Origin of the sequence: Pauljensenia sp. UMB9872 (assembly GCF_030212665.1) — a bacterium.
Taxonomy (GTDB): Bacteria; Actinomycetota; Actinomycetes; order Actinomycetales; family Actinomycetaceae; genus Pauljensenia; species Pauljensenia turicensis_B.
In genome coordinates, this window is record NZ_JASOER010000008.1 from 1 (window position 1) to 57,671 (window position 57,671).

54 protein-coding genes, 4 pseudogenes and 1 other annotated feature (1 of these 59 running past the window's edge) are annotated in these 57,671 nt (G+C 54.2%); of the genes and pseudogenes, 28 read left to right on the forward strand and 30 right to left on the reverse strand.

The window, feature by feature from the left end:
• Window positions 1–886 precede the first annotated feature (886 nt).
• From QP109_RS04345 to QP109_RS04365, 5 genes are all read left to right on the forward strand, one after another.
• Window positions 887–1,141 (forward strand): hypothetical protein, encoded by a 255-nt coding sequence (locus tag QP109_RS04345; protein WP_285023525.1) that lies wholly within the window; start codon window positions 887–889, stop codon window positions 1,139–1,141.
• 219 nt (window positions 1,142–1,360) lie between these two features.
• Entirely contained in the window at window positions 1,361–1,693 is a 333-nt protein-coding gene (locus QP109_RS04350; RefSeq protein ID WP_270773398.1) for a PadR family transcriptional regulator, read from the forward strand.
• A 2-nt stretch (window positions 1,694–1,695) separates the two neighbouring features.
• Entirely contained in the window at window positions 1,696–2,289 is a 594-nt protein-coding gene (locus QP109_RS04355; protein WP_285023528.1) for a DUF1700 domain-containing protein, read from the forward strand.
• Window positions 2,290–2,568: 279 nt separating this feature from the next.
• Window positions 2,569–3,201, forward strand: coding sequence for an ABC transporter ATP-binding protein (locus QP109_RS04360; RefSeq protein WP_285023529.1), 633 nt, complete (start codon window positions 2,569–2,571; stop codon window positions 3,199–3,201).
• A gap of 246 nt (window positions 3,202–3,447) precedes the next feature.
• On the forward strand, window positions 3,448–4,245 hold the full coding sequence (locus tag QP109_RS04365) for a hypothetical protein (RefSeq protein WP_285023532.1): 798 nt from the start codon (window positions 3,448–3,450) through the stop codon (window positions 4,243–4,245).
• A gap of 424 nt (window positions 4,246–4,669) precedes the next feature.
• On the opposite strand, the gene QP109_RS04370 is transcribed toward QP109_RS04365, so the two are convergent.
• The 7 genes from QP109_RS04370 to QP109_RS04395 all read right to left on the reverse strand — a co-directional run bounded on the left by QP109_RS04370 (window position 4,670) and on the right by QP109_RS04395 (window position 8,224).
• A complete protein-coding gene (locus tag QP109_RS04370; protein WP_285023533.1) occupies window positions 4,670–4,825 on the reverse strand; it encodes a hypothetical protein in 156 nt (51 codons plus the stop codon).
• Window positions 4,826–4,829: 4 nt separating this feature from the next.
• Complete coding sequence (locus tag QP109_RS09290; protein WP_350224210.1) at window positions 4,830–5,174, reverse strand: ATP-binding cassette domain-containing protein; 345 nt, start codon at window positions 5,172–5,174, stop codon at window positions 4,830–4,832.
• Window positions 5,175–5,320: 146 nt separating this feature from the next.
• Window positions 5,321–6,016: a hypothetical protein gene (locus QP109_RS04375; RefSeq protein WP_285023535.1), complete on the reverse strand. Its 696-nt coding sequence runs from the start codon at window positions 6,014–6,016 to the stop codon at window positions 5,321–5,323.
• 4 nt (window positions 6,017–6,020) lie between these two features.
• Window positions 6,021–6,686: a hypothetical protein gene (locus QP109_RS04380; RefSeq protein WP_285015154.1), complete on the reverse strand. Its 666-nt coding sequence runs from the start codon at window positions 6,684–6,686 to the stop codon at window positions 6,021–6,023.
• A gap of 118 nt (window positions 6,687–6,804) precedes the next feature.
• Complete coding sequence (locus QP109_RS04385; protein WP_285023537.1) at window positions 6,805–7,509, reverse strand: ABC transporter ATP-binding protein; 705 nt, start codon at window positions 7,507–7,509, stop codon at window positions 6,805–6,807.
• Window positions 7,510–7,611: 102 nt separating this feature from the next.
• The gene (locus tag QP109_RS04390) at window positions 7,612–8,076 is read right to left on the reverse strand and encodes a hypothetical protein (RefSeq protein WP_285023539.1); all 465 of its coding nucleotides are present in this window, start codon (window positions 8,074–8,076) and stop codon (window positions 7,612–7,614) included.
• 7 nt (window positions 8,077–8,083) lie between these two features.
• Window positions 8,084–8,224: a class III lanthipeptide gene (locus QP109_RS04395; protein WP_285023540.1), complete on the reverse strand. Its 141-nt coding sequence runs from the start codon at window positions 8,222–8,224 to the stop codon at window positions 8,084–8,086.
• Window positions 8,225–8,890: 666 nt separating this feature from the next.
• Here QP109_RS04395 and QP109_RS04400 point away from each other — a divergent pair.
• Window positions 8,891–9,115 (forward strand): hypothetical protein, encoded by a 225-nt coding sequence (locus tag QP109_RS04400; protein ID WP_285023543.1) that lies wholly within the window; start codon window positions 8,891–8,893, stop codon window positions 9,113–9,115.
• A gap of 2 nt (window positions 9,116–9,117) precedes the next feature.
• On the opposite strand, the gene QP109_RS04405 is transcribed toward QP109_RS04400, so the two are convergent.
• The 4 genes from QP109_RS04405 to QP109_RS04420 all read right to left on the reverse strand — a co-directional run bounded on the left by QP109_RS04405 (window position 9,118) and on the right by QP109_RS04420 (window position 12,275).
• On the reverse strand, window positions 9,118–10,677 hold the full coding sequence (locus tag QP109_RS04405) for a recombinase family protein (RefSeq protein ID WP_285023545.1): 1,560 nt from the start codon (window positions 10,675–10,677) through the stop codon (window positions 9,118–9,120).
• Entirely contained in the window at window positions 10,677–10,988 is a 312-nt protein-coding gene (locus QP109_RS04410) for a recombinase zinc ribbon domain-containing protein (RefSeq protein WP_285023640.1), read from the reverse strand. Before QP109_RS04410 ends, QP109_RS04405 begins: the two co-directional genes overlap by 1 nt.
• 61 nt (window positions 10,989–11,049) lie before the next feature.
• Complete coding sequence (locus QP109_RS04415) at window positions 11,050–11,973, reverse strand: IS3 family transposase (protein ID WP_285023547.1); 924 nt, start codon at window positions 11,971–11,973, stop codon at window positions 11,050–11,052.
• Window positions 11,881–12,009, reverse strand: a sequence feature (AL1L pseudoknot). Its footprint overlaps the gene before it by 93 nt.
• On the reverse strand, window positions 11,970–12,275 hold the full coding sequence (locus tag QP109_RS04420; RefSeq protein WP_285023549.1) for a transposase: 306 nt from the start codon (window positions 12,273–12,275) through the stop codon (window positions 11,970–11,972). (Overlaps the previous feature by 40 nt.) Before QP109_RS04420 ends, QP109_RS04415 begins: the two co-directional genes overlap by 4 nt.
• A 108-nt stretch (window positions 12,276–12,383) precedes the next feature.
• Between QP109_RS04420 and QP109_RS09295 the strand changes: the two are divergent.
• Window positions 12,384–12,839 (forward strand): annotated as a pseudogene (locus tag QP109_RS09295) (DUF3644 domain-containing protein); the annotation flags it as partial.
• Between the two features lie 48 nt (window positions 12,840–12,887).
• The gene (locus QP109_RS09300; RefSeq protein WP_350224211.1) at window positions 12,888–13,340 is read left to right on the forward strand and encodes a hypothetical protein; all 453 of its coding nucleotides are present in this window, start codon (window positions 12,888–12,890) and stop codon (window positions 13,338–13,340) included.
• A 322-nt stretch (window positions 13,341–13,662) separates the two neighbouring features.
• On the opposite strand, the gene QP109_RS04430 is transcribed toward QP109_RS09300, so the two are convergent.
• On the reverse strand, window positions 13,663–14,376 hold the full coding sequence (locus QP109_RS04430) for a TetR/AcrR family transcriptional regulator (protein ID WP_285023553.1): 714 nt from the start codon (window positions 14,374–14,376) through the stop codon (window positions 13,663–13,665).
• 93 nt (window positions 14,377–14,469) lie between these two features.
• Here QP109_RS04430 and QP109_RS04435 point away from each other — a divergent pair, with 93 nt between their 5' ends.
• From QP109_RS04435 to QP109_RS04445, 3 genes are all read left to right on the forward strand, one after another.
• The gene (locus QP109_RS04435; RefSeq protein WP_350224212.1) at window positions 14,470–15,693 is read left to right on the forward strand and encodes an MFS transporter; all 1,224 of its coding nucleotides are present in this window, start codon (window positions 14,470–14,472) and stop codon (window positions 15,691–15,693) included.
• Window positions 15,694–15,854: 161 nt separating this feature from the next.
• Window positions 15,855–15,989 carry a GIY-YIG nuclease family protein gene (locus QP109_RS09305; protein ID WP_350224207.1) on the forward strand — a complete coding sequence of 45 codons (135 nt, stop codon included), beginning with the start codon at window positions 15,855–15,857 and terminating at the stop codon, window positions 15,987–15,989.
• 203 nt (window positions 15,990–16,192) lie between these two features.
• A complete protein-coding gene (locus QP109_RS04445; protein ID WP_285023557.1) occupies window positions 16,193–16,705 on the forward strand; it encodes a VanZ family protein in 513 nt (170 codons plus the stop codon).
• Here QP109_RS04445 and QP109_RS04450 read toward each other — a convergent pair.
• From QP109_RS04450 to QP109_RS09405, 7 genes and pseudogenes are all read right to left on the reverse strand, one after another.
• Window positions 16,702–17,046: a hypothetical protein gene (locus tag QP109_RS04450; protein ID WP_285023559.1), complete on the reverse strand. Its 345-nt coding sequence runs from the start codon at window positions 17,044–17,046 to the stop codon at window positions 16,702–16,704. The genes QP109_RS04445 and QP109_RS04450 overlap by 4 nt on opposite strands.
• Window positions 17,043–17,480, reverse strand: coding sequence for an HK97-gp10 family putative phage morphogenesis protein (locus QP109_RS04455; protein WP_285023560.1), 438 nt, complete (start codon window positions 17,478–17,480; stop codon window positions 17,043–17,045). Before QP109_RS04455 ends, QP109_RS04450 begins: the two co-directional genes overlap by 4 nt.
• Window positions 17,480–17,812, reverse strand: a complete 333-nt coding sequence (locus QP109_RS04460) for a phage head completion protein (protein ID WP_285023561.1) — start codon at window positions 17,810–17,812, stop codon at window positions 17,480–17,482. The genes QP109_RS04455 and QP109_RS04460 overlap by 1 nt, the downstream gene beginning before the upstream one ends.
• Before the next feature lie 15 nt (window positions 17,813–17,827).
• Complete coding sequence (locus tag QP109_RS04465; protein ID WP_048707971.1) at window positions 17,828–18,145, reverse strand: head-tail connector protein; 318 nt, start codon at window positions 18,143–18,145, stop codon at window positions 17,828–17,830.
• Between the two features lie 29 nt (window positions 18,146–18,174).
• Window positions 18,175–19,456 (reverse strand): annotated as a pseudogene (locus tag QP109_RS09310) (phage major capsid protein).
• A gap of 22 nt (window positions 19,457–19,478) precedes the next feature.
• The gene (locus QP109_RS09400; protein ID WP_502929275.1) at window positions 19,479–19,868 is read right to left on the reverse strand and encodes a hypothetical protein; all 390 of its coding nucleotides are present in this window, start codon (window positions 19,866–19,868) and stop codon (window positions 19,479–19,481) included.
• Complete coding sequence (locus QP109_RS09405; RefSeq protein WP_502929276.1) at window positions 19,795–20,355, reverse strand: head maturation protease, ClpP-related; 561 nt, start codon at window positions 20,353–20,355, stop codon at window positions 19,795–19,797. Before QP109_RS09405 ends, QP109_RS09400 begins: the two co-directional genes overlap by 74 nt.
• 33 nt (window positions 20,356–20,388) lie before the next feature.
• Here QP109_RS09405 and QP109_RS09315 point away from each other — a divergent pair, with 33 nt between their 5' ends.
• Entirely contained in the window at window positions 20,389–20,802 is a 414-nt protein-coding gene (locus QP109_RS09315; RefSeq protein WP_350224208.1) for a DUF6508 domain-containing protein, read from the forward strand.
• Between the two features lie 153 nt (window positions 20,803–20,955).
• Here QP109_RS09315 and QP109_RS04485 read toward each other — a convergent pair.
• Window positions 20,956–21,924: pseudogene (locus tag QP109_RS04485) on the reverse strand (phage portal protein); the annotation flags it as partial.
• A gap of 164 nt (window positions 21,925–22,088) precedes the next feature.
• On the opposite strand from QP109_RS04485, the gene QP109_RS04490 reads away from it, so the two are divergent.
• Complete coding sequence (locus QP109_RS04490) at window positions 22,089–22,610, forward strand: methyltransferase family protein (RefSeq protein WP_285023564.1); 522 nt, start codon at window positions 22,089–22,091, stop codon at window positions 22,608–22,610.
• Here the strand turns inward: QP109_RS04490 and QP109_RS04500 are convergent.
• The 8 genes and pseudogenes from QP109_RS04500 to QP109_RS04535 all read right to left on the reverse strand — a co-directional run.
• Window positions 22,580–23,808, reverse strand: a pseudogene (locus QP109_RS04500) (terminase large subunit); the annotation flags it as partial. The gene QP109_RS04490 and the pseudogene QP109_RS04500 overlap by 31 nt on opposite strands.
• Before the next feature lie 231 nt (window positions 23,809–24,039).
• Complete coding sequence (locus QP109_RS09320; protein WP_285043563.1) at window positions 24,040–24,252, reverse strand: Nmad4 family putative nucleotide modification protein; 213 nt, start codon at window positions 24,250–24,252, stop codon at window positions 24,040–24,042.
• Between the two features lie 312 nt (window positions 24,253–24,564).
• On the reverse strand, window positions 24,565–26,172 hold the full coding sequence (locus QP109_RS04510) for an InlB B-repeat-containing protein (RefSeq protein WP_285023568.1): 1,608 nt from the start codon (window positions 26,170–26,172) through the stop codon (window positions 24,565–24,567).
• Between the two features lie 93 nt (window positions 26,173–26,265).
• Window positions 26,266–26,448, reverse strand: coding sequence for a DUF4314 domain-containing protein (locus QP109_RS04515; RefSeq protein WP_350224209.1), 183 nt, complete (start codon window positions 26,446–26,448; stop codon window positions 26,266–26,268).
• A 547-nt stretch (window positions 26,449–26,995) separates the two neighbouring features.
• Window positions 26,996–27,565 (reverse strand): sugar-binding domain-containing protein, encoded by a 570-nt coding sequence (locus QP109_RS04520; protein WP_350224213.1) that lies wholly within the window; start codon window positions 27,563–27,565, stop codon window positions 26,996–26,998.
• Window positions 27,566–27,598: 33 nt separating this feature from the next.
• The gene (locus QP109_RS04525) at window positions 27,599–27,808 is read right to left on the reverse strand and encodes a hypothetical protein (RefSeq protein WP_285023572.1); all 210 of its coding nucleotides are present in this window, start codon (window positions 27,806–27,808) and stop codon (window positions 27,599–27,601) included.
• A gap of 38 nt (window positions 27,809–27,846) precedes the next feature.
• Complete coding sequence (locus QP109_RS04530; RefSeq protein WP_285023574.1) at window positions 27,847–29,772, reverse strand: Eco57I restriction-modification methylase domain-containing protein; 1,926 nt, start codon at window positions 29,770–29,772, stop codon at window positions 27,847–27,849.
• 451 nt (window positions 29,773–30,223) lie between these two features.
• A complete protein-coding gene (locus QP109_RS04535; RefSeq protein WP_285023576.1) occupies window positions 30,224–31,519 on the reverse strand; it encodes an alpha-amylase family protein in 1,296 nt (431 codons plus the stop codon).
• 180 nt (window positions 31,520–31,699) lie between these two features.
• Between QP109_RS04535 and QP109_RS04540 the strand changes: the two genes are divergently transcribed.
• The 4 genes from QP109_RS04540 to QP109_RS04555 all read left to right on the forward strand — a co-directional run bounded on the left by QP109_RS04540 (window position 31,700) and on the right by QP109_RS04555 (window position 37,145).
• Entirely contained in the window at window positions 31,700–33,025 is a 1,326-nt protein-coding gene (locus QP109_RS04540) for an MFS transporter (RefSeq protein WP_285023578.1), read from the forward strand.
• 142 nt (window positions 33,026–33,167) lie between these two features.
• Window positions 33,168–33,992 carry a Sir2 family NAD-dependent protein deacetylase gene (locus QP109_RS04545; protein ID WP_285023580.1) on the forward strand — a complete coding sequence of 275 codons (825 nt, stop codon included), beginning with the start codon at window positions 33,168–33,170 and terminating at the stop codon, window positions 33,990–33,992.
• Between the two features lie 275 nt (window positions 33,993–34,267).
• On the forward strand, window positions 34,268–36,271 hold the full coding sequence (locus QP109_RS04550) for a glucose PTS transporter subunit IIA (protein WP_285023582.1): 2,004 nt from the start codon (window positions 34,268–34,270) through the stop codon (window positions 36,269–36,271).
• Window positions 36,272–36,305: 34 nt separating this feature from the next.
• Window positions 36,306–37,145, forward strand: a complete 840-nt coding sequence (locus tag QP109_RS04555) for a PRD domain-containing protein (protein WP_270773014.1) — start codon at window positions 36,306–36,308, stop codon at window positions 37,143–37,145.
• 114 nt (window positions 37,146–37,259) lie between these two features.
• On the opposite strand, the gene pepN is transcribed toward QP109_RS04555, so the two are convergent.
• Window positions 37,260–39,815: an aminopeptidase N gene (gene pepN / locus QP109_RS04560; RefSeq protein WP_285023585.1), complete on the reverse strand. Its 2,556-nt coding sequence runs from the start codon at window positions 39,813–39,815 to the stop codon at window positions 37,260–37,262.
• A 183-nt stretch (window positions 39,816–39,998) separates the two neighbouring features.
• Entirely contained in the window at window positions 39,999–42,050 is a 2,052-nt protein-coding gene (locus QP109_RS04565; protein ID WP_285023588.1) for a M13 family metallopeptidase, read from the reverse strand.
• Window positions 42,051–42,375: 325 nt separating this feature from the next.
• Between QP109_RS04565 and glpA the strand changes: the two genes are divergently transcribed.
• From glpA to smc, 11 genes are all read left to right on the forward strand, one after another.
• The gene (gene glpA, locus QP109_RS04570; protein ID WP_285023648.1) at window positions 42,376–44,007 is read left to right on the forward strand and encodes an anaerobic glycerol-3-phosphate dehydrogenase subunit GlpA; all 1,632 of its coding nucleotides are present in this window, start codon (window positions 42,376–42,378) and stop codon (window positions 44,005–44,007) included.
• A complete protein-coding gene (gene glpB / locus QP109_RS04575; protein WP_285023590.1) occupies window positions 44,004–45,254 on the forward strand; it encodes a glycerol-3-phosphate dehydrogenase subunit GlpB in 1,251 nt (416 codons plus the stop codon). The genes glpA and glpB overlap by 4 nt, the downstream gene beginning before the upstream one ends.
• A gap of 11 nt (window positions 45,255–45,265) precedes the next feature.
• Complete coding sequence (locus QP109_RS04580) at window positions 45,266–46,504, forward strand: anaerobic glycerol-3-phosphate dehydrogenase subunit C (protein ID WP_285023650.1); 1,239 nt, start codon at window positions 45,266–45,268, stop codon at window positions 46,502–46,504.
• A 280-nt stretch (window positions 46,505–46,784) separates the two neighbouring features.
• Window positions 46,785–47,636, forward strand: coding sequence for a DUF4349 domain-containing protein (locus tag QP109_RS04585; RefSeq protein WP_285023591.1), 852 nt, complete (start codon window positions 46,785–46,787; stop codon window positions 47,634–47,636).
• 346 nt (window positions 47,637–47,982) lie between these two features.
• A complete protein-coding gene (ileS, locus tag QP109_RS04590) occupies window positions 47,983–51,261 on the forward strand; it encodes an isoleucine--tRNA ligase (protein WP_285023593.1) in 3,279 nt (1,092 codons plus the stop codon).
• Between the two features lie 137 nt (window positions 51,262–51,398).
• The gene (locus QP109_RS04595; RefSeq protein WP_285023595.1) at window positions 51,399–53,066 is read left to right on the forward strand and encodes a bifunctional folylpolyglutamate synthase/dihydrofolate synthase; all 1,668 of its coding nucleotides are present in this window, start codon (window positions 51,399–51,401) and stop codon (window positions 53,064–53,066) included.
• A gap of 95 nt (window positions 53,067–53,161) precedes the next feature.
• The gene (gene dhaK / locus QP109_RS04600) at window positions 53,162–54,154 is read left to right on the forward strand and encodes a dihydroxyacetone kinase subunit DhaK (RefSeq protein ID WP_285023597.1); all 993 of its coding nucleotides are present in this window, start codon (window positions 53,162–53,164) and stop codon (window positions 54,152–54,154) included.
• Window positions 54,155–54,162: 8 nt separating this feature from the next.
• A complete protein-coding gene (dhaL, locus tag QP109_RS04605; RefSeq protein WP_101627235.1) occupies window positions 54,163–54,795 on the forward strand; it encodes a dihydroxyacetone kinase subunit DhaL in 633 nt (210 codons plus the stop codon).
• Window positions 54,792–55,493 carry a dihydroxyacetone kinase phosphoryl donor subunit DhaM gene (gene dhaM, locus QP109_RS04610; protein WP_285023599.1) on the forward strand — a complete coding sequence of 234 codons (702 nt, stop codon included), beginning with the start codon at window positions 54,792–54,794 and terminating at the stop codon, window positions 55,491–55,493. Before dhaL ends, dhaM begins: the two co-directional genes overlap by 4 nt.
• 121 nt (window positions 55,494–55,614) lie before the next feature.
• A complete protein-coding gene (gene ndk / locus QP109_RS04615) occupies window positions 55,615–56,067 on the forward strand; it encodes a nucleoside-diphosphate kinase (protein WP_101627233.1) in 453 nt (150 codons plus the stop codon).
• 122 nt (window positions 56,068–56,189) lie between these two features.
• Window positions 56,190–57,671, forward strand: partial view of a chromosome segregation protein SMC gene (gene smc / locus QP109_RS04620; RefSeq protein WP_285023601.1) — the beginning only. Its footprint extends 2,034 nt past the window's final position; the window shows 1,482 of its 3,516 coding nt (coding positions 1–1,482); it begins with the start codon at window positions 56,190–56,192; its stop codon lies beyond the right edge, outside the window.

Sequence of the window (57,671 nt, forward strand, 5' to 3'; positions counted from 1 at the left end):
CGGCGGGCAATCCATAGCGAACCACAGGCTACAAGCAGTACCCTAAGAAAACACTCCGAAAAACAGTCCGCAGCCCCTTTTTCTACTTAACCCCCTTGTGAGATACTAAGTTATGACTATCGCTGAATGGATTGTGCTCGCGGTTCTCGTGCTAGTTGGATTTGCCATTTGGTGGCATTTCTCTCTGCGAAGGAGAATTGACAAGAGAATGCATGAAGCTCCTCCCGAAGAGCGTGAAGCTTTGATGAAAGTTCAACGAGATATTGATCGTGGCAAGGCGGCGCGCCAGGGATTCTTCTTCTAGGTACGTACCGTAGACTGCGACTCGTCTACAAGGAATGTCTGATGACTGGGCTTGGCCAGGATCGCGCTAACCAGAGACCTGTGGCAGCCAAATTAGTTGATCCGTCTGTGTGAGTATTCGGTAGTCACGATAGGGCGCCCAACGCATGAACTTTGGCTTCGGACACGAAGTTCTTCTCGGAGGTCTCTTGATACCCTAGTCTGCGCTCTGTGGGGCTACTCGTTCGAGAACGAGTACTGGCACATCACCGACGTATCAGAGAAAATAAAAACTAGGGCAAACGCCTAGGAAGCAAACCCAGGACACTTCACGGGTTTGGCCTGATAGTGAGCATCAAAGGTGTACTTTCCACGTATTTACTCAAATCCGTCAGGCTACTACGCGCCCGAAACTAGAGGCTTTTAAAGAACTGTACTCATTGGGAAAACAGCTGTTAAGGGTTAAAACACAGGCCAAGCCCTGGCCTGGATGGTCGACTACCAGGCCTGGGACCAGTACTGGAGCGGGTTTTTAGCCGAGAAAACTCTTACTGCTACAGGGTGGGCATACACTCATGAGCGTCTAGTTAGAGTACGTAACAGTATGAACAAGCTCATCAGTCGTGGCGTATTGTTTACGTTTTGTGATCCCGCCTGGCAAATGCCCGTGCCAGCGATGAATAACCAAATCGAAGGCGCGATCAACTCCCCTCGTCGCCACATGCTGCGCGGTCATCGCGGCATGGGTCTAACCTGGCGTATCAAAGCAATCTTTTGGTGGTGCTACATGCACACCGAGAACCCGCTACCAGCCACGCAAATCCTTAAAACCATGCCCACAGCACAGGCACCGACATAGAAAACGCCTGGCAACAAGCTAGCCTCAAACACCACACCAGTGGAATCATCCCAAAATGGGCAGACGCCATCGCATGGAACGAACTACACCACACCACCCCATACAACAACACCTGGGACTAACCCCCAGATGATACTATTTAACAACGTCTATACTGTGTAGTACACTATACTTGTCAAGGCACAGTAGCACTGTATTTGACGAAAGGTGATGGAGTTGATGAATGAAGAATGGATTTCGCAAATTAAAAGAGGAACACTTGAATATGCCATTCTTCTTCTGATCAAAGATGGGGATAGATACGGATATGACTTGATACAAACATTAGATGATTACCCTATGCTTAAAACAAAAGAAAACACGGTTTATCCATTGCTACGACGATTATTAAAGAATGGATATCTTGAATCGTATTGGCGGAACACGGATGACGGTGTGCCACCGAGAAAGTATTATCGAATAACTGAATCAGGATGTTCCTATCTTGATGAGTTGAACAGTGACTGGAAGACACTGATGAAAGATATTTCTAAGCTAAGGAAGGAATTATAAAAATGGGAAACAAGTCAAACAATATTGCATTAGAGAAATATTTGTCGCAGGTAGACAAACATTTAAAGCATATGCCCGTTTTCGAAAAGACTGACATTTTAAGTGAACTCAAGAGTTCATTTTATGAGCGCATGGAACAGGGGCAGACAGAAAACGATATTATTGCGGAAATGGGACCGGCAAAGGACTTCGCATTAAGCTACCTTGGCAAGGCTATTGTCGAGAATAAAAATTTTTCATTCAGACATTTTATGATGGCTTTAGGATTCTACTCTTTTGCTTCATTAGCGTGGGTTTCGCTGATTCCTACATTAGCTATATTTTCGGTTTCGTTCTTCTTTTCGTGTGGCGTCAGCGTTCTTGCCGGAGCAATGGGATTGCTTAAAGGCTTCCTGCATTTTCCGCTTATTGATAAGATGCAATTTGTTTTTTTCATGTACGAATTAAAAGGGATTCCTGCTCTTTTGGTAGGATTGTTATTGGCGGTTGTTTTCTTTTTCTTAGGAATTCTATGCTGGAAAGGAACTGTAGGAATGATTCGCCTTTTGCAGTCAACGAAATGGAAATTGGATAGTGATGTAAGGAGCGAAGCCTAACAGTACTGTTTTTACACGGCCTTGGATAAAATAAAGAATCATGGTGGAAAACATTAGATTATCTTGAGTGCAACAATGTGGTGTGCCCGGATTTGATACCAGCAGATGGAAACTTACTGCTCGAAACCGCCTCGAGACAATTCGAGACTTCGATGAAATCGTAGTATTGGATGAAGGAATAGTTGTGGAGAATGGATCTTTTGAATCGCTGTTAGAAGGCGGGGGACTATTCAGCAAAATGTATTTCGCATATCAAGAGTCAACGAAGGATGGGCTGTGATGATAAAGGTATCTTCCCTTCAAAAGAAGTACGGTGACATCCGTGCACTTGAAGATGTGTCTCTCCCTGTTGAAACCGGACAGATTGTTGGGTTCGTTGGTCCCAATGGTTCTGGAAAGTCTACGACTTTGCGCATCATTGCAGGGCTCGAAAAGGCAGATAGTGGAGACTGCACGGTTGATGGTGTCGAGGCGGGCAAGCTAGCTGACCCATGGTCAAAGCTTGCAACACTTCTTGACCGTCAGGGGGTCAATGGCGAACTAACGGCGATGCATGCCATGAGCGCATTGGGAGCCGCATATGGTGTGCCATCCGAAAGGATTATGTCGCTGATAGAGACTGTTGGACTAGACCACGCAAAGCATCGGCGAGTTAAATCGTTTTCACTGGGTATGAAACAAAGGCTTAATATTGCTCTGGCGCTACTGGCGGAGCCTAGCTATCTAATCTTAGATGAGCCGATGAACGGGCTTGATCCAGATGGCATTCTTTGGCTTCGTGACTTTTTGTCCAATTATCGCAACCAGGGTGGGGGAGTGCTGTTATCATCGCATACTCTTTCGGAAGTTGAAATCATTTCAGACGTGTTTGTGATAATAAAGAATGGGCGAACAAGTCTGGACAGGTACTAAGGAAAAGCTTGTCTCTGGTACAACTACGCACGTAACCGCGCAACAGCAATCGGTCTTGGTAGATGCTCTAAAGCGTCTTGACTATGCGTTCGAAATCGTTGCAAATGGCATTTTTGTTAAAGAGGTGTCACCTGTTGTCTTGGGACCGAAATTGGTAAACCTTGGTGTTCCAATAACTTGCCTTAAGGAAGTGGATAGATCACTCGAGGATGTCTATTTGTCCTTTTCTTCGGAAGGTGGAAAGTAATGGCTGATGTTAAGTATCGTAGTAGCACTCTCAGTGACTTTCGATTGCAGATGATCGTATTCAAGGGGTCACGTTCGGCACGATTGCTGATCTATACGGGCCTTGTTATCATGTTCGCGATCGCAATAGCGGTATCTTATAGCATAGCCCTCTCCTATAGTAAAGGAGAACCGCTTGAAGACGTCTCGTTTCTTTACGAGATTCCACTTTTTGGTTTTTCTTTTGCGCAAATCTTTTTTGGAGCTGCAATAATCGCCTACATTTGTGCCGAGTGGGGTTCTGGTTTTATCTATACCACTTTCGGGGCAAGTCGTCGACCTGCAAGGTTTATCGCATCTAAACTTTTTTGGCCACTAGCGTTTTCGTTATCAACATTCTTTGTAATTCTAATGGCGATTATTCCTCTCGAAGGCATCTTAGTATCACATGACACGCCATACACGATTACTCTAGCTGATGCTACAGTTTGGAGGCAGATTCTAGTCGCGTGTTTCAATTTGGCTACTAGTGTGTTGTTTGCGGGTGGATTGGCGTTTATCTTTCGCCATGCTGCTTCCGCGATCGGATCATATATTGCGATAAGCCTGATAGCTCCTATTGTATTTGGTCTTATACCGCTAGACATTTCAAAGACAATCAGTTCTTGGCTGCCCAACAATGTTTACGGATACTTGATTACACAAGATCCTGTGATGACAGGCACATTGAACTATCCACTCCTATTTTGTGCTGCTATAGCGTATCCCGTGATTTCGGTTTTGGTTGGATTTGTTAGATTCAAAAGGAACGTAGTCTAAACCGGTGGTAGCGATTAAGAGCTTGCGGCGTGTTCTCCGCATGAAAAGTTCTCACTTGGGTGGTTTTAATCCGGTTACAAATTGCCTGGAAAATCAGAACAACCTGCTACTATGTTCCGCGACCGCAGCATTGCCAACATGAACTTCCGTGTCGTGCACGGAAGTTCAATCAGTTTGCATACGAGAAGCGCGGAGAAAGAACCCATATCGTGGTGACAATGGCTGAGTTATAGCGCGACCTGGCGTGCAAAACATAGTAACCGTATTGACGACTTGACAGAGTAGATATACGTCGAGGAGCATTTCATGCAAAGTCCGAGAAGTTGGGCAACGGCACGAAAAGGTACCTTTTTAATATGTGCAAGCACGCGATAAGTAGATGTAAATTTACCGTGTGACTCTCAATTCGCTCCAGCTACATTTCCTACTTGGGCCATCCCAGCCAGACGGCGATTGCAATGAGGACGAGACCGGCCAATATTGATAGGGTCCACGCCTTATTGTTCTTAACTCGCATGCCACCAAGAACGAGAAGAATCAAGCCAAGCAGACCAGACCCTACCATTGCTAAGAATCCCATAGCTTTAATCCTTTCGTTTCCTCAGTTGTAAAACTCTCTCATGTCTGTCCGCAACGTAAAGATCGTGTGTGACAGTAACTATTGTTGCGCTGTGTTCCCTGGAAAGTCCGAATAGGAGACTTAGTATGCGTTCCCTGTTTTCAGGGTCAAGGGACGCGGTAGGTTCGTCCGCCAAGAGAATCCTTGGGCGTAGCATTACGGCACGGGCAAAGTTGGCTCTAGCTTTCTCACCTCCTGAACATTCAAGTGGCTTCTTGCGAACTATGTGTCCGATAGCAAGCGAGTCGACGACTTCTTCGTAGCGTTGTTGCCAATTGTGTAGCAGTTTCGAGAACTCCCTTAGTGGCATTAAAACTGTAAAAGCTTTACGTGCCGAAAGCCAAGCGATAGCAGCAACAGTGGCTTCAGCACAAGAAGTTAAAAAGACTGCAATCAAAATTGGTAAGGTCGTGGCAGTGCTAGCTCCACTTTTGAGACGATGCTTTGTCACTGCCGTTAGGCATTTTTCGACCTCCGCATTCCAATTATCAGCCAATTCAAAAAAAATAAGAGAAGGGTAATAAAGACAAAAAAGCTTATATCAACCAAGAGGTCTCGCATCAGCAAAGTACCATCTTGAAATTCTTGAATACGAGCATCCATACCTCGTTCAGTAATAAACGGTACTAGCCGTTCAACTGCCGGTTCCAAAAGGATCGAATACAAGACAATACCTGCGACTGCCACTACCCCTTTTCCCACCAACTGCCCAATCGCACAACCAAAACATGCAATGGCAGCAAACTCTGCTAACAATAATAAAGATATATTCAGGCGATACGGTATCCCTTGGCTACTCATTGTCGCCAACTCGATAAATGCCAAACTCCCGCACAATATCCCAAAGCATAAAATAAAACTATAAGAGGGAAGAATGCTCTTATACTGATTGCTTGCAGTGAGGAGAAGTCGAATTTCACTATCATAACTATTGCGGTTCACACCGGAAATCCATGAAGCGGAAAGCAATAACAAATATGCAATAACTGGCAAAGTGGTCGACGCCTCTACAGCTACTTTTGTTCCATTAATTTCAGCGCCAACCGCAGCTAGCGCAGCCCAAACCGGAATAACAGCAAAAGGCATAACCAGTGCTAGCAAATTCGCAGGTAACGTAACTGTAGCAATAAAATAGCTAGAGAGTGATCGCATATAGTCACCGGCGCTTTCTAACCGCTACAAGCAAATACAGAGCAGAGACGACTATTAGCCAAGCGATCAGCAGCATAAAAGATTGACCGATTGGAATTGAACCTTCACCATTATCCCAGAAAGCGAATGATTTACCGCCGATCAATGGAAGAAGATTATGTAATAATGGCACGCCCTGAAGCATTCCGGTCAGGGAAAGAAATAAAAGCCCAAGGAAGAATACAACAGAGAGAAATAATTTGTGCGTTAGAGCAGTAATCAATAGCGCCAAAACTGCGAAAAGTGCTGCAAATACTGCGACGCGACAATAGACAAAGAAGGCCTCGGCAATAGAAAGCGACTCTCGAATTTTGTCACCCGCCTGCAGAAAACAGATCACATAGTTCACTATCGCTGCTAACAAAGTCGCTGATAATGCCCAGGAAACAACCGCAAATACGCTACCGATTCTTCGAGATAGCAAATTCTTGGAATTTAGGAGAACAGATTCATGTTCACCCAAATTGTAATCCTTTTGTATAAGAAACGCAGCCGTTAAAGGGATGAAAATCACAGAAGACTGGTAAACAGGTCCAAGGTAACCTTCAGTGAGCAGCTTTGAAAGTGGCTTTGAAGCCAGCGAAGGGTCTAAACCATGTCCTGCAAAATCTCCGGACTCTATCGCCAGCATAATCTCTCCATTAATTACCGAAAATATTATACATAGCACCAGAACTGGGAGAGTAGCATATATCACTTCACTCCTGGACCAGAACCTTATAAATTCGGATCTAAAATCGTGCATGCACTTACCCCTCGCTCCGTGAGTGATTAATTCGGAAGTATGCCTCCTCCAGAGATGCATACTTTTCGCGTAGACACACTCGATCAAGCTGCTCGGCTATAATTCCCTTACGCAAGAAAACGAAGGAATCTGCTAGCTGCTCAAGCTCACTCATTAGGTGACTCGTTATCAGAACAGTTCCACCGTTATCCGCAAACTCTTGAAGCAACGTTCGTATCCACAACACTCCCTCAGGATCCAGACCGTTAACTGGTTCATCCAACACCAAAACACTTGGATTACCCAAAAGTGCTGTCGCTATCCTTAGTCGTTGCTTCATCCCTAAAGAAAAACCCTTAATTCTTCGCTTACTAACATCCCCTAAACCCACCTGAGACAGCTTTTCAATGCAGGTCGTCTTCGGTAATCCTTTTGCCGCAGCTACCCACCACAATTGATCAAGCGCTCGTCTCGAGGGGTGTGGTATCATCGTGTCAAGCGACACGCCAACGCCGTGATTGACCGAGAATTCTGTGTAGGGCTGACCATCAAAAAGAGCCTTACCCGAAGTAGCACTTTCCAGCTCTAAGAGAATACGTAAGAGAGTAGATTTCCCCGATCCGTTGGGGCCCACCAGACTGACAATCGATCCAGAGGGAACTACAAAGGTAACTTGCTTAAGAACTTCGTTAGTATCAAACTTCTTTGAAAGATTATCGAAAGTAATCACGACTGTCATCCTACCGCCAAACTGACGGAAAAGTTAGAGTTGATGCGCCTACATCGTCAGGTTCATTTTCTGATGACATAGCTTGGAGATTGAGTACGATGTTCATTGATCTTCCTTAATATATCCGAGTCCCAATTGGTTTCCACTGGGATAATTATTGCAAGTTACAGAGAGCCTTCTCGGTGAGTCTTCCCTTACGTCAACGGACTGCTTGAATTGCCCCACCAAGAATAGTGCCTGACCGTTTTTTGAGGGAAGATTGAAATGCGTATCAACCTTGCTCAAAATGGTTGAGCCCGCGCGACATTGCTCGAAGTCGTAGGATCTTCGAATTGCGTCGTTGGTGCTGAAAAGATAAAGGGTGTCCTTGAACTGATAATCGGTCGATAGTTCATCGCCGTTGTTGATATTCTGATAAATCCATTCCTTCTCGGCGTTTCTCTCTTGAAAGTCATCGGCTATATTTGCGGTGACGGAATACCAAACGCCACATGCTATGAAAGTTATGGCTACGATGCTAACGCCTAATAGGAGCCACCTTTTTTCTCTGGAGATCATAGTAGCCATGTTTCTATCAGCAAACCGCAATCGACGCCGAGCTCATCGGCATGAGCGTAGTCCAGATGCATCCGAAGGCGGAGATTGTTGAGAAAATTGATGCAGGCTTTGTTGTCCCCTCAACCTTCAGCGCCTGTAGCTCGAGAACGTCGCGCATGGCGACCTCCTTTGACTAGGTAGATAACTGTACGCGTTAATGTTACCGCTGCCACTTTTATTTGCAATGAAATCGTGGCTCTCACTCGCCTGCGTGCTGGGATGACGTTTAACCCCTCTGACCAGGTAATGTGGATTATCGCCAGTCACGACCGTTGGCTGATTGAGCACTAGCACGGTCATCGCCTTCATCTAAATCCTGTACTCCCGTCAGCTTCACCACGAGAATGACAATCCGTCACGGAAAGTGAATACAATGATGCCGTCTGCGTCTACTACGGAAGAATCAATGAACCGGCAGAAGAATGTGGAGCAACCTTTACGCGGGAGGAGTAACTTTTTCGCGGCACGGCTTTCGCGGGGTAAAGCCCGCTCCAAAATTCGTAGACAGAAAATCCATTAGTGATGTGCTCCGATCATTTGCGACCAAACCAATGCCTCCCGACTCAAGTCCGTAATCGGCATTTTGGCTTGTTATCAGGCGGAAAAGCCTGCTTGCACCGTCGCCCTCGAGCCGAACATTTTGTATCATCTTCAGCAGCTACATAACCAATTGCCTGCCGGTGTTGATACGTTGACGCGCCGGCAGGTTTTATTTTGCTCGGGTTGTTCATTTTGCCTCTGACGTGTGAGTGTTGATTTGCCCGGTTTAGGGGACAATGGGTTTATGGCGAAGAAGAACAACGATCCCATTGGTATGGCGCTGGTTTGGTTGGGTATTGCTTTGGTTGTGATGGCAGCTGGTGTTGATCTTGTTGCTTTTATCGTCAGCAATAATTACTGGAAGCTCGTAGGGCTGACGGCTCCGATTTGGGCGACGGGTATTTTGTGTTTCGTTGTGCTGGGTAAGCTAAGCGAGAACGAGAAGAAACGGAAAGATAGTAGCAAGTAGCGCTAATGCGCGGGGATTGTGGTGCCGTCTTTAAATATGACGATTACTTCGCCGGTTGGCGTTATTTCGATGCGTTGGCACAGGGCGTGGAAGGTAGCGGGGTCAAAGTCGCCTACATTGTCTAGTGTGGTGAGGGTGCGCCGGTAGTGGTTGAGTGTGGCTTTGAGGCCTGTGCGCCGCTTAATCTCCGCTTTGGTTGCTTCGTAGGTTTCGATGGCTTCACGTTGGCGGGCTTCGAGCTGGGTGAAGCGCTCTTGGTAGTCGTCTTGGTTTTGGGATTGATGCGCATTCGTGTTGATGGCTTGCTCGATGAGTTTCGCGGTGATCTCGATTTCAGCAGCTTGCTCAGCAGCTTGGGTTTCCAGCTCGCTGGTGTCGGTGAGCACAGTTTGCAAGAGTTTCCAGTCGATGAGGTCGCGTTGTTCGATGAGCTGGGCGAGTGCGCTCTGAAACATGGTTTGGAGGTGGTCATCGCGTAGGATCGGCATTTTGTCCGGGTGGGGTCTGGAGAATTTGTGGTTGCATTGCCAGACGACGGCCCGATACTTGCTTGTGGAGTGCCAGGTTTTGCTGCCGTAGGCTGAGCCGCAGTGAGTACAGTAAACCTTGCCTGTGAAGGCGCGTTCGCGTCTGCCTGTGCCGCGAGCCGCGAGTTCTGCTTGGGTGAGTTCCCAGGTTTCAGGGTCGATGATGGCTGGATGGGAGTCGGTCACGTAATATTGTGGGACTTCGCCTTCATTGGCTTTGCGCTGCTTGGTGAGGAAATCTACGGTGAAACGCTTCTGTAAGAGTGCGTCGCCTTTGTATTTCTCGTTGGTGAGGATGGAGTGGATGGTGGTGTGGCTCCATTTGTGTTTACGCCGAGGGGTCAGTATTCCGTCCGCGTCTAGTGAGGCTGCGATTTGGGGGATGCTCATGCCTTCGAGGTATTGGTGGTAGATGCGGCGCACGATTTCGGCTTGCTCAGGGTTGATTACGGGCTCGCCGTCTGGGCCGCGATTGTATCCGAGGAAGTTACCGTAGGGCATATAAACTTTGCCGTCTTGGAAACGTTTCCTGTGACCCCAGGTGACGTTCTCGGAGATAGATCTGGATTCTTCCTGGGCGAGGGAGGTCATGATGGTGATTAGCAGTTCACCTTTGGAGTCGAGTGTCCAGATATTTTCTTTCTCGAAAAACACCTCCACACCTTTATCCTTCAACTTCCTCACTGTTGTGAGGGAGTCGACGGTGTTGCGAGTAAATCGGGAGACGCTTTTGGTGACGATCAAGTCGATTTTTCCTGAGAGAGCGTCAGCTATCATGTGGTTGAATCCCTCCCGGTGTTTCGTGGAAGTGTCAGAGATTCCTTCATCGGTGTAGATGTCGACGTATTGCCAGCCGTCGTGGTTTTTGATGTAGTGCTCGTAATAATCCACTTGTGCCTCATACGAGTTCGCTTGGTCAGTATCGTCGGTGGAGACGCGAGCATAGCCAGCTACGCGGCGTAGCTGCTGGCCACTAATCGTGGTTGTAGTGGAGTGTAAGGGTTTGGTGACAGGGATAGTGGTAATCCGTGGCATCAGGCAGTCACCTCCTCACCGGTGCGGTAATCAATCATGGTGGTGTTCCCACTATTGAGGTGGATTGTCAGGAGCCAGTTCGGGCTGGCCTCAATCCGCTCGATCCAATCAACCACCTGCTGGTTGTCCCAAGCATGAAGCCCAAGCAGCCGCAGGATGATGGTGTGCAGGTTTTCTTCTCGTAGTTGATGAGCATGACAGGGGTTGCCCTTGCCTTTCGTGGCGGTTTCGCACCACCAGTATTTATAGGTCGAGTGTGCCAAGCGGCGGGTACGCCGATGATAGTTCCTGCCACAGATAGTGCAGGTGATGCGGTGTGTAAGAGCGCTATGTCAAGCCCCGGGTTTCCTAGAGGCTCTTTTTCTTGGTTTCCTAAGCAGCCGCGGACTCTGCCGCTGACTGGTTGATCCATTCAGACTGAACCTCGGTAGGCGGTCGGTACCCGATCGCTGAATGCAGCCGTGTCTGGTTGTACCAAGCCACCCACTTCGACGTCTCCGCCATCACCTCGATCAACCCCGACCACACTTTCCGGTCAATGAGTTCGGCCTTGTAGAACGAATTCAATGCCTCGGCCATCGCGTTGTCATACGAGTCCCCACGCGACCCCACCGACGTCACTACCTCTGACTCTGCCAGGGTCTCGCCATAGCGAATCGACCGGAATTGCACCCCGCGATCCGAGTGGTGGACGAGCCCGGAGACGTCTTGACCGGCCCGGTATTTCGCAGCCAGAGCCATCGTCAGAGCGTCCCGGGCCAGGGACTCTCGCATATGGTTCGTCACCTGCCAGCCGACGATCTCCCGGTGGAAGACATCGAGGATGAACGTCGTGTACACCCACCCAGCAGACGTCGGAACATAGGTGCTGTCCGCGACACATAAGCAATTGGGTGCCGGTGCCGCGAACTCACGCTCGACAAGATCATCCGGACACTCCTCAGCCCTAGCCGAAGCCGTCTTCGGGCGCTTCCTCCTGCGTCGGATCCCGTCGATGCCTAACAGACGCATCAGCCGCTCCACCGTGCAGCGGGCCACCGGTCCGAACTGATCGGCGTACTCGCGGTTGATCGCCTTCCACATCTTCCGCACCCCATAACAGGAATAGTTCGCCTCATAGACATCCTGGATGACCACCATCAGCGCCTGGTCCCGGCGGGCTCTGGCTGATGGCTGACGCTTCTTGTGGGCGTAATACGAGCTCACAGCAATCCGTGCCGCAGTCCCGGACAGGGCGCGCACGATTGGCTCGACTCCGAACTCGTGACGATTGTCATCAATGAAGGTGACAATCACTTCGATGGGCGGTCGAGCTCCGCCGCGAAGAAAGCCGACGCTCTCTTCAAGATCTCGTTGGCCCGCTTCGCTTCGGCCAGCTCAGCCCGCAAACGGCGATTCTCCGCTTCAAAATCCACGGACTCAGTCGGTGTGGCCTTACCGGAGTCCTTGTGCTTACGCACCCAGACTCGCAAGGTCTCTTTGCTAAGGCCCAGTTCGTTCGCGATACGGGTGATGGCTCCGTTCGCGGTCTCCGGATCGGCCTGAGCATGGATGACAAGCTCTACGGCACGAGCCTTAAGTTCGTCGGTGTATTTCACTGGCAAGAGAGAATCTCCTTCTTCCAATCTCCCAGCCTCTATTATCCCCGGGGTAATCCACTCGCCGCGATCGAGGTCTACAACAAGCCGTAGACAACGTACCGGGAGCAGGTCGTCACCGTCTTGGTCGTCAATGCGTGGGAACTCATTTTGAAGGCGGCATTGCGAAAATCACGGAAGAACATCTTCTACAAGAAGAAGCGCGGAGAGGACTACAGGTCCTTATCGCTGGAGCACTGTATCGCAGAAATGGACAAGTATCGCCTTTGGCCCGAAACGGTTGATGGCGACGGCGTCCGAGCGAACCTCCACATCCTAACCGACTATCGAAATAAGATCATTCACCTTTACGTCGCTGACGATCTAAATAGCGTCCTCTACATGTTCTTACAGCAGAGCATTGTGAACTACAGAGACTTCGTGCTTGCGATTTTCGACAAGGACCTAGCCGATGACATCACGTGGACGTTGCTCCCACTGGCGGCTCGTACCCCAAGCGATACGATTCGCTCGCTCCGGGTGGATGGAGATGTGAAGTCTGCACAGGTAGTCGAGGACTTCCTTCGAGACCTACGGCAGATTATAGGCAAGGCCGAAAGCCTAGGCGCTGACATGGGGCGGATCGCAATCGTTCAGGAGATCAACCTGCAATCAGGCAAGAAGATCAGCCGCGCCGATCTTGAGGTTGCCATTAACCAAGGCGCGCCAGCAACAATCGTCCAGCGCAAAGTCGATCCCAATGACACTCACCTGTTTTCAGCAGGGGAATTGGTGGAGCGGGCGAATGAGGTCCGGAAGCATGGCAGGAAGCTCACGATGCATGATTTCACGTGTATGGCTTGGCGGCACGGACTCCGCGAAGACACGAAGTATGCCTGGCGAGGAAAACACAATCCTTCCTGGGTCTGGTCGGGTGATGCCTTGAGTTTCCTCAAGAACCAAACCGACGAGGATTTCGATCGTGTCCGGGAGGAATACAAGAACTACCTGCGGGAGAAACGACACGGGAAGAAGGAGAGCGAACACCCTCCTCGATACCTTTTGACGGCGACCCATACATTTTGACGCCACGGCTTCCAGCGCTCCTGGCGGGTACAAATGGTGCCGTAGCTCAGGCGGAAGACGCCTGAACGCCCCTGTCACTACTACCGCGAGAATGCTCGCGAGCAGCACACGGATTCTCTAGATCCTGCCTTCCAGCAGGTTTTACGCGGTTAACGCGTACTCGCACACACCGTTATCTCGTATCAATAGCGACAACCAACGTTTTTCTTGTATTCAATGGAAAATCGCAGGAAATAGAGGGAGAGGCTGAAAAGGTTCTGCTCTTAGCTGGATGCCTTGCGATTTTGGGCAATATCTTGTGCGTATTGATGAGTTTTCTTGTTCACAGGTTCGTTAGGCGTTTTTCGCGAGGTAAGATCGCTATCTCTAAACCGGCGAGTACGACTTCTATGATGATTTCAAAGTATTCCTGGCTCATGCGGTCTTCGTTTTTCGGGTTGGCTAGCGGAATTAAGTAGCCCTGGAGGATGTCAGCCAGCGTTGTGGAGCAGGCAGCTAGGGGCTGAAGCCGGGTAATCATTTGGTCTAGGTCGTGGCGCTGTTCCTGCTTGGTTGGGCTGCGCAAGTTGCGAGCAGTAATGCTCCACAGCATCGTGTTGATGATAATTGAGTATGCGATGTGAATGTACTGGCTAAAACCAGCGTCCCGTAGTTTTTCGTAAGCCACCTCCAAGATTGGTAGCAACGCGGCGTCCATATGTCCATACATCAGTTTGTCGGTGATTCCGGGGAATTCAAGAAAGATGGGCCTGACATTTCCTGCTAGGGAGATGAACCAATCTTTCCATTCCAGCTGCTCGTCCGGTAGCTCGATGGTGCTAGTGATTTCGCCGATTACAGAAGCGGTAATGGCGTCACGGTTCTGGTAATGGTGGTAGATGACAGAGGGAACTACTCCTAGACGCTGCGCAAGGTCGCGAATCGACCATTTTTCTAGACCGCACTCTCGGGTCAGTTCCATTGCGGCGTACATGATCTTTTCCTGCGTCAGCCAGGCGCGTCTACCCGTGTTTACCCGCTTGTCTTTATTTCCCACGAAAACAGCATACCCTCAACCTCGACAATACTAGAACGTTGTTCTAGTATTGTTTCAGCTTGATTGGCAGCTCACTTTGGAAAGGATGTTTTAATGTGTGCCACTAATGAACGAAACGAGAAAGTCGAATCAAAAATAACGGGACTGTTTCCCCTGTTTTTGACGGTGTTGCTGGCATATATGGGGCAGATGATCCTTAATCCAATTCTGGCTCCGTTATCGCGCGAAATCGGGTTGAAGGAATGGCACATTGGCGCCACTATTTCGTTAGCTGCCATCATGTTCTCTCTTACCTCTACCAGGTGGGGACGGGTCTCATTGCGATGGGGATCTCGGCGTATTTTGCTTATTGGCATGTTTGCCGGAATCCTGGCTCTAGGCGGATTCGCTATGGTGGTGTGGCTAGGATTTAAGGGTCTGCTCACTGGCATAGCGTTGATTCTAGGAGTAGTCATAACTAGGGGCGTGTTGTACGGCGGTGCCATCGCATCAGTATCCCCAGCAGCGCAAACCTACGTTGTGACTCATACTTACAGTGAGGCGCAACGGGTAAAAGGTGTGGGAGTATTGGGCGCTGCACAAGGATTCTCGTCTATTCTTGGAGCCTTATTGGGTGGCAGCCTTGCAGCTATAGGAGGTTTCATGATGCCCTTGCTGGTGATGCCTCTGGTCATGCTTTTGGGCGTTGTCGTTTTGCTGTTAACATTCAAACCCAAAGGTGGAGAAGAAAAAGTCGCTCAACCGGCAAAAGTTTCCTATTTTGATTCAAGAGTATTCGTGTTCCTGGCTTGCGGTTTCCTAATGTTTACTGCTTTTTCTACCGTGGCTACACTTTTCGGCTTTTTGCTGCAGGATGTTTTGAAGCTAGCGGCCGGTGCCACAGCAGGGCTCACCGCTTTGTGCATGTCAATAATGGGTGTGGTGATGATACTGGCGCAGGCCTTGGTGGCTCCAAGGTTAAACTGGGGTGCTAAAAAGCTCTTTAGAAGAGGATTAATAATTGTTCTTCTCGGGTTACTGCTCTTGGTTTATCCACTAAATCTTGGATTGTTCATCGTGGCCAGCATCTTGACAGGTTTTGGTCTAGGCCTGGCGATGCCTGGCTACAACACGGCGCCTACTTTGCAAATGAAGCCCGAAGAGCAAGGTGGGCTGGCCGGGTTGATTAATGCTAACAATGGTGCGGCCTATGTAGTGGCGCCGATAGCCTCCACTGCACTTTACGGGCTCTCTCCGTGGCTACCAATGACATGTTGCACAGTCTTGATAGCTGCGGCAATTTTGCTGAGTTTTTACCATCCCGAGTTCCGCAAATAATCTCTTTATGATTAGAAGCAAAAACCATAAAAATTCCTGCTAAAGCGGTGTTGACTTCAGCAGAATTATGATGTCTAGTCGCTACGAGATTCAAACAAACTCAAACGTCTCAAAAACCCCATGCAAACACGGGGTCATTCAGCTCAATCGCTTGTAATGGTGTGTATATTCTTCTTGGTAATGACCCTGGAGCTATTGAGAACACGTGGGGCTATATAGGTAAGACAGAAAACTTTGTTGAGCGCTTACGCGATCATGACAAAAAACGAAACTGCAGTGGGAAAAGGTCGGGTTAATATCCAACTCCACAGACAATTCTGCAGATATTGCTTTAGCGAGCGGTTTAGGAACGGCATAGGTTTCCTCACCGCTGGTGGGATCTTCGCTAATGCTCGCGTAGTAGAGCTTGTCTAAACCAATAGTTGCCATGATGTTTCTCCTTTTGGGTAGTAATTTTCGTTAGATGTCATCGAGAGATAGAAAGAGATAGAATTGGGGCATGAGAGAGAAAACGCGATGCTTGACCTATGCGGTGTTCGGGATTTATCTGCTCTTGTTGTTGTGGATGGTGCTGTTCAAATTCGCCACCAGCGTTGACGACATACTGGGCATGCGGCATGTGCGCTACTTAAATCTGATCCCATTTACAGATTCTGCGAATCTTTACGGGTCGAACTTCTTTGATGAGATCGCGGTCAACTTCCTTATTTTCATCCCGTTTGGCATGTACATGAGGATGTTGTTGAAACGGCGCTCATGGTTAATTCAATTGCTCCCACCGTTTTTAGCAAGCGTGGCATTCGAGGTCGTTCAGTACGTTTTCGCTATTGGGGTCAGCGATATCACCGATGTCATAATGAACACTGCTGGAGCCGCTACTGGCTTAGCAGTTTTTGCTCTGCTAGCCAGATTCTGGCCTGAAAAGAGCGAAAAAGTCATTAACGTCATCGGGTTAGTCCTGGAGATCTTGTTCATCGGATTTTTGACTTTCCTGATCATTGCAAACTCTTAAGGACAGGCTCTAAAACTCGAAACATCGATGGAATAGTGGTGAAAACCGGTATCGTCCTCGTATCCGATATAGCGCCTGGCTGTGATAACCAGGCGAGCGCTGATTAGAGCTTTCGTGATCTGGTCTCTTAGTGCTAAGTAGTTGGTTTTCGTGAACAGGCTGATTCGGGCTTCTTCTATTTCGATACCGGGGGTGTTGTCGGCGAAGATCTCGAAAGAATCTGTTAACGGGGTGAATACTAGATACGTGTGTGGGGCTGGGGAGTCGGTGTAGCAGCTGACTGCATAGGCGAGCCCAAGTTGTTTAGCTATGTGGCTTAGGTTTTCTAAAAGCCCGATCATGGTTTCACCTGCTGAATTCGCACGGCTAGGGTTTGTTTCATTGCGGTGATTGCGGCTCGCCTGGTTTGTGAACGCGTGGGGGCTAGGAAGGGTCTAGCGGGCTGGTTGGAGCGCCCGTGTTCAAGGACGTTAGCGATTAGTGCGTTAGCTCTACCATCGTCTCGGTTCTCGGCGAAACCAACTTTGACGTTGTAGTCGCCGCGGCTATTGACTTTTACTGGCGCGGTTCCTAACGCTTTGGCGAGCTGACCGGTAGAACGGGAGGGCTGTTTCGTTGAGCTGCCGATTGCTGCAGAAAGGTTAGAGCGCATACGCGGCTCCACTATGTTAGCCCCGGCTTTAAGCACTTGCTCAGCGGAGTTATCAATGAGGCTGCTGGCTGAGTCGAGTGCGTCAATGAAATCGTTGGGAAGCTTGATTTGTACGCGAGCCATCAGGGTGCTCCTTCTGCTTCGGTGCGGTGAGCCAAAATCTCGATATAGCGGCCGATAGGTTCAATAGCATCAATAACGTACCTGCCACGTGCGGAGCTGATTTGCATCGCCTCGGTTATTTTTATGCCCGGTATTGCTCGGATCCTAAATAACAGGTCTGCTTTGGTGTAGGCGGCGCGGTTGACCCAAGCCGGTGAAGCGTGCCGCACTTCCATATATGCGCGCACCGAAGCTATAACCTCGTCACCAGTAGTGGCGAACCCGGCAGTGTCTTTGCTAACGATTGGCTGTATCAGGTCGATGTGCTCGCTCATTTTTCCTAGCGTTGCCATGGGGCGCGTCTTTCTTTAGATTTTCCAGTCCCGATCCAGGCGAAGCAGGGTGTTGACTGCGTTCCACACGGCGCGGGCAGCATCGGTTTTGTCTGCCCAAAACCCGGCGGTTGCTCCATCTCTGGATTCGTAGAAATGGGTGGCGAGCATGATAATGCCTTGCCGGGTTGCCTGCGACATGGGCTCCGTTTGGTAGTAGCCCTCGGGCAGATGTTGGTAAGCGGTAGCGTAGGAGATGGCAGCCAAAACAAACGAGGCAATCAAAGAATCATCCTCGCTATGGTCGACCAGTAGATTCTGCTTGACTAAGGCCATGAGTTCGTCTGTTTTCATGGCTGCCACCTCCTAACTATTTTTATGGTTTACCCCGCGGTTTTCTGGGTAAGAACCTTGATCGCTTCGGGTAAGACGAGCTTGCCGTCTAGGCGTTGGGAGGCGAGGAACCTGATCTGCCCGGTGGTTGCAAATAGCTCGTTGAGGCGTTTGAAGGAGCGGCCTTGCCGGTCAGAAATCCAATAAAAACCGAGGTCGCCGAACGCTACTGTGCGTGCTCCTGCTTTCAGCTCGGGGACAAAAACACTGGTGCAGACGGGGCGGCCAAGGATCATGTCGGGAGTGCCGGCAGTTATCGCCGGTTGCCACAGGTATTGCCCATTAGCGTCCTTGAGCTTGCGTATGGTCTTTACTGTTGCATCGTTCATCAGCCACACCGCGCGAGCCCGGTAGGGGGCACGAAAACTGTAGTGCAGATCGATGAGTTCATCAGCGCTAATGTCGGTAGGCTTGGTGGTGGTCACGCCAGGGTCTGCGCTGCCGGTGGGGTTGAAGATGCCGGTGGGTTTACCTTTACCATCGCCAACCAGGAAGGCTTCTTCTTCAGCAGCTCCAATACGGCGAGCAAACTCGCTCGCTAGGTATTGTTCAACGTTAAATGCTGCATCGTTGAGCACTTCTTCGCTGATTTTCAGGAAGGTACCCAGCTTGAACGCCGACAGGGAGATTTGGGTGAAGGCTTCATCGGATTCGTTGTATGGTTTGCCTTCATCCAGCCAGGTAGCGGTGCCATGGGTAGACACGACAGGGATTTTACGATCCCCGGAGGTGGTTTGGATGACTTTCGCGAGGGTGCGCATGATGTTTTGGTCGGCTAAAGACTGCACTAGGGTGCGTTCGAACTCGTCAGGTACTAGGTATCCTCCCGGATACTGACGCAGATAAGGCACAATCGGTGCGTTCGAACTCGTCAGGTACTAGGTATCCTCCCTCAGAATCCACCCCCTCGCTTAGCGCATTCCTTACTTCCATGGGTGAGGTGTTCAGCCGCATCGCATCTCAAAACGACCGCTTGTAGGAAGCTGTAGCACGGGCAGGCTTGACCTTGCCATCCTCATCTAGGTCAGTGCCGGGTGTGGCGGTGATGGGTGCCCGGGTCACCTTGGCAAGAGTGTTTTCTAGGCGTTCGGCTCGCTCACATCGAGCAATCTCGCCGCTAAGTGCCTCAATCTCAGCCTCCATTTTGGCGTAGGCCGCATCATCTTCGGCGTTTAGACAGCCAGTCTCGCTATCGCGCCGCTCATCTAGAAACTTCTTAGCCTTATTCCAGGTTTGGGCACGCCGGGTATACAAATCAGTAACAGTAGTCATAATGGAATATTTCCTCTCTTAGTTAATGAGGTTGGTTGGTTAAATGGGCGTATAAATCAACAACCCGCCGACCACAACAGGCAGCGGGCTTTAAACAAGGATGTTCACTTACAGGAGGTGGCGGCCCGGGAGGGGTAGCACTTTTGCCGTTCATAGCTAGTTGGGCAACAAGTTGTTGTTCTGAAACCTTTCTGGAAAACACCACGCCGCGCTCATTTTTCGCTCGCCCCGGTACTTGCTTGCTCGCCGATTCTTCATCCTCGCCATCACCAGGATCATCGTGCTTCTTGGGATTTGTCTTGGTGGGTTCGTCGTCTTTGTTTGGAGTAGGGGCTTGTTTACTGGTGAGGATTTCGTTTGCGAACCCCAAGTCGATAGCAGCTGTTGCGTCCATCCATGTCTCGGCATCCATGAGCTTGGAAAGTTTCGCCCGGGACAGGCCAGTTTTTAACTGGTAGGCGATTGATAATCGAGTCTTTGACAGATTCGAGCATGTCCAAAGCGCGCGATAACTCGGTTTTATCACCCATAGCGAGCGTGGCGGGATTATGGATCATGAGCATCGAAACCGGGCTCATTGCCACCGTGGTCGCCGCCATAGCAATCACAGATGCCGCCGATGCCGCGATCCCGTCAATATTCACCGTGACTTTACCGGGATAATCCAGCAGCATGTTATAGATACGAGCAGCTGCCACTACGTCACCGCCAGGAGAGTTCAGCCAGATAGTGACCGGCCCAGACCCCGCGTTTAACTCGGAGGCAAAAACCGTGGGGGTTATGTCATCATCTAGCCATGATTCCTCAGCGATAACCCCGTTAATACGCAAAACCTTTTCACCCCCATCACTATTTGGGCCACTTGTCTTTGGGGTTAGCCAGTTCCAAAAACGCTTCATATGTTTTCCTTTCGAATGTGGGAAGATTTATGAATGAACTACAACAAGACACCCGCGCAGCAGTGGGATGGAGTGCGTGAGCTCCATGACCAACTCGTAGCCGGAAATCAGGGCTACAGATTGGTGCCCCCTAGCAAGAACAAAGACGGAGTCACGACTCTCGGTTGGATCAACTACGAGGACTGGCTCTGGGACGGGATCTGGGATGGCATCGACCTGTTAAAAAACAACCTCAACGGAGATTGGGAACCGTACTACGACGGCTTGGACGACTTCCCAACCGAGACAATCCTACAGGCCAGCATTGGTGAACTAACCGCGTGGTTTATCCTGTTTGGTAACCGCGAGCGCATCGATGAGGGTCTCATTTCCTCTGCGGTTGATGACGGCACGATTCTCGCCCTCTCCAAACGGTTCCTCGAGCTCGTCGACAGACCCGCCTTCTAGCCCGATTCCCCTTGCGGCAGCGTACGCACCGGCTATATCAAGCGGAAGCATGTTCCCATTAACCAGGTAGAGATCCCCGCCATCGACCTCATCGATGCGGTCGAGATTCTCTAGCTCGCGGATATCGTTGGCGCTCATCCACCCGTTTTGGCGAGCTACCGAGTATCCCTCCATACGCGACTGGTAATCCCCGCGCAGCAGCCCCTCGACATTGAACTTCACGAACACGCTCGGCTTCTCACGCGCGGCGAGCAGCGTCTTGGTCAAGGCTTGTTCCCAGCGGATTACCCACGGGTCAAGCGTGTATTTCACGAACTCTAAAGACTGCTGTTCAATATTGGAAAACGAGGATTTTTCGAGGTCGCCGATCATGTGGGGCGGGATACGAAATATTCGGGCGATTTCGCCCACCTGAAACTTCCGTGTTTCTAAAAACTGTGCCTGCTCCGGGCTTACCGAGATCGGCGTGTATTTCATTCCCTCCTCAAGCACCGCAACTTTGTTGCCGTTACGAGTGCCCCCCCCGAACGTGGCCTGCCAGGACTCACGAACCCGAGAAGGATCCTTGATCGTGTCTGGATGCTCTAACACCTCGCCCGGAGCCACCCCATTAGCAAAAAATGAAGCACCGTAATCTTCGGTAGCCTGCGCGAGCCCGATAGCGTTTTTCGCCATCGCAATCGGGGAATAACCAACCAACCCATCAAAACCAAGACCTGGAACATGAAGCACATCGTTAGGGGTAAGCCGGATCGTCTTGTACTCTCCTGTGGGTTCGTCCCAGCTGGTTTGATACTCGTAATACAGCTGCTTAGAGTCCAGGTCACGGCCTACGCTCATCCGATTCGGTTGCAGCGGATACAGTCCGATCACTTCGCCGAGCCCGTTACGCACCACCTGAGCAAACGCGTTCCCCCACAACAACAGGTGCGTTATGAGCGTTTCTCGGAACACGAAGCTGGTCACCTCGGGGTTAGGTTCATCATGCAACAGCCGGTATAAGGGGTGGTCGAAGGCTTTTTCCTTGCCACCACCGTCCTTGTAACGGTATACGTGCAGGGGTAGCCCAGCTATCGTCTCAGCCAAGATCCGCACACACGAATACACTGCGGTCAATTGCATCGCGGAGCGCTCCGTCACCACCCGCCCACCCACCCGACATTGTCGGCCCAAACAAGAAGCTGTAGCTGGTGGACAGCTGGTGATTCTCGACTGGTTTCGGTCTGCCGCGTAACCAGTTTTTTAGGCCCATATAAGTTCCTTCCTGGATATGCGAAAATAGCTCTATGAACACGGCCGGCACTTCGCATCTTCCTGTGCTAGGGGTAGGGCCTATCTATGTATCGGGTATTTTCGCGCTTACGGTCACGGCGAGCGTTCTCAGCTATTTAGGTCGCGCATCAAACGGCGCTGTCACTAACGCGTGGATACGAATACTCATGATTGCAGCAGGCCTGCTCGTGATTGTAGAGGCAGTAGTTGTGTGGTGTGCGGCGGTCTTTGGCTCTCACATGGTCCAAAGTGTCAAGACCGGCAAGCTAATGACCAGTGGGATTTATGCATGGGTGCGCCACCCCGTTTACGCAGCCTTTTTGCTGTTGAACTGTGGTCTCTTGCTCATGCAAGCAAACTGGTGGCTGCTAGCCTTACCAGTGATTTATTGGGTAGGCCTGAGCGTCTTGATGAAACACACCGAAGAGCGCTGGCTAGAAAACAAATTCGGTGACGAATACACCCGCTATGCCACCCGTGTTAACTGCATCCTTCCCTGGCCACCTCATAGCACCAGCAGTCCCCGCGAATCATAAACTGAGCTCGCCTCTGGGGTGTTGCCGCATCTTATTGCCCGATTTAAGGTCATGATGGTGGCGACGATGCCGTCAATTTTGTCCGTGGACTTTTGCTTATCTGGCTTAATGTTGCCAGCTGGGTCGGTGCGCACGTGAATGTTATCGACCATCCAGGCCAGCACCGGGTGCCCGCCATGGGCGAGCTTGCCTTCCAACGCCAGCTTCATCAGTTCTTTGGACGGTGGGGACATGTCTTTGAAGCCTTGACCAAACGGCACCACCGTGAAACCAGCATCCTCAAGGTTTGGCTCATTTGGACCGCACCTCAGCGGTCGAAAGCGATCTCTCGGATATTAAACCGGGTGCCAAGATCCTCAATGAACTTCTCGATATACCCGTAGTGCACCACGTTACCCTCAGTCGTTTCAAGGAATCCTTGACTGTTCCACAGGTCGTAGGGGACGTGATCGCGGACGACCCTCAGTTTCAGGTTGTCTTCGAGTATCCAAAACCAGGGCGCGATCCGGTACTTCTCATCGTCCCCGTAAGGTGGGAATACGAGAACGAAAGCAGTGATATCGGTGGTGGATGCCAGGTCGAGCCCGCCGCCACAAACACGGCCTTCTAACTCATCCAAGTGGACTGGGCCATCGTTTTTGTTCCAGGTATTCATAGACATCCACCGCACAGACTGTTTCACCCACTGGTTCAAACGCAACTGTCTGAAGGTGTTTTCCTCAACTGGGTTCTGCTTGGCACTATGACAAGCGTCCCTAACTTTCTGGATTGGCACCGTCCCGTCCAAGGATGGGTTGGCTTTATGCCACACGGCTTCATCGGTCCAATCATCATCTTGCGCCGCCCCATATATGACTGGATAAAAGGTAGGGTCGATCTTTTTGCCCGCAAGGATGTCTCGGGCTTTTTGGTGTTGCTCGTAGCAAATCGAATGAGTCTTGGTTCCAGCTGTTGTGATGAAGAAGTACAGCGGCTGGGTGCGAGCATCCCCACTGTCTTTATTCATCACGTCGAAGAGCGCCCGGTTGGGTTGGGTGTGCAAGTCGTCGAACACGACACCGGAAATGTTGAAGCCATGCTTCGAATACGCCTCAGCCGACAGTACTTGATAGAAGCTGTTGGTGGGTTTGTAGATGATGCGCTTCTGGGAGCTTAAGATTTTTACGTGTTTCGACAAGGCCGGTGGCCTGCTCACCATCCCCACACGCTAACAATAAGGCGACCGCGTAGTCAGCTTTTGCGCTTGTTGTAGGTGGAGCCTGTGGCCATGAACCTGATCGGCATCATAGACGCAAGCTTCTTGACTTACAGCAACGCTTCCTTTCTTGTGGGCATACAAATGGCTACTGCGATAGTGGCCCCATAACCAGTAGCACAACCACACCTGGTTGCGTCTCATTTATTTGAAATTGTTCGGGCGATGCCTGTGTTAGTTGCGGACGGCGACCATACCGATGGCCCTGGCGAAAGCATACCCCTGATCGGTGAAGGCCACATCCGACTCGGTGACGAGCGTGACTGGGGTGCGGGCGTCATCTCCACCGCAAGCGAGGATGCTGAAGATCGTCGCAAAATGATCGTAGGCACCGCGCTGGTTGTTACAGATGCGGCTGGAAGCAATAATGGTGCCACCGTAAACCATGGCTGGCCACGGCCCCTGATATATTTCTTGACTTGAGCGGCAGCCCCCAAGGTGGCTAGTTCGCTGTTCAACTCGGTTTCTTCTGGCTTGTTGTTTTGTTATGTATATACAGCCATAGATTCGCGCGCTTATCCAATCGTATTTGCCCGAGTTAGCGACTATTTCTCTAGAACTCTTGGGTTAGTGGCCAATATTCTTAAACCCCGATTGTAAAAAGAACCCGAAGATTGTCTAAGACAAATATGGGGCTGGACGTCGCAGAACGAAGCGTCCAACCCCATATTTAGTTGATCTCAAGCGGATATATCTTGGCTACCTGTTTCTTTTCGCCCGCCTTGAGATAATGACACCGGCAAGTCCACAGACAAGCGCGACCCCCAACAACCCGGCTACAGCAGAACCGGTCACCGGCAAGGTGGATTTGCTCTTCTTGACGGTGGTCTTTTTCTGCTCAGTCGGTTCTGTCGTATTCGTTGGCGTTGTCTGCGCCGCCTCCTTAACCGTAATCTTTGCGATCACGGTTACGCTTTCCCCGTTAGAGTCGGTAAGCGTGAACTTAACCTCGTAAACCCCTGCCTTAGAGCTATCGAAATTTCCTTGCTCTATGACGACTTTATCGGCTAGGTTTGCTCCGTCCTGCTCATCAGCTGCCTTGGTTATCAGTGAGTGTAGATCCAGCTGTTCGCCGGCGGTAATCGTCGCGTCCTTCACCTCAAGCACGGGTGGAGTATTGACAACATAAATCGGGTATACCGCCAGATCTCCCTTAACCACCGTGTCGGCATCGAAGACATCGCCAGAGCCATCAGCCTTGGTATTCCATTCCTTAAACGCGTACCCCGCTTTGGCCGGTGCGGCAGGAAGCTCCTTTGGCAGGCAGGTTGTACCATCGCTCAGGCAGTTTTGCGCTGCCGAGCGTCCGTAATAAACCTGCATCGATGCCAGCACCTCTGGCTCAGCACCCTCGTTAGCGGCCTTGTAGAATTTAACCTCTGGAACACGTTGGTTCAAAGTGGTGACGAAAACGCTGGAAGACTTGAACTTTTCAAAAGTGTTAACCCCATCGTTTCCTTCCCAGTTCCTGAGGTATGAAAATTCGCCTTCGTTTGCGCGGATGTTCTGAAGCGAAAACTTCCTATCTTTGTACATGAAGTAGAAGTTCGCCGGCATGTAGCCCTCATCGGTAAGATTCGCCACTTCCGACTGAGTCGGCTCAGGGCGTGTTCCATCTTTACCGATTGCCTTTATGATGTAGTCATTGCCTTCGGTGTACTTGGTGTTTATCCCAGTGACGTTGTCGTTTTCAACCACGAAAAGATCCTTGGCCACGTCCGCGTTCTTTGCGTAGGCGATGCTGACTATGTCAAGGTGAAAACGCGTTTCAGCTATGGGGTTTACGTTTTCCTTCGGGTTGGTGGCCGAATAGTTGTCGGAGCCTACCGTCATCATGTCGGTCGCGCCACCCGGGTAACCCGATGTTTCAGCAGTGAACCAGGAATGGTAGCCCTCTGGGACAGTCGAGTTGTCAACCTTTACGGTGTAGGTCTTGCCCTGCGGGTATGGGCCTAGATACTTTGCTCCGCTCCATCGATCAGGATCCCCGACGGTTCCCTTGGTCGTCTCAACCAGGTTCCCGTCGCCGTCGTAAACCTGGAAAGCGATATTCTTCCAGGTCTCTAGAACCTTAGTCGGTGGCGCTCCACCATAAACGCTAAGCATACGTTTTGCCCCAATAGCTTGCTGAGGCGAGTCGAACAAGGCTTCCGTTTGCTGGTTTATGAAAAGCTCCGGTAGAATCTCGATTCTTACCTGCCCTTGTGCGCTAGCGCTTTGAGGAGCCACTATGGCAGTGACCATCATCCCTAAAAGCACCAACGGGGCAATCAAGAGGCTGATCGCCCTTTTTGTACTTTCCCTCATGGTTTCCTCCAAGTTGTCGGATATGTTTAGGAATATTTTAATATCTTTCGGGTATTATTAAACTTTTTTCGGGTATTACTGAACTTCTTTCACCTAGTTGAGTCGCCATTGATCAACCCATTTCACCCGGCCAAGAGTGGAGCCATTATCCCAGTCGACGTGAACCGTGCTGGCAGCATCGACGAACAGGATCGTGCCCTCGGCTCCTGCTTCAAGATTGGTGTATGGGGCTTTGCAACACACCAGCCGCACCCGTCGACTATTCAGCGAGCCCACCGGATCTGCTGTGGGGCTCGCGGGTTTCAGTGATTTCGCTTAGGCACTATCACCTTCTAGGCGTGCCGGCAGGTCGCGGCGTAGTTGCTTGTACTCGGCCCCGATGAAACCCAAGCCCAGTAGCGGCGCTCTCATCGAGTACTTCTCGTTGGCTACCGAACATGGCCTCGTGGTCACGCGGTGAACGCGACCCGCAAAGTCACACAACGCATCGATCAGCTGGTTGCGGCTTGGGTGTCATCTGGTGCCGGTGGGTGGTCGAACCAGGCAAACACCAACCGGCCCTCAGCCACCCCGATGCTGTGGTGTTCAGTCCCGAGATCCTTAGTAATCGAGGGCCGCGCGCAGCCAGTAGGCCCTCCAGGCGCGCCAGTGTTGCCTTATCAAGCCGGTTGGCGGGCAAGGCGACGATTTAAACCAAGTGAATGCGCCACGTTCGCGACAGGCGTAGTTGCGGTGTCCTGCTCACCGTCATCACAGGCTCCTGGTTCAGTGGCTGGCAAAGTGGGGACGGATTTGCAGCGCCAGGTTTTGTTTTGGCTGGGAGTCAGCGATACTTGCCCTTCGAAATCGCGGGGAGAGTAAGGAGTTCTTGCGCAACTTCCGCGGTAGTAACAAGAGCAGTTGGGATCCCTGAACGACACACGGCGTGGATTGCTTCTGTCTTTTGTGTTCCGCCAGCAACCATCAGGACGTTAGGGACCTTCAAGATTTGCTCGACGGTTATGGAAATACGGCGATCGTTCAGGGGGAGATTGAGGTAGTTGCCGTCGGCATCAAAGAAAACGCCACTGGAATCGGCCACCGCACCGCGCTGATCTAAGACTTCAATGTCGCTCTGAGGAAGCAATTGCTCAAGCTGGGTAACGCGCGAATCCCAAGCGCCGACAGATAAGACTGCGATGTCAATGTCATCGAAGAGCTCAAGGATGCGAGCAACAGCTGGTTCTTTCCTCTGAACCTTCGCCGTTTCAGCTGAAGAACTGAACAGGGGAGCGATAAGCATTCGCCCTTCAACGCCAGATTGCTGACTGATCTGTCCGATCAAAGTGATTGGAGACTTTGAAGGATCGTCACCAAGATTGCGACGTCGAGAAAACGGGGAGGCTCGGAATATTCACCACCTGAGGTGAACGCTCCGAGTTTTTCTCTAGGTGAGCAGTGTACGAATGGTGAGCACCTCAGGAGCATTGATGAAGCTCGTAACCCTATCTTGGCTGACGTCGTCACCAGGGATGGTGAACATAAAAACTTTGATACGTCGAATGTCGTCATGACGAGGCATCTGCCTACCGCCGTCATTGTACTGAGCCTTCGACTCCCCGGTGTACCAGAGACAATGTGACAGGAGCTTCAGCACTGCGAATCATATTGAGAAGCAGCGCAAAATTCAGATATTCATTCGAGTAAGCCCTCATATACCAAAGTACGAACAGGCATCTCCTGAGCCCGCTCGTTCACGAAAGCTTTTTCGGCTTTAGACAGACCAAAGAAATCAGCCAACTGCGAATCAATCACTGGAACTAAAGACTCCCAATCGATGCTCAAATTAGCCGGGGCCTTGCTCACCAAGTTCGGCACATTCGCCCACACCGCGCGCTTGTTATCCTGCGTCACCTTCAAAGACCCAAGAAGAAGCCTCGCGAACTTCGTATGCAAAAACGTCGCTAGTTCTTCAGCTTCCTTACGTGTCCCAAACGCACCGATAGAAATGAATGACTGCGTATGAGCGAAACCAGGGGACAACAGAACAGGAGGAGCAAGAACCTCACCCAACTTGCCCGCGCCATTCGACTTCGCCAGCGCAACCTTCCACGCATTCAAATTCGGATGATCGCGCACGTAACGACGATTGACAAACTTCACAAGCCGACGATTATTCTGCCGGCCAAGCACTCCGATCATTCCCCTGTGGGCAACATCGTGAAAAACCTCAGGCAACACATCAAAACAATTCGTCGTCACATCAAACGAATGCCCCGCAGAAACACGTTCAATCGCCTGCGGATACTCGACATGCAACACCGAAGTGAACCGGTAGCTCTCGGGAGCAAACACAATCTGATCAAGAAAACTGTCAGCGATCGCATGAACTCGAGCAACAATCGAACGTAACTGGAGGTCAGGAATGAACGAGCCGATTGGGGCCAAAGAAACGTTCGTATCCCGCAGAGTGACAGCGATCCCGCCTTTCACTTCAGCAGTAGGAAAAATGCGTCGACTATCCGCCTCGAACAAAGACACGCTCACATGCGGGTCTGAAAGAACCTGACGATTCCACTTTTTCGAAGTCTTCCCAGCATTAAACAAGAAGCGAGCCGGCGTCACGAAACACGCCAGAGAAGACACTCTAAACGCAAAATCCATGAAGTCCGGGTAAATCTGACGATCGCTAGTGCCAGCCATCGCCTTCTGATACGGCGGATTGGCGACCGTAATATCAAAGGAGTCAACAGGAAGAACAACATCCGCCCCAGATGGAGACTTCAACGTGAGCCCATCCATCTGCCAGACGTTTCGGGCAATGACATGAGCTGCTTCGGTCAGTTCGTCTGCGACAAGAGAACGCCCAAGCAGAGCCGATGTTGCTTCATCAAACGAAGCCAGGAGATTCAGGCGCGCAAGCAACAAAGAATCACCCTGAAGCTCGAATCCGAAGGTCGCCCTCAATGCGCGCAACGCCCAATGAAGCGTTGCGGCCTCGTCACCCAAAGAAATCGGAATAGCGGCCAACTTGCGGTCAAAAAACCCAACGCGCCCGCCAAGAGCAATCGGTTCACCTGTCGTAGCATCGTACCAGCTGGTCAAATACGGAGCCTCGCCACACGCGACTTCAAGTACACGGCGATCCACGTAGTTTTCCCACGCTTTGCCAGACACGTCATCGAAGGCGGGAAGCGTTGGTCGAAGCGGACGCACTATACCGGCCGACGCATCAGGGATCGCATCATCATAAGGCTCGTGGCCGGCAGACCACGCATGATCTACGACATCATTTTGAAAGTTCACCAGCCACGCTGGAGTGAAAATCTCAGCGCGTTTTTTCGTTCGAACAGCCTGAGCGTCACGCGCTTTCGTTGTGCGCTGAGCAATCAAGCCAGGATTCGCGTTCAAAACATCAAGCATGATCTGCTGATCAGCATGGATTCCCAGATCCTCATAGTCTTGAGTCGCCCACACAATATTGCGCGAGAAGACACCAGTATTGCTACCGTCGGCGCCAGCAGGTGTATCCGCGTCAGTGGAAGTCGCATAATCTCGAAGCAAAAGTGGCAGTAGATCAGCGAAACGCACGGACAGGTCACGAGCCTGCGAGCGTTGCATCGGATCACCTCACGAATTGGACGGGACTTCCCTCATAAGGCTACCTTCCGAGATACTGATGCGAACCACCTCTCCGCTTCAGAACCTTGTTGAGAGGAGACATCATGATCCAACGAATGCTCTCGGTCTTCCCCGGAATCTTTCTGCTGCTCACCGTTGCGACAATATCCAGCGTTGAAAGCGATGTCATTCTTTAGCCACATCCCGCACTGTGAGTGCTTTTGATTGTCTCGCCAGCAGATCGCATCCGGTCTTTAATTTCAATTCGGTAGCTGCGACCGACTACTCCCATGTTGTTACCCGTCGGAACGTGCTGGGGCGACCGATTAGTGTTCTTGACGCCCAGATTGTGTCTATTTGCGTGACGCGTGTGGCAGTTCTTGCAACTTCGAACGCCAAGGATTATCGGGGGTGCGGTGTGGAGGTCGTCAATCCTTGGGATTAAGAACAGTTACTTCTGCCAGAGTGTGTGCCCGGCCTCGTCCAGGATGAGGGCGTGAGCGGTTCCGGCCTCGTCGATCGACAACTGGACATCCACGAAGGTGGAATCATCGTCTGGGGCGCATGATCGGTAGGAGTAGCTCGTGTTGGTGACAGCGACGGTTGTTGTTAGCGCGCGGGTCAGCCACGGACGCTTTCTACGTAGCCAGACCAGCGAACTCAATGCCTCGTAGGTCGTGTGCCCAAACCCCAGCAATTCGCCGGGAGAAGCGGGCAGGGGAGGACGCACCGCGTCATCGCCGAACTGGCGGTCTTCCTTCACCCCCGTGAATCCCTGCTCATCGCCGTAGTAGATCGACGGAGTGCCACCCAGCGTCATGATGATCGCCTGCGCCACTAGTCCGCCATCGGCGCCAAGCAGAGACGAGATGCGCGTCGTGTCGTGATTGCCCACGAACGTTTGCGCAACGATCGTCTCCAAGAATTCACCGTGGCGTTTCAGCGTCCAATCAAGCTCAAAGAAATTCTTATCCGTGATCGACGACCAAATTGCCTTCCACAATTCGTACTGCGTGACCGTATCAACGTGGGCATCCTCAACGAACGCAGGGTAGTCACCGTGAATGACTTCGCCAAGGAAGAAAGTATCGGGGTACGAGGCCCGGACTCGGTCGCACACGTCTGCCCAGAACTCAGTTGGAACGGAATATGCAGCATCAAGTCGCCACCCATCGATGCCACGGGCACACCAATACTCCATTACCTGCTGAACGAAATCCTTGACGCGCGCGTTCGTGTGGTCGAAGCGCACGAGGTCCGAGTTCCCTTCGAAGAACCAGGGGTAGGGGCCACCGTCGGACTCCCAATCGATGTGGAATAGGGGAGCATCGGGGGAATTGGGCGTTCCGGAAACGGGATCCTTGCCAGCTTCAAGAACCGCACGCAGAGGCTGATACTGGTCGCTGACGTGCGAAAATACGCCGTCGAGCATGATGTTCATTCCGTGAGCATGGCATGCCTCAACCAGCGCATCGAAGTCTTCGACACTGCCCAGACGCGGATCGATGCACAAATAGTCGAGCGTGTCGTATCCGTGCGTCGCCGAATCAAAGATTGGGCCGAGTAGCAGTCCCGTCGTACCAAGCTCAGCGGCATAATCCAACCAGTTGATTAACATTTGCAGGCGCGGAACCTGTGTCCGATCGCCGTCGCGAATCGGCGCGCCACACGCTCCCAGCGGGTACACGTGCCACCAAATGGAATCTGCGCCGGGCGTGCGATCAGAGGGTGAAACGCTTTGAGTCATAGGCAAACTTTAGCCCGTGACACAGGCGAATCGAGGTGGAACACAAGGTGGAGCGCAAACGGACAGTGCGGGTGCAGGCGTGACTTGATTGTGCGCACGCTGAACTTCAAGGGTGCGACTGTGACCAAGCAATCGCGGATCAGTTTGCGCGCCCACAACGCACGATGCGACCGTGGATGTATGAGTTCTCCTGAGCGCGACATGACCGCCAGCCCCGAAGGCGTAGCTTCGTCGACTGATGTGAAGCCACGGCGCGTTTCTACACTGTCGACCGTGATGGCGCTGGTTGCGGTCCTCGCGATCTCACCCTCGATGCGCGCCGGAGCAACATCGCTCGGGCCTGTCCTGACTGGTGTCCAATCCACTTTTGGAGTGGGAGCGATGGCGGTCGGTCTGCTCTCAGCGTTGCCGTGTATTGTTTTTGCTCTCGTTGGTGCGCTGGCAGTTCCACTGTCAAAGCGCTTCGGACTGACGTGCATCGTAACCGTCGCAATGGCCGTGACAACCTTCGGCTTGGGTGTGCGTCCATTCGTGTCGAACTTCTGGGCGTTCCTCCTGCTCAGTGTTGCTGGACTTGCTGGCCCCGCCGTCGGTAATGTCATCGTGCCAGCGTGGATCAAACTGCACAAAGCTGGTCGCACGGTTCTGCTTCTGACGGTCTACGGTGGCGTTCTCCCGCTGGGTGGAGCGATGGGTTCGTTCCTCGGCGCGCCGATTGCTGGGCCTGATTCATCCGGCTGGCGAACCGCGCTGTTCATCTGGGCGCCGTGGGCACTGTTGGCAGTGCTCGTCTGGCTTCTCGCCTGGAAGAGCGTCGGTCGAGATACTCCGCCGGTCGCCCAGTCTTTAGCGCCAGTACCTGAGTCTTCTACGCCACTGACAGGGGACGAGGCCGCCCAGTTGTCATCGCCCTTGGCTACCAACAGGCGGAGCCTGATGAGATCACCAACCGCCGTGGCGTTGATGGTTGCGTTCGGACTTCAATCTTTGAATGCCTACGTTCAATTTGGTCAGCTTCCAACGATTCTCGCAATGCTGGGAGTCGACCGAACAAGCGCAGCCGCGATGGTTGCAGCTATCAACCTGTGGGCACTTGTCGGTGGCTTGATTATGCCGAAGATCGTTGACTCGGTGAAGAACCTGCCTCTTGTCTCTCTGCTCTTCGGGGTGCTGACCGCTTCCGGTTATCTCGGCCTTTTGCTTGCTCCAACTTTCTCTCCCTGGCTGTGGGTGACGCTGCTGTCGATCGGCGGCTTCATGTTCCCGCTCTGCGTCACTCTGATCCCTGCGCGCGCTCGCACTGCATCGATGACCGCGCGCCTGTCGGGTATGGCTCAGCCTGGTGCATATATCGTTGCAGCATTCGGCCCGATCATTGTCGGCATGGTGCTTCAAGCAACCGCTTCGACTACTCCTGTTCTGATCTTCCTGATGATCATGGCTCTCTTGATGGGCATCATTGGCATGCGAGCCTCCGCCCCCGTATTCGTCGACGATGAAGTGTAAGAGCAGGCGGCCTCGTACTTGAACGGTGGCCGAAAGACGCAAAAGTGGCTGGCATTCGCATCCGCCCAATCTCATAACGCACCAACGCGCCAGTCCTGATGGTGGTACAACGGAGAAAAGTGTTCGTGGGGGAGGAACTACGATGCAAGGAAACGTCGAAGAAGCAATCGACATTGCGCGCGGTGGTCGAATTCTGGCGGTGACTGGTGCGGGAATGTCCACCGACTCGTCCTTGCCGGATTATCGAGGCACCGGCTCAACCCCCACAACCCCGGTTGATGTCGACATGTTTACGTCCGACCCTGTGTGGTATCGCTGGCTTTGGTATCGCAATGAAGCGACGTGGAAAATCCTCGAAAACTGCCAGCCCAACGATGGGCACCGGGCACTTGCCACGATGGAAGCATCCGGGCATCTGCTGGGTGTCTCCACGCAGAATGTCGACCGGCTGGACGCGCGCGCTGGAACGCGTAACGTCTGGGAGCTCCACGGACGCTACGACACGGTTGAATGCCTGAGCTGTGGCTCCGTTACGTCCCGCGCAGCATTGTCCGTGCGGTTGCGTGCGTTGAATCCGGACCTCGTCGAAGAAACCGATCCCGCACACGTCGATATCACCCCCGATGCCCGTCGCGACTTAGCCGAAGTCTGCACGTTCACTCCCGCGTACTGCGAACGCTGTGGCGGAATGCTGAAGCCGTCCATCGTCATGTTCGGCGAAGGCCTTCCCGAGTCCGCGTTCGGCCCATCCCTCGACATGGCCGCGTCGTGCAATGTTGTGTTGGTCGCGGGCACGTCACTCGCCGTCTCCACCGGTTTGTGGGTGGTTCACGAGGCCATGCGCGCAGGCGCTTCCCTGATCGTGGTGAACAGGGGAGCGACAGCCGTGGATCGCTTCGCCGACGTCCGAATTGAGGGAGGCACGTCTGAGGTACTACCTCAGATTGCTACTGCGCTCACCAGCTGAACAGGTCGAGACGTGGCAGGTTGCCCACGTTGTGCGCGGTTGAAGAACAGCAGAAGTGTGACAGGCGACATAGGTTGTGCCATTGTTTGTTTTCTCGTTGAACGCCTACACTGACCATGAGCGCCGATCATCTGGTCGGCATCGCAGGGTTGTTACTCGTCAGAGGCAAGACCTGGGAACGCGTTTATTCGTGCGCCCAGGTCTTTTTTGTTGCCCTGAGAAAGACTCACAACCAAAGCGGTTCATTGAAGAACCGGGAAAGGGGACGGATGGAGATGTCCACCGACAAGCAGATCGCCGAGGCAGTACTTCAAGGGATCGGAGGCGCAGGCAACATCACCAGCCTCACGCACTGTGCCACGCGCCTACGTTTTGAACTCGTTGACGCATCCAAGGTTGATGCCAATGCGCTCGATGCGACCGAGGGCGTTCTTGGAGTTGTCCCCCAGAGTGGGGACCGCTATCAGGTCGTTATTGGAGGTGCCGTCGCTGGCGTTTTCGCGGCCATGCAATCTCTGCCCGGAATGGGCGCCGGAGCCGTCATGACCGATGCTGAGGTCAAGGCTGCCGCCCGCTCGAAGGCGCGCGGCAAGGTCGCCTGGCTCGACTCCTTCTTCGAGTACCTCTCCGACTCGTTCCGTCCGATCCTTGGTGTCTTGCTCGGCGCCTCGCTCATCATTGCGTTCGCCGCCGTCCTCGACGCCCTCGGCATCGTCGACTTCCGTGCCGCCGACAAGCCCGCCTCCTGGGTCTTCGTCGACGCCCTGTGGCGCGCGGTCTTCTACTTCCTCCCCATTATGGTCGCCTACAACGCGGCGAAAAAGCTTGACGTTGACCCGTGGCTCGGTGCGACCGTTATGGGTGCCCTCCTCACCCCGGAGTTTCTTTCCCTGTCGAACAAGGACCGGTTCCCCGACCTTACCTGCACGACGAACCAGCTCCTCGAGACGCAGAACTGCACAGCGCACATCTTCGGCCTGCCGCTCCAGCTCAACGACTACGGCGGCAACGTCTTCGTCCCGCTCATCATGGTTGCTGTTCTCGCACTCCTCTACCGCGGGCTTAAGAAGGCGATTCCGACGAACCTTCAGATGGTCTTCGTCCCGTTTATCTCGATGGCCGTCATGATTCCCGTTACTGCGTTCCTCATTGGCCCGATGGGCGTCTGGCTCGGTAACGGCCTCGGCGTCGGCCTCGCTTGGATGAACACGCACGCCCCCTTCGTCTTCGCGCTCATCATCCCGATGGTCTACCCGTTCCTCGTTCCGCTCGGTCTTCACTGGCCACTCAACGCACTTATGCTGGTCAACATCCAGACTCTCGGCTACGACTTCATCCAGGGGCCGATGGGGGCATGGAACTTTGCCTGCTTCGGTGCAACCGCCGGTGTGCTCTTCCTTTCCATCCGTGACAAGGACGTTCAGATGCGCCAGACCGCAACCGGTGCACTGGCGGCCGGCCTTCTCGGTGGCATCTCTGAGCCTTCGCTCTACGGTATCCACCTGCGTTTCAAGAGGATCTACCCGCTCATGCTCATCGGATGTTTTTCCGGTGGTCTGACTATCGCAATCCTTGGCCTCACTTCGGGAGGCGTGACCACGGGCGCCTTCGCCTTCACCTCGCTACTCACAATCCCAGTGTTCTCACCTATGTGGATTTACGCCATCGCAGTTGCGATTGCCTTCTCCACCGCTTTTGCTCTGGTTTCAGTTTTCGACTATCGCACCGCCGAGCAAAAGGCCGCGCTTGTCGCACCTGCCACGAGCGTTGCCCCCTCGATCGAAGAGGAAGACACGACACCTGTTCCCGTTGCAGACGCAGAAGCCGCCACCGCGGTGTATGCACCCGTTTCAGGGCGAGTCATCCCGCTCGACGAATCCGGCGACAAGGTCTTTGCTTCGGGTGCGCTTGGTGCAGGAGTCGCAATCCTTCCCACTTCAGACACTATCTACGCGCCAGTCGCAGGCACACTTGCTACGGTCGCCAAGACTGGGCACGCCTTCGGAATCAAAACTGATGACGGTGTAGAAATCCTCGTTCATATTGGAATCGACACCGTTGCGATGGATGGCGATGGTTTCGACGTTAAAGTCGAAAAGAAGCAACGAGTTGAGATCGGGGATGTCCTTGCGATCGTGGACTTTGTAAAGGTTGAACAAGCTGGATACTCGACTACTACGCTGATGACTGTAACGAATACAAAGATCATGACGGCAGTGACCCCGATCGTGGGAGAAACCGTTACAGCCGGTACACCCGTCATCGACGTCCAGCACTGAACACCGAAGTCGCGCCCAGAAAGGAGGATCACCCGTGGAACTACTCCGCGTGTTCAACAATAATGTTGTGCTCGCACGCCGTCACGATGGCGTTGAAGTGATTCTCACTGGGCGCGGTCTCGGTTTTCAAACAAAACCAGGACAAACGGTCGACGAATCCAAGATCGTGAAGATCTTCGTTCCATCCGACGGCCGAGATCCGGACCATATTGGCCAACTCCTCGCTGAAATCCCACCGGAGCACATCCAGATGGTTCTTTCAGCCATGCGGGAAGCCCGAATCGAAGACACTGCGAGCGTCATCCTGGTTCTTTCACTCGCTGACCACCTTGGTTTTGCTTTGGCACGAGCACGGATTGGTCAAGTCATTGAGTATCCGCTTACCGCCGAAGTTGTCAGCCTTTACCCGGATGAGTATGCAAAGGCACAGCGCTTCGTCGAGGCTCTCAATGCCCTTTCCGATGTGACTCTTCCTCAGGTCGAGGTCACTGCATTCAGCCTCCATTTGGTGAATGCCGGTTTTGCCTCGGGTGACCTGTCGTGGACCTACACGATGACCGGTGTCATCCAACAGATTCTCGATGTCGCGGCCAAGGGGCTCGACGTGCAACTCGATCCGTCTTCGATCAGCGTCGGCAGATTTATCACCCACCTGCGGTATCTCTTCGTGCGCATCAACAAAGATGAGCAACTCGAGCACCACATGTTTGCAGTCGTTCAATCAATCGTTGACTCGTATCCGAAAGAAAACGCGTGTGCGAAGACAATCGCAGAATTGGTCGAGCTGAGACTCGGTTCTTCTTTGTCGGCCGATGAGATCGCGTACCTGACACTTCATCTTGCACGCTTGTCGATGCCGACTCCGGCTAAGTGACGATGCTACGAAGCTGAGGCGAGGTATTCTGCGCTAGTCGTCACGAGGTACTGAGTGGAAAGGGCCCCGAACCGTTACGGTTCGAGGCCCCTTCCTTCAGCTGAGAGAACTGAATCAGGCGTCAGCCTTCTGAGCTTCAATTTGGCGACGGGCAACGTCAACGCGTTCGCGGATGATGCGAACCAGAGCAGCGGAGACCTCGGTGTGCGAAGCGATCCACTCTTGACCGGCAGCAACGATGTCCACGCCTTCAGCGTAGCCAGCAATGTCGGTCGGGAACATGAGGATCGCGATGTCCTCAGCGGTGTGGAATGTGTTCTCTGCCCACACGCGTTCGATCAGGTTGAAGTAGTCGGCAACGAACTGAGTGTACAGAGCCGGGTTCGTGCGAGCCTGCGTCCAGAAGCCGGAAACCATAGCCCAGCGAGTGTCATTCGGGATCGACAGATCCGTCATGACCGCGTCGAAGACGTTGCGCTTGACGGTTGCGTCTTCCACGGCTGCGCGAGCACATGCTGCGTTCTGGTGGCCGGTCATCGTGCCATCTTCAGCTTCGAGAGCCGCGATTTCTGCTTCGCCGGCAAGACCCAGGCGAACCAGCGCGATCAGCAGTTCCCAACGGCAATCAAGGTCAAGATCGAGGCCTTCAAGAACCTTTTCACCTGCGAAGATTGCTCGGAGCTGCTCGCCTTGCTCGGTGGTGGTAGCACCGTGAGCGGCTGCGCGGATCAGTATGTTCTGTTCGTCCGATGCCGGAGCAGCTGCAACAGCGAGGTCCAGAAGTGCGCCACCAACTTTTTCGAGGGCAGCCTGACGCTCGGTCGGAGCAACGAAGGTACGAACTGCTTCTTCGATGTGACGGATTGTCAGCTGGAGCATCGACATATTCGTCTCACCCGGGATCGCCGCAAGAGCAAGATCCAAGTAGGAGCGTGCCGACATCTCACCATCGCGGGTCATATCCCAGGCAGATGCCATGATGACGCCACGGGTCAGCGAATCGGTGATCGACGCAATGTTCTTTGTTGCGAACTCGAGGGATTCGGTGTCCATTCGGATCTTCGCGTATGCCAGATCGCCGTCGTTCAGCAGAATCAGCTGGGGACGAGCAAGGCCAGAGGCAACAGGAACAACGGTGCGTGCGCCGTCAACATCGAGCTCTTGCCGGAAGACCTGTTTCAAAGAACCATCTTCACTGGCCGAGTAGCCGGCGGCGGCCATGCGGTGCGGGCGTAACGAGGAACCTTCAGAGAAGGATTCCTGCAGAACAGCGAGTTCAGAGATTACGCCGTTGTCGTCGACGTTGATTTCGGGGCGGAGCAGGGTCACGCCTGCTTCTTCCAGCCAGACCTTCGACCATGCCTTGAGGTCGCGGCCTGAAGCCTTCTCGAGTTCACCCAGAAGGTCGGTGAGCGTCGCGTTCGCGTAGGAATGAGCGGTCAGGTATTCGTGCAGGCCGGTGAAGAATCCTTCGCGGCCAACGTAGGACACCAGCTGACGCAGAACGGATGCACCCTTTGCGTAGGTAATACCATCGAAGTTCACCTCAACGTCTGCGAGGTCACGGATTTCAGCTTTAATCGGGTGAGTCGTGGGCAGCTGATCCTGCTTCAAGCCCCAGTCCTTGCGGAGCATGAAGCCTGTCCATGCATCGGTGAACTCGGTGCCCTCAGCGAGAGCCAGGTGGCTCATGAACTCAGCGAAGGATTCGTTCAGCCAGAGGTCGTTCCACCATTTCATCGTCACCAGGTCGCCGAACCACATGTGGGCGAGCTCGTGAAGAATCGTGTTGGCTCGGGTCTCAAGCTGAGCAGCAGTCGGGCGAGTACGGAACACGTAGGAATCGCGGAAGGTTACGCAGCCCGCGTTCTCCATTGCGCCAGCGTTGTATTCAGGAACGAAGATCTGATCGTACTTCGTGAAAGGGTAGGCGATGCCGTACTGCTTCTCGAAGAAAGCGAAGCCCTTGCGGGTCGTGTCAATGATGCGATCAGTGTCGAGGTGCTCGACCAGCGACGCGCGAGAGTACACACCCAGATCAATCGTGCGACCGTCAGAGGACACCAGTGAATCGGTAACGCCCTTGTACGGTCCAGCAATAATCGCGGTGATGTACGTCGACATCTTTTCAGTCTCAGCGAAACGGTAGATCCAAGTCTCGCCATCAACCTCAGGCTCGGGAGTCGGAGCATTCGAGAACACCAGCCAGCCAGCGGGAGCGCTGACGGTTAGAGTAAAGGTTGCCTTCAGATCAGGCTGCTCGAAGGTCGTGTAGACACGGCGAGCATCTGGAACCTCAAACTGGGAGTAGCAGTAGTCTTCGCCGTCAGCCGGATCGGTGAAACGGTGCAAGCCTTCGCCGGTGTGCATGTACTGGCAGTCGGCTTCAACTTCCAGAACGTTGTGCTGAGCCAAACCGTCCAGCGCGATGCGGTGGTCAGCGTGAGCCTCGGTGGGGACTTCCTGACCATTCAGGCGAATCGAACGGACGTTGTTCGAAACCAAGTCAGCGAAGGTTGAGGCACCAGCGGTCGCATCGAACTCGATGCGCGTCGTGGAACCAAAATCAGTGGCGCCACGTGTCAGATCCAGCGTGATGTCGTAGTGGTGAACGGACAGGATCTCCGCGCGTGCAGCTGCTTCTTCGCGGGTGAGGTTCAATCCCGGCATGATGCCCTTTCAATTCAGAGGAACGTAAACAAAGTAATGCTTGAGCCTATCTTTTCACTGAACGACCTTTGACGCACATTTGGCAATGAAACAAGCAAGCTGACCTGCCAGAGTGATCGGTCGTAAACGGGGAATAGTCCCAGGCCGATGGCTGTTCGCCACGGTAGAAAATGAAGCGGAGTTTTACCAGATGTGAACACGCTGTGAGGGATCAAGCCACATGTGATCGCCCTGACATACATTGAAGGCCTCGTGGAACTGATCCATATTGCGTGCAATCTGATTGCATCTAAACTCTGCGGGCGAGTGAGGATCGATCGCCAGCATCTGCAGAGCAAACTCTGGGCGTGATGCGGTCCGCCACGCCCGTGCCCACGCGTAGAAGAATCGTTGGGCTCCGCTCAGACCATCAATCACCGGGGCAGAATCAATACTCAAGCCTTGCTTACTCAACGTGGCAACCCACGCATTCCATGCAATCGTCAGACCGGCAAGGTCACCAATATTCTCGCCCAGGGTTAGTGCACCATTTACCGTCGGAACAGGTGAAGACTCTTCCTCCACCTGCGCATCTTCGCCGGCATCCAGGTTATAGACCGCAGGTTGAGCCAAATCTAGGGGAGTGAGCTCGTCGTACTGTTCAACCAGTTTGCCCGTGATCTGCTCGAAGAGCTCGCGGTCGATGTCACTCCACCAGTTTTCAAGGTTGCCCTGAGCGTCATACCGTGAGCCCTGATCATCGAAGCCGTGCCCGATCTCGTGTCCGATAACTGCGCCGATTGCGCCAAAGTTCACTGCGTCGTCAGCTTCGGGATCGAAGAACGGTGGTTGCAGGATCGCAGCAGGGAAGACGATTTCATTCATCGCGGGGTGGTAATAAGCGTTTACCGTCTGCGGAGTCATCAGCCACTCGTCGCGGTCGACTGGCTCATCGAGCTTACGTAGTTCTCGCGCGGTCTCGAACTGGTAGGCCTTTGTCACGGCATCAACCAGAGAATCACTCTGTTCAATGACGAGCCCCGACATGTCGCGCCACTTCGGCGGATACCCAATCTTCGGGCGGAAGGTTGCGAGCTTTTCAAGAGCCCGCTTCTTTGTCTCTTCACCCATCCAGTCACATGCAGTGATTGCTTCGCCGTAGGCATTCAATAGCCCTTCGACCAACTGGTCCATGCGCTCCTTGGACTGCGGCGGGAAGTGTCGTGACACCCAGATGCGCCCCAGTGATTCGCCGGCAACAGATTCAACGAGGCCGAGTGCGCGCTTCCAACGCGGCCGCAGCTCCTGCGTACCTGACAAGGTACGGCCATAGAAATCAAAGTTTTCTTCGACAAACTCCGAAGAGAGCAGACCAATCCGCGCATCCAGTACGGAGAGCTTTGACCAGATCTTCAGATCCTCGATCGGAGTCTGGCCCCAAATCTGCGCCGATCCGGCAAAGAAATCGGGTTGGGACACGCTGATCTGAGCCTCGTCCCCGATCTGCCATCCCAGACCGCGCGCCCAAGCATCCCAATTGACCCCAGGCGCACTGGCAACAAATTCGCGCCACGTCATCTGGTTATCAGATAGGAGGGGATTGCGGTTATCCACGGCACTGCGGTGATGCGAAGCAAAACGCGTTTCGAGATCCATAATCATGCGCGCAACCCGGGCAGAGTTTTCACCAATACCGGCCAACGATGCGAGTTTCTCGAGGTGAGAAACGTAGGCATCGCGGATTGGCGCATATGAATCTTCGCGATAGTAGGCCTCGTCCGGAAGACCTATTCCGCCTTGGACAAAGGTCATAATGCGTGCATCGGAATCATGCGGATGCGTACCGCTGTAGGCTCCAAAGAAGGAATCGGCGCCACCGGCCATCAACGTGCCGGTCAATTCGTCAAGTTCTTCGCGAGTAGTGACGTGATCGATGGCTTCGAAGAAGGGGAACAGGGGAGTAATGCCTGCTTCCTCGATCGCGTTTTCATCCATAAATGCACCCCAGAGGGTCGCGATAAGAGTGGCGTCCGTGTCATCAAGAGTGCCGGCAACAGCATCGTTGCAAATATCCCGACCACGTTCTTCGGAAAGATCACGCAACGCGTGGAAAGCGCCGTCGATTGGTCGGTCAGCGGGGATTTTATGCGTTGCAATCCAGCGTCCATTGACGTGACGATAAAAATCGTCCTGCGCACGGACGTTGGAATCGATGTTCGCGGTCTCTAGGACTCGCGCCAGAATCTTTTCGCTCATATGCCAACTTTATGACAGGCCATGTAGATATCGCTGTACAAAAACAGGGGAGCGGTCGGAGGGGTCATACGCTCCCCAGCTCTTGCCTGGCAGATCTGAGCGTGAATTCCGAATCATTCGTTATGTGAAAATCTGTCATTTCAAACCTGAAAAGCGCAGGTTCCGGCATTTCTCTACGAATGAAAAGTGAGGTACGCCTAAGTCGTGCACATATGTGCACAGGGGCTGAACGATGCAATCAAATGGGGGGTGGCAAGGCACTATTGAAGGGGCGAAGGGGCTAGCTGTGCGCAAGCCCGAAGCGAAAATGTGAAGGGAACGAATGGTGAAGACGATCAACACTGACGTTGTCGTCATTGGCGGTGGTTCCACCGGAGCCGGTGTCGTCCGTGACGTTGCAATGCGAGGGTTTAGAACCGTCCTCGTTGAACGATTCGACATCGCACAAGGTACCTCTGGCCGCTTCCACGGCCTGCTCCACTCTGGTGGACGCTACATCGCGTCCGACCCTGAGTCAGCAACCGAGTGTGCAGAAGAAAACGAAATCGTTAAGCGCATCAACTCAAACGCAGTTGAAGCAACCGGTGGCCTGTTCGTGGTCACCTCGCAAGACGACGAAGAATACGCAGATAAGTTCCTCGAGCGCGCTGCCGCGGCAAAGGTGCCGGCACAGGAAATCAGCGTCGCCGAGGCACTGAAGCGTGAGCCTCGTCTTGACCCCAAGCTCAAGCGTGCATTCGAGGTCCTCGACGGCTCCGTCGACGGCTGGCAGATGGTCTGGGGTGCAATTCGTTCTGCTCAGGCTTACGGCGCACAGGTGATGACCTACAACAAGGTCACAAAGATCGAACGCGAAGGTGACCGCATCAGCGCAGTCATCGTCCACAACGTTCGCACCGGCGAAGATACTCGCATCGAATGTCAGTTTGTTTTGAACTGTGGTGGCCCTTGGGCTGGTCAGATTGCCGCGATGGCTGACTGCCACGGCGTTGATGTCGTCCCCGGAGCCGGAATCATGATCGCAATGAACTTCCGCCTGACCCAGACGGTGCTCAACCGCTGCATCTGGCCAGCCGACGGCGACATCATCGTTCCTGACCACCCGGTGTGCATCATCGGCACGACGGACCTCAAGGCAGATGACCCGGACAAGCTGACGATCCCCGCCGATCAGGTTCAGCAGATGTTCGATGCTGGCGAAGCAATGGTTCCCGGCTTCCGCAAGGCTCGCGCGGTTCACGCGTGGGCAGGTGCCCGACCGCTGGTCAAGGATTCGCGTGTTGCAGCAACCGACACGCGTCACATGGCTCGTGGCATGTCGGTCATCGACCACAACTCGCGCGACGGCGTCTACGGCATGCTCACCATCGCTGGTGGCAAGCTCACGACCTACCGTTTGATGGCAGAGCGCATCGTCGACATCATGTGTGAAGAAATGGGAGAGAAGCGCGAGTGCAAGACCGCCGGTGAAGCAGTCCCGACCGCATCGCCGAAGCTCTACACTATCGGCCACCGCCTGCACGACATCGAGCACAAGAACGCGGCCCCCAGCCACGATCAGATCATCTGCGAATGCGAACTGGTCACCCGCACAATGCTCGAAGACACAATGGATGCTTTGCCGGGCGGTCAGCTTGATGACGTTCGTCGTCAGGTTCGCCTTGGCATGGGTCCCTGCCAGGGTGGTTTCTGCTCCCAGCGTGCAACCGGTATCGCTCACGAACGTGGGGATATCGATTCAAAGAAGGCAAACGAACTGTTCAAGACCTTCTTGAAGAACCGTTGGATTGGTCTATGGCCGATCACCTACGGCAAGCAGCTGCGTCAGGCAGCGCTAGATAACTGGATTCATGAAGGCATGCTCGATGTTGAGCACCTGCCGATGGCGCAAGGCGAGCCCGGCGAGGAGTTCGTCTTTCCTGCATCAGCTTCCGAGAATAAGGAGGACGCACGATGAGAGACGCCGTTGTTATTGGCGCTGGCCTTGCCGGTCTGACCGCAGCTCTTTATCTTGCTCGCGGTGGCGCTTCGGTCACGGTCGTAACGAAAGGTCTTGGCGGTTTGCAGCTTGGCCAGGGCACCGTCGATATTCTCGGATACTCCGAGTCTCGCGTGGCTGCTCCGATCACTCAGATCTCCGAGCACATTTCCTCGCGTCCGACGCACCCGTACACGCACTTCACTCCCGAGTTCGTTGCCCAAAGCGCGAACTGGTTGAAGGATGTCCTAGGTCCTGACCTTTTGATTGGCGATCCCGAAAAGAACGTTGTGCTTCCGACCGCAATCGGTGCGCTCCGTCCGACGAGCCTGTACCAGCCCTCGATGGAAGCGGGTATTCCTGCAGACGGAGCCTCGTACCTGATCGTCGGTCTGCGCCGACTGAAGGATTTCTACCCGACCCTCGCTGCCGAAAATCTCTCGCGCCAGACCACACCGAATGGCGAACCGATCAAGGCACGTTCGTTGATCGTCGACGTCGAGATGCGTGCAGACGAGGTCGATACGACCGGTACGAACCATGCGCGCACATTGGATCGAGCCGAGATGCGCACCAAGCTGGTTGAGGCTATCAAGCCTCACGTTCGCGAAGGCGAAATCATCGGCCTTCCCGCCGTGCTTGGTCTCGATGACCTGAACGCCTGGAAGGACATTGCTGACCAGCTCGGACACAAAGTCTTCGAGATCCCGATGCAACCGCCATCAATCCCCGGTATGCGTATGAACCAGGTCCTGACCACTTTAGTGAAGGCTGAAGCGCGCTTCATCCTCGGGTCTGCCGTGAAGGGCATCGAAACTGACGGCCAGAATGTCACCGCCGTGATGATCGGGACCGCCGGTCACTCGACGCGCATCGAAACGAAGAACGTCATCCTCGCTGGTGGCGGTTTCGAATCCGGCGCACTCGATATGGATTCCTACGGGAAGGTCACCGAAACGATCCTCGGCCTGCCGGTTCTCGGCGCTGAGGGCCAGCTTCTCCACGGTGACTTCTGGGGGGCCGACCAGCCGATCTTCCTCGCCGGCCTTGACGTTGACGATGAGATGCACCCGCTGGACGCAGCCAAGAAGCCCGTCTACACCAACGTTTACGCAGCCGGCGGAAACCTCGCCGGAGCAACCCGTTGGCGCGAAAAGTCAGGTGAAGGCATTGCCCTTGCCTCCGCACTCCGCGCAGCCGATTCGATCCTTGGGAGCCTGAAGTGACCATCGAAGAAATGAACGTACTGTCCCTGACCGACGAAGACTTCGGTCTGCGCTCCACCCTCGACGCCTGCGTCAAATGCACGATCTGTGAAACCCAGTGCCCGGTCATGCGCGTGACCGATCTGTTCCCGGGCCCGAAATACTCCGGCCCGCAGGCAGAACGCTACCGCAAGGCAGGACAGATCGTCGATTCGTCGATCGATTACTGCTCGTCATGTGGCACCTGCACGCTGGTCTGCCCGCAGGGCGTGAAGGTCACCGAGATGATCCACCACGCTCGCACCGACATGAAGAAGGAAAAGGGCATTCCGCTTCGCGATCACCTGATTGGTCGTACCGGCTTCATCGGTACCGTCATGACCCCGGTTGCTCCTATCGCGAACTGGGCGCTCGATGTGAAGCCGATCCGTGTTGCTATGGAAAAAGTCATCGGCGTTCACCGTAGCGCACCGATGCCGAAGGCGGCCGGTCGCACTTTCGAAGGCTGGTTCAACAAGCACACGCCGCTGGAAGGTTCTGGTCGCAAGGGCCAGGTCATCTTCTTCCACGGTTGCGCAGGCCAGTACTTCGAGGTCGAAACGTCGATCCACTCGGTCCAGGTTCTCGAGTACCTCGGGTACGAGGTTCTGGTTCCTCCACACGGCTGCTGTGGTCTGGCATTGCAATCGAACGGCCTGTACGACGAGTCCCGCAAGTATGTCTCGAAGCTGACAAATGATCTGCGCAAGGCCAATCGCAACGCGCCAATTATCTCCGCTTCCGGTTCGTGCGCGGGCATGCTCCGCCACGAGGCGAACGAGATCCTCGAGATGGACACCCCCGAGCTCAAGGACGTCGGTTCGCGCATGTGGGACATTTGCGAATTTCTCATGCACCTGCACGAAAAGGGCGAGTTGGATCTGAACTTCCAGCCGATGGATATCACCATCCCTTACCACGCACCGTGCCAGTTGAAGTCTCAGGGCCTCGGTCTTCCGGCTGTCGAACTGATGGAACTGATCCCTGGCGTGAAGGTCAAGGAATCGAACCAGCCCTGCTGCGGTATTGCTGGTACCTACGGCATGAAGAAGGAAAAGTACGACATTGCCCAGGCAGTCGGAAGACCTGTCTTCGACTTCATCAAGCAGGTCAACGTTGAACTGGCCGCGTGCGACACGGAAACGTGCCGTTGGCAGTTGCGCACCGCAACGGGTGCGAACGTTGTTCACCCGATCTGGCTGATCCACAAGGCGTACGGCTTGCATAGCTGAACGCTGCATACAGGCGAGTGAGGCGGTGTGAACCCACGTGGTTCGCACCGCCTCGTTGCAGGCAGGGCTTTATTTCCTTCAGATACGACACTGTTTCTTCGTAGTGGCGATACGATGAAAGGCCACGCGACTTTAAGGAGGAGTCATGAACCCCCGTTGTGTCCGGTCCTCGCAGACAGCGCGAAAGCCACTGGTCGCAACTGCCCTTGTAGCGATAACGAGTCTGCTTTTAGCCGGTTGTGCAAGCTCAACAACGAGTTCTGACTCCAGTGAGGCGTCCGTGGGTCAGAACTACGACTATGGCTCCTCTACGAGCGAGGCGAGTAACTCAGACTTTGACTCTTCGTATGACTCGAACAGCGAATCGCAAGGAACAACGGTTGAAGCCCACGTTATCGTCACCGGTCATTTGCTCCTCGATGTTGCTGATCCCAGCGAAGCGTTAGCTCAGGCCTCCACTATCGTCACTGAAGCGGGTGGCTCAGTTGCTCATTCTTCCCTGCAAGGAGAATCGGATTCACCGTGGGGCAACGCAACATTCAAGATCCCAGCCAATAGCTTCGAAGAAACTCGTCAGAAGCTGGCAGAATTGGGGAAGGTCACTGATCAATCGACTGATACTGCCGATGTGGGGGCTGAAGTCACTGACCTTGACGCTCGCATCACAGTGTTGGAAGCGTCTATCGCACGTCTTACCACTTTGATCGATCAGGCAGAGACGACATCGGATCTCTTGGAAGCCGAACGCGAACTTACAAGTCGTCAGGAAGAACTCGACAGCCTGAAAGCACAGCGCGCCTGGTATTCCGACCAGGTGTCGTATTCAACTCTTGAGGTTTCTTTTCATTCGACAGCGATCACTCCGGTCCCCTCAAGGTCGGCATGGGAAGAATCCTGGCAGGCCTTCTCCAGGGGAATCGCAGGACTTGTGTATGGACTGATCATGTTTGTCCCATGGCTTATCGTGATTATTCCGATCACGCTATTTTTCGTGTGGCTTCATCGTCGTAGAGTGGCCCGCCGGCGCGCGCGAGCGGAGGCACCGCCTACCATGTCTACGGAAACTGAGCCCGAGGCTCAGGGCGATCCCGTTGCTCAGACAACGAATACGCTGGTCGCCCGCAACAAGTGACCGGGAAGACTCACCGTTGACGTTGATCCCTCGCCGGAGGGATGTGAGGGATAAGCCACGTGGACTGGCTCGGCTCTCAGTCGTCATTTCAGCTACGATAAACACCAACGTTGATCCGGCCGGCGCCACACGGCGCGGGGTATCACCGGGGAGTTTTCGGAAGAACCGGGCGCGCTCGCAGTGCGCCCACAGTAGAACCGAACGGGTGAGCCCGTTACAGCGAATAAAAGAAGCGGCTTTGCTCCTGCGGTGCGCACGCATCGGGGTGGTAGAGCAAGCGGGGTGGTACCGCGGGTCCCAGTGAAGCTGGTCCTCGTCCCTGTGATTCGAACAGACGAGGACAACAATGACGAAGCACGGCTTTTACCCGCGTCACCGCGACAACGAGGTGGACGCAAGCCCGTCCTTCCCGCAGATGGAAGGCGAAACCCTGGCCTTTTGGGCCGATAACGATACCTTCCGTAAGTCCATTGAGGCGCGACCTGCTGGCGAAGGCGGTCAGAACGAGTTCGTGTTCTACGACGGCCCGCCTTTTGCTAACGGCCTTCCGCACTACGGTCATCTTCTGACCGGCTACGTCAAGGACGTTGTTGGTCGCTACCAGACGATGCTCGGCCACCGCGTTGAACGTCGTTTCGGCTGGGACACGCACGGTCTGCCCGCTGAGCTCGAGGCGCAGCGTATCCTCGGCATCGAAGACGTCACTGAGATCACCCGCGAAGGTGGCCTCGGCATCGAGAAGTTCAACGAGGCCTGCCGTTCGTCTGTTCTTCGTTACACGAACGAGTGGGAAGACTACGTCACCCGCCAGGCTCGCTGGGTTGACTTCTCCAACGACTACAAGACGCTCGACCCGAACTACATGGAGTCGGTCATCTGGGCATTCAAGACCCTCTATGACAAGGATCTTGCCTACCAGGGTCACCGCGTTCTGCCGTACTGCTGGCACGACCGCACCCCGCTGTCCAACCATGAGCTCAAGATGGATGACGATGTCTACCAGGATCGTCAGGACAACACGGTCACCGTTGGTATGCGCCTCGAAGAGCCTCTTGTTGAGGGCTCTGACAAGGGCGAACTGGTCCTGATCTGGACTACGACCCCGTGGACCTTGCCCTCGAACGAAGCTGTCGCCGTTGGCCCGACCATCGACTACGTGGTCGTGCGCGTTCCGGCTGACCTTGAGTCCCCGGTTGCCGGCCAGGATGTCATTGTCGCTGAGGGGCGTCTTGGCGCATACGCGAAGGAACTGGGCGAAGAACCGCAGATCGTGAAGACTTTCAAGGGTAGCGAGCTTGCGGGCAAGCGTTACTTCCCGATCTTCGACTATTTCGACAACGCCGATCACCGTGCCAAGGGTGCGGCTCCCGGCCCGGACGGCTGGACGATCATCCCCGGCGATTACGTATCGACGGAAGACGGCACCGGCCTGGTCCACATCGCACCCGCATTCGGTGAAGACGACATGTTCGTCTGCCAGGAACGCGGAATCCTACCGGTCATTCCGGTGGATGAAGGTGGTTGCTTCACGTCTGAGGTTCCCGACTACCAGGGCATGCAGGTATTCGATGCGAATAAGCCGATCATCGTTGATCTGCGCGATGCTACTGGTCCGCTGGCCCGTGTTCCCGAAGGCAAGCGCGCCGTTCTGGTTCAGCAGAAGTCATATGTTCACTCCTACCCGCACTGTTGGCGTTGCCGTAAGCCGTTGATCTACAAGGCTGTGTCCTCGTGGTTCGTGCGCGTCAGCGCTATCCGTGATCGCATGGTCGAACTCAACCAGGAGATCACCTGGGTTCCTGAGCACACCAAGGACGGCATCTTCGGAAACTGGCTTGCCGGCGCTCGCGATTGGTCGATCTCGCGTAACCGCTTCTGGGGTGCGCCGATCCCGGTCTGGCGTTCGGATGACCCGAACTACCCGCGCGAAGACGTCTACGGTTCCTTTAAGGAACTTGAGCGCGACTTCGGCGTGAAGGTAGACAACCTGCATCGTCCGTTCATCGATCAGCTGGTTCGCCCGAACCCGGATGATCCGACGGGCAAGTCGATGATGCGCCGTATCCCGGATGTTCTCGACTGCTGGTTCGAGTCTGGTTCCATGCCGTACGCGCAGGTTCACTACCCGTTCGAGAACCAGGAATGGTTCGAGTCGCACTACCCGGGCGACTTCATTGTCGAGTACATCGGCCAGACGCGTGGCTGGTTCTACACCCTGCACGTCCTGGCGACCGCTCTGTTCGACCGCCCGGCGTTCACGAACGTTGTCTCGCACGGCATCGTTCTGGGCGATGACGGTCGCAAGATGAGCAAATCCCTGCGCAACTACCCGGACGTCAACGGTGTGTTCGACACCTACGGTTCGGATGCGATGCGTTGGTTCCTCATGAGCTCGCCCGTCGTCCGCGGTGGCAATCTCATGGTGACCGATACGGGCATCCGCGACACGGTTCGCCAGGTGCTACTGCCGATCTGGAATACCTACTACTTCTTCACTCTGTACGCGGGGGCGGCGAATGGGGGCAAGGGGTACGAGGCCAAGGCCTGGAACCTCAACGACGAAGCGGTGGTTTCCGTCTTGTCGAAGATGGACCGCTACCTGCTGGCACACACGCGCTCGCTCGCAGCCGATGTCAAGGCTGACCTGGATTGCTATGACATCGCGAAGGCATGCGAGCATGTCCGCGATTACCTGGATGTTCTGACGAACTGGTACGTGCGTACTCAGCGCCAGCGTTTCTGGGACGAGGATTCGGCTGCGTTCAACACGCTGTACACCGCTCTTGTCCGTCTGTCTGAGATCGCAGCTCCGTTGCTCCCGTTGCTCAGCGAGGAAATCTGGCGCGGTCTGACCGGTGGTGAGTCTGTCCACCTGGCCTGCTTCCCGGTGATCTCGGATCTGGTTGCTGACGACGCACTGGTGTCCGCAATGGACGAGGTCCGCGACGTTGTCTCAACGGCACACGCCCTGCGTAAGAACCATCACCTGCGCGTTCGTCAGCCACTTGCCGGCATGACGATCGTCTCTGAGCAGGCGGGTGCGCTCGGCCAGTTCGCTGAGCTTGTTGCCTTCGAGGTCAACGTCAAGGACGTTCACTTCCAAACGCCGGAAGAATCCGGTTTGCGCGCGAACATCGAACTGTCGCTGAATCCGCGCGCCTTTGCTCCCGAGCTCCGTAAGCTGACGTCTTCGCTGTTCAAGGCGCAGAAGTCGGGCGAGTGGACCGTGAACGAAGACGGTAGCTGTGTTTTTGCGACCGTCCAGCTTGACGGCCAGCCGGTTGTTCTGACCGGCGAGCAGTTCTTAGTGACCACCACCGTGGACGCTGAAGAAGGCCAGGCGGCGGACGTCATGAGCAATGGCACGGTGGTCCTGCTTGATACAGAGCTGACCGCGGAGCTGGAAGCTGAAGGCTACGCGCGTGACGTGATCCGCGCCGTGCAGGATGAGCGTAAGAACGCCGGCCTGCACATTGCTGACCGCATCACGCTGAACCTTGTTGTTCCTACTGATCGCGTGGACGCCGTGAACGCGCATACTGAAATGATCGCCCACGAAACGCTCGCCCTTCATGTGAACGTGGAAGCCGGCGAGAAGCTCACGGTGAGCGTCGCAAAGCACTGATCATGTGATCGCGTGACTCGGGGCTGGGATCACATCACTACGAAGTGCTCCCAGCCCCGAACCGTATAAAATAGGCGGGTTGCTTTTAACTGCGCTCACTTTCGATGCGCCGGGCAACATGCGCTCTGGAGGCCCTCATGTCGAACGATCACCCCGCATTCTTTGGCGATAGCGAGGAAGAAGCGGTTGCAGGCTCAATCCCTGCGGATTTGATTCCCTACCTTGAAGCGGCTGACGAGCCCGATGAGTTAGCACTGACTGACGTAACGGATCACGGGCACGATGCCGAAGAGACTGAACTGCAAACTGCTCTGCGGAACCTCGTCGAATCCTCCTTGCTCCTTGGCCCGGATCCTTCGATTCTCGCCGAACTGGAAGGCGATATCGACGAAGACTTCGCCGACGACGCCGAGGCAGCGCGCGCAGAACACGAAGAGGCTCTCGCGAAGGCTGCAGATTCGGTTGAGCTGGATGCTGCAGTGGCTAAGATCTACGAATCAATCGTCGAGCGTGCCCCCGAACACGACATTGAGCCGAGCTTGGATCGCATCCGGATGCTGCTCGATATCCTGGGCGATCCGCAGAATACATTCCCGACCGTGCACATTACGGGTACGAACGGCAAGACGTCGACCGCACGCATGATCGATGCGGTGCTAACTGCCTTCGGCGTGCGCGTCGGACGATTTACGTCTCCGCATTTGATTGATGTGCGCGAGCGAATGAGTATCGAAGGCGCACCAATTTCCCGCGAAGCCTTTATTGCAGCCTGGAACGATATCGCGCCCTACGTCGAGATGGTCGACACGAAGTCGGTTGCTAACGGAGGAGTGCGCCTGTCGTTTTTCGAGGTCTTTACCGCTCTAGCGTTAGTAGCGTTTGCGGACCACCCGGTCGATGCGGGCGTCATCGAGGTCGGCATGGGTGGAACGTGGGATGCCACGAACCTCATTGAGGCCGGCGTTTCGGTGATCATGCCGATCGATCTGGATCATACGAAGTGGCTGGGCTCCACGATCCGTGAAATCGCAGAAGAAAAGGCCGGGATTATCAAGCCCGGTCAGATTGTCGTGATCGCCGAGCAACCCGAAGAAGCACTAGAGGTCCTGTTGGACCGCGCCCGCGAAGTCGATGCGATCGTCCGCCTTGAAGGCCGAGACTTCGAGGTTATTGATCGCCAGATGGGTGTTGGCGGTCAGCTGGTTACTGTCCGCACTCCTTCCGCCACCTACACTGACGTTTTCGTTCCGCTCTTTGGCGAACACCAGGCCCACAATGCGGCGGCTGCTCTGGTTGGCGTCGAAGCGTTCATGGGCGGTCGCGCCTTGGATGCAAAGATCGTTGAAAATGGCATGATGACGGTGACTTCACCGGGACGCCTGCAGGTTGTGCGCACATCCCCGACAATTCTTGTCGACGCTGCACATAATCCCGCAGGTGCTCGCGTCCTCGCCGATGCGCTTGACGATTCCTTCGCGTTCGCTCACGTTGTCGGCGTGTACTCGGCGATGGGAGACAAGGACATCGAGTCCGTTCTTGCCGAAATGGAACCGCATCTGGACTCGATTGTCATCACCGAAATGCCCGGCGAACGTGCTGCGAATATCGAGCAATTGCGCGAAATTGCAATCGATGTCTTTGGTGAAGACAGGGTGGAAGTACGCGACAGTCTTGGCGAAGCAGTTGATCGTGCGGCGACCCTTGCTGAAGCCACCACTGACCCCGCAGACAAATGCGGCGTGGTCGTCTTTGGCTCGGTCGTTCTTGCAGGTCACATGCTTGATCTTGCCGGCATTCGTCCATAGGGGTCAGCGAGCCTTCTTTGTGCTAGTCGAGTAGCAAAAGTCGTGGCACCATAGTCCCAGAGCATGACCGCTCTGTTTTGATGCAAGGAGGCACGATGAAGAAGCTGGTCAATGACGTCCACAACGTCGTCAAGGAAACCCTCGAAGGATTTGGCTTGGCACATGCGGATATGGTGAAGGTCCATCTTGATCCCGATTTCGTTACCCGCGCAACCCCGAAGGTAGGCGGCAAGGTCGGTCTGGTTTCCGGTGGTGGCTCTGGCCACGAACCGTTGCATGCAGGCTTTGTCGGCCTGGGCATGCTGGACGCCGCCGTTCCTGGTGCCGTTTTCACGTCCCCGACCCCGGATCCGATCCTCGAAGCCACAAAGGCTGCCGATCACGGTGCAGGCGTCCTGCACATCGTGAAGAACTACACCGGCGACGTCCTCAACTTCGAGACTGCCGCCGAAATGGCTGAAATGGAAGACATCGAGGTCCGTTCCGTTGTCGTCAATGATGACGTCGCGGTCGAAGACTCGCTGTACACCGCAGGCCGTCGTGGCGTTGCCGGCACCGTCTTTGTTGAGAAGCTTGCCGGTGCAGCAGCAGAACGTGGCGACGACCTTGACAAGGTCACCGAAATCGCTCAGCGTGTGAACGATGAGATGCGTTCCATGGGCCTTGCACTTGGCCCGTGCACGGTTCCTCACGCAGGTAAGCCCTCCTTCGATCTTGGCGAAGACGAGATCGAGCTCGGCATCGGTATCCACGGTGAACCCGGTTACCGTCGAGGCAAGATGGAAACCGCTGACGCACTGGTAGAAGAGCTCTATACCAAGGTTCGTGATGACCTGAAGCTTGAAAAGGGGCAGCGTGTGATTACCCTGGTCAACGGAATGGGGGGCACACCTTCGTCCGAGCTCTACATTTGCCATCGTCGACTGGCTCAACTGCTGGAAGAAGACGGCATTAAGATTGCTCGCACGATGGTGGGCAACTACGTGACCAGCCTTGAAATGCCTGGCGTTTCTGTCTCCCTGCTCCGCGTGGATGACGAAATGCTTGAACTGTTCGATGCGCCGGTGGCAACACCGGCATGGAAGTGAGGGACTAGATGGCGCTAGATACTGCATGGGCAATGCGCTGGATTGCGCTTACTCGCGTAGAGATTGGTGCTCAGCGTGAATACTTGATCGATCTGGACCGCCAGATCGGCGACGGTGATCATGGCGAGAACCTCGATCGTGGGTTCGGCAAGGTCATGGAAGCCTTCGAAGCAACGCCTCCAACTAGCGTTCAGGACTGCCTGAAGATCGTTGCGAAGACTCTGATGTCGACGGTCGGTGGGGCTGCTGGTCCTCTGTACGGAACGGCCTTCCTGCGCGCAGCAAAGGTGGCTGTCGACGAACCTCTGACCGGTGAAGCTGTTGCTGCCCTGATCGGCGGTGCTCTCGGTGGCATTCAGGCTCGCGGCAAGGCAGAGCGTGGCGAGAAGACCATGGTCGATGCGTGGGGTCCGGCGTATGACGCAGCGAAGGCTGCCGCAGAATCTGGCGCCACACCTGAACAGGTTCTGGCGGTTGCTTCCCAGGCCGCTCATAAGGGTGCTCTCGCCACTGAACCTCTTCAGGCAACCAAGGGTCGTGCTTCCTATCTGGGAGAGCGTTCCAAGGGACACCTTGATCCGGGTGCTGTGTCGTCTGCGATCATCCTTGCGAAGGCACTTGAAGCAGCTGAGGAGGAATGATGGCGCGCGTTGCATTTGTCATCGCAAGCCATTCGGATCTTCTGGCTCGTGGCGTGGTCGAACTTGCCCAGCAGATGGCTCCCGAGGTTTTCTTCCAAGCCGCGGGTGGCACTGATGAGGGCGGGATCGGTACATCCTTTGACAAGATTGACGCCGCTGTCAGCGCCTGCCTCGATAAGGTTGGCGATGACGATGGTGCGGGTGTTGTGATCCTGACAGATCTTGGTTCAGCCACGATGACGGTTGAATCAGTTCTGGACTTTGCTGACGATCCCGATCACCTGAAGTTCATCGAGGCTCCGCTTGTTGAGGGTGCTGTCGCGGCTGCAGTGCGCGCTCAATTGGGTGATTGCCTGAATGACGTTGCCGATGCTGCGCGTAATGCGATCGGACCAATGATCGAGCTTCACTCCAAGCAGCAGGATCAGCAGGCTCCTTCAGCTCCAACCGATGGTGTCACGGACACGGCGGTTGTTGCTGATCCGGTTGGTCTGCATGCTCGTCCGGCAGCTCTTCTGGCTCGTCTTGCAGCCACATTCGATGCCGAGATTCTTGTGAATGGAACAGATGCTGCTTCCGTTCTTGAAATCATGGCTCTCGGTGTGAAGCAGGGAGAAACGGTTGAATTGCGGGCTACTGGTCCGCAGGCAGCTGAGAGCATTGTTGCTCTCAAAGAGATGATCGAAAACGCGTCGTGATGCGGTGTGGCTGTGGTGGATATTCATCCGAGTACCACCACAGCCATGTCGTGTGAGCGATGATGCGATCATCGATTACGATATTGATTCCTTGAACAACTTGTTAATGAAAGGAGGGCGAATGCCAACTCCTGATCTGCTCGACCCGAATAAGGAACACACTCTGATCCTGGTCAAGCCCGATGGGTTTGCTCGCGGTCTGACCGGAGAGGTCCTGCGTCGCATTGAAGCGAAGGGCTATGTCCTGAAGGGCCTGAAGATTAAGAAGGCCTCCAGGGAACTCCTTGAAGAGCACTACGCGGAGCACCGTGAGCAACACTTCTTTAACGGAATGGTTGATTTCATGAGCTCAGGCCCGCTCGTTGCCATCGTGGTTGAAGGTGACCGCGTGATTGAGGGTATGCGTATCCTCATGGGCACAACAAACCCGACCTTGGCTGCTCCTGGAACTATCCGAGGCGATCTTGGACGCGACTGGGGCTCGAACCACGTGGAGAACGTTGTTCACGGTTCCGATTCCCCGACTTCTGCTGAGCGTGAGATCGCACTGTGGTTCCCTGAACTGTGTTGCTGAGACTATCGTGTATGAGTGTGAACCTGTCCGAGGAGCACGCATCAGCGCATGAAAAAGTGGCGTTTGCATCTGCAGGCGCCACTTTTCTTATTCTTCGCACAGTTTCCACGTATCCTTGACCCGTGCACTTAAAGACCCTGACGCTACGCGGGTTTAAGTCTTTCGCGTCTGCGACGACGTTGAAGCTTGAACCCGGGATCACCTGTGTCGTGGGTCCGAACGGTTCGGGTAAGTCGAACGTTGTGGATGCACTTGCTTGGGTGATGGGCGAGCAGGGCGCGAAGAGCCTGCGTGGCTCTAACATGTCGGACGTCATTTTTGCCGGCACATCGGGACGCCCGGCTTTAGGGCGTGCGCAGATTGATCTGACGATCGATAACTCAGATGGCGTGCTTCCCATCGAATACACGGAAGTAACAATCACCAGGACGCTGTTCCGTGGCGGGGGCTCCGAATACGCAATTAACGGTTCACCTGCTCGACTGCTTGATATTCAAGAATTGCTGTCCGATACGGGCATGGGACGTCAGATGCACGTCATCGTGGGGCAGGGGCGCCTAGACTCGATCCTTCAAGCAACCCCGGAAGATCGTCGCGGCTTCATTGAAGAGGCGGCCGGTGTGCTGAAGCATCGCCGGCGTAAAGAGCGTGCGCTGAAGAAGCTCGCTGACATGGATCAGAATCTCGTGCGTGTTCTGGACCTGACTGAAGAGATCCGACGCCAGCTGGGTCCTCTTGCGCGCCAAGCGAAGCAGGCGCGCAAGGCCTCGTTGATCCAAGCACGAGTGCGAGACGCGAAAGCTCGCTTGCTCGCCGACGATCTTGTGAACGTGCGCGAGAAGCTTGAACGTCAGTCGCATATTGATACCCGTCTTGAAGAGCTGAAGCATGTGCATGAAACCAAGATTGCGGATCTGCGGGCATCGATTGAGGAAAGCGAACGCAATCAAGAAGCTCGCGCTCGCAATGCGAATGATGCGACGCGAGTCTGGCAGGAAGCGACCAGCGTCCATGAGCGTGCGAAGACAACGCTCGCAATTTCTGCCGAGCGCGTCAAACAGTATTCGCGCCCCGAAGCTACCCCGACGGGTGAAGACCCGGATGTCTTGGACCAGAAGGCATTAGCTGCTTCGAATGAGGACGGGGACCTTCTCCAGCGTGTTCAGCAAGCCCAACGTGAATTGAGTGGCCTCGTACGTGCCAAGGAACAAGCGGAAGACGAAGATCAACGCGCAGCCAAAGAACTCGCCAGGGTCAACGCGCTCGTCGCTGACCATCGTGAGAAAGTGGCGCGCCTGACGGGTGATGTTGGGAGTGCTCACGCCCGATTGGAAGCCGGTGAAGCAGAAGCCGGTCGTGCTCGTAGCGCGCTCGAAGCTGCACTCGCGCGAGCTGAAGAAGCGAAGAAAGCCGTTGAGGACGCGCCCGAAGAATCGGGTGGCGATTTCGATGTGAGTCGCGCGCATACGCAGGCGGGCATCCATCGAGATCAGGCACGAGCAAAAGTTGATGCCCTCCTTGCCTCTGAACGCGAAGCTCGCGCTGATCGTGCTCACTGGGAAGCGCGCCGTGATGCCCTGACCCAGCTTCTTGCGCGTGACGAT

Bases quoted from the DNA above. Each gene is read 5' to 3' on its own strand.
- dhaK (WP_285023597.1), top strand. From the start codon at position 53,162: ATGAAGAAGCTGGTCAATGACGTCCACAACGTCGTCAAGGAAACCCTC.
- QP109_RS04565 (WP_285023588.1), bottom strand. From the start codon at position 42,050: ATGAGCGAAAAGATTCTGGCGCGAGTCCTAGAGACCGCGAACATCGAT.
- QP109_RS04460 (WP_285023561.1), bottom strand. From the start codon at position 17,812: ATGGCAACGCTAGGAAAAATGAGCGAGCACATCGACCTGATACAGCCA.
- QP109_RS04550 (WP_285023582.1), top strand. From the start codon at position 34,268: ATGTCCACCGACAAGCAGATCGCCGAGGCAGTACTTCAAGGGATCGGA.
- glpB (WP_285023590.1), top strand. From the start codon at position 44,004: ATGAGAGACGCCGTTGTTATTGGCGCTGGCCTTGCCGGTCTGACCGCA.
- QP109_RS04390 (WP_285023539.1), bottom strand. From the start codon at position 8,076: ATGGCTACTATGATCTCCAGAGAAAAAAGGTGGCTCCTATTAGGCGTT.
- QP109_RS09405 (WP_502929276.1), bottom strand. From the start codon at position 20,355: ATGAAGCGTTTTTGGAACTGGCTAACCCCAAAGACAAGTGGCCCAAAT.
- QP109_RS04530 (WP_285023574.1), bottom strand. From the start codon at position 29,772: ATGCAACGCTCGCAGGCTCGTGACCTGTCCGTGCGTTTCGCTGATCTA.
- QP109_RS04450 (WP_285023559.1), bottom strand. From the start codon at position 17,046: ATGATCGGGCTTTTAGAAAACCTAAGCCACATAGCTAAACAACTTGGG.
- pepN (WP_285023585.1), bottom strand. From the start codon at position 39,815: ATGCCGGGATTGAACCTCACCCGCGAAGAAGCAGCTGCACGCGCGGAG.
- QP109_RS04405 (WP_285023545.1), bottom strand. From the start codon at position 10,677: ATGCCACGGATTACCACTATCCCTGTCACCAAACCCTTACACTCCACT.
- QP109_RS04445 (WP_285023557.1), top strand. From the start codon at position 16,193: ATGAGAGAGAAAACGCGATGCTTGACCTATGCGGTGTTCGGGATTTAT.
- ileS (WP_285023593.1), top strand. From the start codon at position 47,983: ATGACGAAGCACGGCTTTTACCCGCGTCACCGCGACAACGAGGTGGAC.
- QP109_RS09300 (WP_350224211.1), top strand. From the start codon at position 12,888: ATGGGGCGGATCGCAATCGTTCAGGAGATCAACCTGCAATCAGGCAAG.
- QP109_RS04375 (WP_285023535.1), bottom strand. From the start codon at position 6,016: ATGCGATCACTCTCTAGCTATTTTATTGCTACAGTTACGTTACCTGCG.
- QP109_RS04510 (WP_285023568.1), bottom strand. From the start codon at position 26,172: ATGAGGGAAAGTACAAAAAGGGCGATCAGCCTCTTGATTGCCCCGTTG.
- QP109_RS04465 (WP_048707971.1), bottom strand. From the start codon at position 18,145: ATGAAAACAGACGAACTCATGGCCTTAGTCAAGCAGAATCTACTGGTC.
- QP109_RS09320 (WP_285043563.1), bottom strand. From the start codon at position 24,252: ATGGTTTACGGTGGCACCATTATTGCTTCCAGCCGCATCTGTAACAAC.
- QP109_RS04370 (WP_285023533.1), bottom strand. From the start codon at position 4,825: ATGGGATTCTTAGCAATGGTAGGGTCTGGTCTGCTTGGCTTGATTCTT.
- QP109_RS04455 (WP_285023560.1), bottom strand. From the start codon at position 17,480: ATGGCTCGCGTACAAATCAAGCTTCCCAACGATTTCATTGACGCACTC.
- QP109_RS04540 (WP_285023578.1), top strand. From the start codon at position 31,700: ATGAGTTCTCCTGAGCGCGACATGACCGCCAGCCCCGAAGGCGTAGCT.
- QP109_RS04545 (WP_285023580.1), top strand. From the start codon at position 33,168: ATGCAAGGAAACGTCGAAGAAGCAATCGACATTGCGCGCGGTGGTCGA.
- QP109_RS04350 (WP_270773398.1), top strand. From the start codon at position 1,361: ATGAATGAAGAATGGATTTCGCAAATTAAAAGAGGAACACTTGAATAT.
- QP109_RS04380 (WP_285015154.1), bottom strand. From the start codon at position 6,686: ATGCTGGCGATAGAGTCCGGAGATTTTGCAGGACATGGTTTAGACCCT.
- QP109_RS04595 (WP_285023595.1), top strand. From the start codon at position 51,399: ATGTCGAACGATCACCCCGCATTCTTTGGCGATAGCGAGGAAGAAGCG.
- QP109_RS04360 (WP_285023529.1), top strand. From the start codon at position 2,569: ATGATAAAGGTATCTTCCCTTCAAAAGAAGTACGGTGACATCCGTGCA.
- QP109_RS04490 (WP_285023564.1), top strand. From the start codon at position 22,089: ATGAACACGGCCGGCACTTCGCATCTTCCTGTGCTAGGGGTAGGGCCT.
- dhaL (WP_101627235.1), top strand. From the start codon at position 54,163: ATGGCGCTAGATACTGCATGGGCAATGCGCTGGATTGCGCTTACTCGC.
- QP109_RS09400 (WP_502929275.1), bottom strand. From the start codon at position 19,868: ATGGATGCCGAGACATGGATGGACGCAACAGCTGCTATCGACTTGGGG.
- QP109_RS09290 (WP_350224210.1), bottom strand. From the start codon at position 5,174: ATGCCACTAAGGGAGTTCTCGAAACTGCTACACAATTGGCAACAACGC.
- QP109_RS09315 (WP_350224208.1), top strand. From the start codon at position 20,389: ATGAACTACAACAAGACACCCGCGCAGCAGTGGGATGGAGTGCGTGAG.
- QP109_RS04345 (WP_285023525.1), top strand. From the start codon at position 887: ATGAACAAGCTCATCAGTCGTGGCGTATTGTTTACGTTTTGTGATCCC.
- QP109_RS04535 (WP_285023576.1), bottom strand. From the start codon at position 31,519: ATGACTCAAAGCGTTTCACCCTCTGATCGCACGCCCGGCGCAGATTCC.
- QP109_RS04435 (WP_350224212.1), top strand. From the start codon at position 14,470: ATGTGTGCCACTAATGAACGAAACGAGAAAGTCGAATCAAAAATAACG.
- dhaM (WP_285023599.1), top strand. From the start codon at position 54,792: ATGATGGCGCGCGTTGCATTTGTCATCGCAAGCCATTCGGATCTTCTG.
- QP109_RS04365 (WP_285023532.1), top strand. From the start codon at position 3,448: ATGGCTGATGTTAAGTATCGTAGTAGCACTCTCAGTGACTTTCGATTG.
- QP109_RS04355 (WP_285023528.1), top strand. From the start codon at position 1,696: ATGGGAAACAAGTCAAACAATATTGCATTAGAGAAATATTTGTCGCAG.
- QP109_RS04400 (WP_285023543.1), top strand. From the start codon at position 8,891: ATGGCGAAGAAGAACAACGATCCCATTGGTATGGCGCTGGTTTGGTTG.
- QP109_RS04580 (WP_285023650.1), top strand. From the start codon at position 45,266: ATGAACGTACTGTCCCTGACCGACGAAGACTTCGGTCTGCGCTCCACC.
- QP109_RS04395 (WP_285023540.1), bottom strand. From the start codon at position 8,224: ATGCGCGACGTTCTCGAGCTACAGGCGCTGAAGGTTGAGGGGACAACA.
- ndk (WP_101627233.1), top strand. From the start codon at position 55,615: ATGCCAACTCCTGATCTGCTCGACCCGAATAAGGAACACACTCTGATC.